This is a genomic window from Nocardioides sp. NPDC006303 (assembly GCF_040613175.1).
Lineage (GTDB): Bacteria > Actinomycetota > Actinomycetes > Propionibacteriales > Nocardioidaceae > Nocardioides.
The window spans coordinates 1-54,785 of the sequence record NZ_JBEXRR010000024.1; the positions used below are offsets into that span (position 1 = coordinate 1).

61 protein-coding genes and 1 tRNA gene (1 of these 62 running past the window's edge) are annotated in these 54,785 nt (G+C 68.5%); 20 read left to right on the forward strand and 42 right to left on the reverse strand.

The features are described 5' to 3' along the window. Positions 1-174: 174 nt before the first annotated feature. The 3 genes from ABZY89_RS18205 to ABZY89_RS18215 are packed head-to-tail and all read right to left on the reverse strand — an operon-like array spanning position 175 to position 1,907. The gene (locus ABZY89_RS18205) at positions 175-999 is read right to left on the reverse strand and encodes a 3-keto-5-aminohexanoate cleavage protein (RefSeq protein ID WP_355229437.1); all 825 of its coding nucleotides are present in this window, start codon (positions 997-999) and stop codon (positions 175-177) included. Positions 1,000-1,057: 58 nt separating this feature from the next. Next, the gene (locus ABZY89_RS18210) at positions 1,058-1,612 is read right to left on the reverse strand and encodes a hypothetical protein (protein WP_355229438.1); all 555 of its coding nucleotides are present in this window, start codon (positions 1,610-1,612) and stop codon (positions 1,058-1,060) included. Continuing rightward, entirely contained in the window at positions 1,596-1,907 is a 312-nt protein-coding gene (locus ABZY89_RS18215) for a hypothetical protein (protein ID WP_355229440.1), read from the reverse strand. Before ABZY89_RS18215 ends, ABZY89_RS18210 begins: the two co-directional genes overlap by 17 nt. Before the next feature lie 159 nt (positions 1,908-2,066). Between ABZY89_RS18215 and ABZY89_RS18220 the strand changes: the two genes are divergently transcribed. Continuing rightward, positions 2,067-2,585, forward strand: a complete 519-nt coding sequence (locus ABZY89_RS18220; RefSeq protein ID WP_355229442.1) for a sigma-70 family RNA polymerase sigma factor — start codon at positions 2,067-2,069, stop codon at positions 2,583-2,585. Further along, positions 2,582-3,205: a hypothetical protein gene (locus ABZY89_RS18225; protein WP_355229444.1), complete on the forward strand. Its 624-nt coding sequence runs from the start codon at positions 2,582-2,584 to the stop codon at positions 3,203-3,205. Before ABZY89_RS18220 ends, ABZY89_RS18225 begins: the two co-directional genes overlap by 4 nt. A gap of 81 nt (positions 3,206-3,286) precedes the next feature. Here the strand turns inward: ABZY89_RS18225 and ABZY89_RS18230 are convergent, their stop codons facing one another. The 5 genes from ABZY89_RS18230 to ABZY89_RS18250 form a co-directional block, all read right to left on the reverse strand. Beyond that, complete coding sequence (locus ABZY89_RS18230; protein ID WP_045549621.1) at positions 3,287-3,586, reverse strand: DUF1416 domain-containing protein; 300 nt, start codon at positions 3,584-3,586, stop codon at positions 3,287-3,289. 2 nt (positions 3,587-3,588) lie between these two features. Next, positions 3,589-4,437, reverse strand: a complete 849-nt coding sequence (locus ABZY89_RS18235; RefSeq protein ID WP_355229446.1) for a sulfurtransferase — start codon at positions 4,435-4,437, stop codon at positions 3,589-3,591. A gap of 37 nt (positions 4,438-4,474) precedes the next feature. Further along, positions 4,475-4,921 (reverse strand): DUF4395 domain-containing protein, encoded by a 447-nt coding sequence (locus ABZY89_RS18240; RefSeq protein ID WP_355229448.1) that lies wholly within the window; start codon positions 4,919-4,921, stop codon positions 4,475-4,477. Between the two features lie 242 nt (positions 4,922-5,163). Beyond that, the gene (locus ABZY89_RS18245) at positions 5,164-5,625 is read right to left on the reverse strand and encodes a thioredoxin family protein (protein WP_355229450.1); all 462 of its coding nucleotides are present in this window, start codon (positions 5,623-5,625) and stop codon (positions 5,164-5,166) included. Between the two features lie 29 nt (positions 5,626-5,654). Further along, positions 5,655-5,945, reverse strand: a complete 291-nt coding sequence (locus tag ABZY89_RS18250) for a MerR family transcriptional regulator (RefSeq protein ID WP_355229451.1) — start codon at positions 5,943-5,945, stop codon at positions 5,655-5,657. A gap of 94 nt (positions 5,946-6,039) precedes the next feature. Here ABZY89_RS18250 and ABZY89_RS18255 point away from each other — a divergent pair, with 94 nt between their 5' ends. Next, a complete protein-coding gene (locus ABZY89_RS18255; RefSeq protein WP_355229452.1) occupies positions 6,040-6,474 on the forward strand; it encodes an HSP20 family small heat-shock protein in 435 nt (144 codons plus the stop codon). Between the two features lie 108 nt (positions 6,475-6,582). Here ABZY89_RS18255 and ABZY89_RS18260 read toward each other — a convergent pair whose 3' ends face one another. Continuing rightward, the gene (locus ABZY89_RS18260; RefSeq protein ID WP_355229454.1) at positions 6,583-6,852 is read right to left on the reverse strand and encodes a MoaD/ThiS family protein; all 270 of its coding nucleotides are present in this window, start codon (positions 6,850-6,852) and stop codon (positions 6,583-6,585) included. 122 nt (positions 6,853-6,974) lie between these two features. Here ABZY89_RS18260 and ABZY89_RS18265 point away from each other — a divergent pair, with 122 nt between their 5' ends. Genes ABZY89_RS18265 through ABZY89_RS18275 form a run of 3 tightly spaced genes read left to right on the forward strand, consistent with a single transcriptional unit; the run spans position 6,975 to position 9,530 of the window. Next, positions 6,975-7,721 (forward strand): response regulator transcription factor, encoded by a 747-nt coding sequence (locus ABZY89_RS18265; RefSeq protein WP_091045869.1) that lies wholly within the window; start codon positions 6,975-6,977, stop codon positions 7,719-7,721. A 9-nt stretch (positions 7,722-7,730) separates the two neighbouring features. Then, on the forward strand, positions 7,731-8,549 hold the full coding sequence (mshD, locus tag ABZY89_RS18270) for a mycothiol synthase (RefSeq protein ID WP_355229456.1): 819 nt from the start codon (positions 7,731-7,733) through the stop codon (positions 8,547-8,549). Between the two features lie 9 nt (positions 8,550-8,558). Beyond that, positions 8,559-9,530, forward strand: coding sequence for an ADP-ribosylglycohydrolase family protein (locus ABZY89_RS18275; protein ID WP_355229458.1), 972 nt, complete (start codon positions 8,559-8,561; stop codon positions 9,528-9,530). Between the two features lie 126 nt (positions 9,531-9,656). Here ABZY89_RS18275 and ABZY89_RS18280 read toward each other — a convergent pair whose 3' ends face one another. The 3 genes from ABZY89_RS18280 to ABZY89_RS18290 are packed head-to-tail and all read right to left on the reverse strand — an operon-like array spanning position 9,657 to position 11,565. Beyond that, complete coding sequence (locus ABZY89_RS18280; RefSeq protein WP_355229460.1) at positions 9,657-10,628, reverse strand: folate-binding protein; 972 nt, start codon at positions 10,626-10,628, stop codon at positions 9,657-9,659. Next, on the reverse strand, positions 10,625-11,056 hold the full coding sequence (locus ABZY89_RS18285; protein ID WP_355229462.1) for a Fur family transcriptional regulator: 432 nt from the start codon (positions 11,054-11,056) through the stop codon (positions 10,625-10,627). The genes ABZY89_RS18280 and ABZY89_RS18285 overlap by 4 nt, the downstream gene beginning before the upstream one ends. 5 nt (positions 11,057-11,061) lie before the next feature. Continuing rightward, on the reverse strand, positions 11,062-11,565 hold the full coding sequence (locus ABZY89_RS18290; RefSeq protein WP_091045857.1) for an FABP family protein: 504 nt from the start codon (positions 11,563-11,565) through the stop codon (positions 11,062-11,064). A gap of 60 nt (positions 11,566-11,625) precedes the next feature. Between ABZY89_RS18290 and ABZY89_RS18295 the strand changes: the two genes are divergently transcribed. After that, the gene (locus ABZY89_RS18295; protein ID WP_355229464.1) at positions 11,626-11,985 is read left to right on the forward strand and encodes a DsrE family protein; all 360 of its coding nucleotides are present in this window, start codon (positions 11,626-11,628) and stop codon (positions 11,983-11,985) included. A gap of 103 nt (positions 11,986-12,088) precedes the next feature. Next, on the forward strand, positions 12,089-14,716 hold the full coding sequence (locus tag ABZY89_RS18300) for a hypothetical protein (RefSeq protein WP_355229465.1): 2,628 nt from the start codon (positions 12,089-12,091) through the stop codon (positions 14,714-14,716). Positions 14,717-14,805: 89 nt separating this feature from the next. Here ABZY89_RS18300 and ABZY89_RS18305 read toward each other — a convergent pair whose 3' ends face one another. The 3 genes from ABZY89_RS18305 to ABZY89_RS18315 all read right to left on the reverse strand — a co-directional run bounded on the left by ABZY89_RS18305 (position 14,806) and on the right by ABZY89_RS18315 (position 17,226). After that, positions 14,806-15,852, reverse strand: a complete 1,047-nt coding sequence (locus tag ABZY89_RS18305) for an alpha/beta hydrolase (protein WP_355229467.1) — start codon at positions 15,850-15,852, stop codon at positions 14,806-14,808. Between the two features lie 646 nt (positions 15,853-16,498). After that, positions 16,499-16,774, reverse strand: coding sequence for a hypothetical protein (locus ABZY89_RS18310; protein WP_355229468.1), 276 nt, complete (start codon positions 16,772-16,774; stop codon positions 16,499-16,501). Between the two features lie 20 nt (positions 16,775-16,794). Continuing rightward, positions 16,795-17,226 carry a hypothetical protein gene (locus ABZY89_RS18315; RefSeq protein WP_355229470.1) on the reverse strand — a complete coding sequence of 144 codons (432 nt, stop codon included), beginning with the start codon at positions 17,224-17,226 and terminating at the stop codon, positions 16,795-16,797. Between the two features lie 127 nt (positions 17,227-17,353). Between ABZY89_RS18315 and ABZY89_RS18320 the strand changes: the two genes are divergently transcribed. From ABZY89_RS18320 to ABZY89_RS18330, 3 genes are all read left to right on the forward strand, one after another. Then, positions 17,354-19,549, forward strand: a complete 2,196-nt coding sequence (locus ABZY89_RS18320) for an RNA degradosome polyphosphate kinase (protein ID WP_355229471.1) — start codon at positions 17,354-17,356, stop codon at positions 19,547-19,549. Between the two features lie 82 nt (positions 19,550-19,631). Continuing rightward, positions 19,632-20,249: a DUF47 family protein gene (locus tag ABZY89_RS18325; RefSeq protein ID WP_091045846.1), complete on the forward strand. Its 618-nt coding sequence runs from the start codon at positions 19,632-19,634 to the stop codon at positions 20,247-20,249. A gap of 4 nt (positions 20,250-20,253) precedes the next feature. Beyond that, complete coding sequence (locus tag ABZY89_RS18330) at positions 20,254-21,255, forward strand: inorganic phosphate transporter (RefSeq protein WP_355229473.1); 1,002 nt, start codon at positions 20,254-20,256, stop codon at positions 21,253-21,255. 71 nt (positions 21,256-21,326) lie between these two features. Here ABZY89_RS18330 and pstB read toward each other — a convergent pair whose 3' ends face one another. The 5 genes from pstB to ABZY89_RS18355 form a co-directional block, all read right to left on the reverse strand. Continuing rightward, complete coding sequence (pstB, locus tag ABZY89_RS18335; RefSeq protein WP_355229474.1) at positions 21,327-22,100, reverse strand: phosphate ABC transporter ATP-binding protein PstB; 774 nt, start codon at positions 22,098-22,100, stop codon at positions 21,327-21,329. A gap of 9 nt (positions 22,101-22,109) precedes the next feature. Then, positions 22,110-23,165 (reverse strand): phosphate ABC transporter permease PstA, encoded by a 1,056-nt coding sequence (pstA, locus tag ABZY89_RS18340; RefSeq protein ID WP_355229476.1) that lies wholly within the window; start codon positions 23,163-23,165, stop codon positions 22,110-22,112. Next, a complete protein-coding gene (gene pstC, locus ABZY89_RS18345) occupies positions 23,162-24,118 on the reverse strand; it encodes a phosphate ABC transporter permease subunit PstC (RefSeq protein WP_355229478.1) in 957 nt (318 codons plus the stop codon). Before pstC ends, pstA begins: the two co-directional genes overlap by 4 nt. Positions 24,119-24,218: 100 nt before the next feature. After that, the gene (locus ABZY89_RS18350) at positions 24,219-25,316 is read right to left on the reverse strand and encodes a phosphate ABC transporter substrate-binding protein PstS (protein ID WP_355229480.1); all 1,098 of its coding nucleotides are present in this window, start codon (positions 25,314-25,316) and stop codon (positions 24,219-24,221) included. A 177-nt stretch (positions 25,317-25,493) separates the two neighbouring features. Beyond that, positions 25,494-26,360 (reverse strand): NUDIX hydrolase, encoded by an 867-nt coding sequence (locus ABZY89_RS18355; RefSeq protein WP_355229482.1) that lies wholly within the window; start codon positions 26,358-26,360, stop codon positions 25,494-25,496. Positions 26,361-26,410: 50 nt separating this feature from the next. On the opposite strand from ABZY89_RS18355, the gene ABZY89_RS18360 reads away from it, so the two are divergent. Then, entirely contained in the window at positions 26,411-27,544 is a 1,134-nt protein-coding gene (locus ABZY89_RS18360; protein WP_355229484.1) for a hypothetical protein, read from the forward strand. 5 nt (positions 27,545-27,549) lie between these two features. Here the strand turns inward: ABZY89_RS18360 and ABZY89_RS18365 are convergent, their stop codons facing one another. Continuing rightward, positions 27,550-27,696, reverse strand: a complete 147-nt coding sequence (locus ABZY89_RS18365; RefSeq protein ID WP_008360628.1) for a hypothetical protein — start codon at positions 27,694-27,696, stop codon at positions 27,550-27,552. Positions 27,697-27,926: 230 nt separating this feature from the next. Continuing rightward, positions 27,927-28,130, reverse strand: a complete 204-nt coding sequence (locus tag ABZY89_RS18370) for a cold-shock protein (protein WP_045548871.1) — start codon at positions 28,128-28,130, stop codon at positions 27,927-27,929. Positions 28,131-28,581: 451 nt separating this feature from the next. Between ABZY89_RS18370 and ABZY89_RS18375 the strand changes: the two genes are divergently transcribed. From ABZY89_RS18375 to ABZY89_RS18385, 3 genes are all read left to right on the forward strand, one after another. Continuing rightward, positions 28,582-29,487 carry an NADP-dependent oxidoreductase gene (locus ABZY89_RS18375; RefSeq protein WP_355229486.1) on the forward strand — a complete coding sequence of 302 codons (906 nt, stop codon included), beginning with the start codon at positions 28,582-28,584 and terminating at the stop codon, positions 29,485-29,487. Positions 29,488-29,554: 67 nt separating this feature from the next. Next, a complete protein-coding gene (locus tag ABZY89_RS18380; RefSeq protein WP_355229488.1) occupies positions 29,555-30,616 on the forward strand; it encodes an alkene reductase in 1,062 nt (353 codons plus the stop codon). Between the two features lie 13 nt (positions 30,617-30,629). After that, complete coding sequence (locus ABZY89_RS18385) at positions 30,630-31,097, forward strand: MarR family winged helix-turn-helix transcriptional regulator (protein ID WP_355229490.1); 468 nt, start codon at positions 30,630-30,632, stop codon at positions 31,095-31,097. A gap of 58 nt (positions 31,098-31,155) precedes the next feature. Here the strand turns inward: ABZY89_RS18385 and ABZY89_RS18390 are convergent. Next, positions 31,156-31,228: transfer RNA gene (locus ABZY89_RS18390), tRNA-Lys, on the reverse strand. Between the two features lie 31 nt (positions 31,229-31,259). Next, positions 31,260-32,135: a helix-turn-helix transcriptional regulator gene (locus ABZY89_RS18395; protein WP_355229491.1), complete on the reverse strand. Its 876-nt coding sequence runs from the start codon at positions 32,133-32,135 to the stop codon at positions 31,260-31,262. Positions 32,136-32,291: 156 nt separating this feature from the next. On the opposite strand from ABZY89_RS18395, the gene ABZY89_RS18400 reads away from it, so the two are divergent. Then, positions 32,292-32,993 (forward strand): TetR/AcrR family transcriptional regulator, encoded by a 702-nt coding sequence (locus ABZY89_RS18400; protein WP_355229493.1) that lies wholly within the window; start codon positions 32,292-32,294, stop codon positions 32,991-32,993. A gap of 18 nt (positions 32,994-33,011) precedes the next feature. On the opposite strand, the gene ABZY89_RS18405 is transcribed toward ABZY89_RS18400, so the two are convergent. Then, positions 33,012-33,404 (reverse strand): MarR family winged helix-turn-helix transcriptional regulator, encoded by a 393-nt coding sequence (locus ABZY89_RS18405; RefSeq protein ID WP_355229494.1) that lies wholly within the window; start codon positions 33,402-33,404, stop codon positions 33,012-33,014. A 167-nt stretch (positions 33,405-33,571) separates the two neighbouring features. On the opposite strand from ABZY89_RS18405, the gene ABZY89_RS18410 reads away from it, so the two are divergent. Continuing rightward, positions 33,572-35,044 carry an MFS transporter gene (locus tag ABZY89_RS18410; RefSeq protein ID WP_355229496.1) on the forward strand — a complete coding sequence of 491 codons (1,473 nt, stop codon included), beginning with the start codon at positions 33,572-33,574 and terminating at the stop codon, positions 35,042-35,044. A gap of 78 nt (positions 35,045-35,122) precedes the next feature. Here the strand turns inward: ABZY89_RS18410 and ABZY89_RS18415 are convergent, their stop codons facing one another. The 4 genes from ABZY89_RS18415 to ABZY89_RS18430 form a co-directional block, all read right to left on the reverse strand. Then, positions 35,123-36,925: a bifunctional metallophosphatase/5'-nucleotidase gene (locus tag ABZY89_RS18415; RefSeq protein ID WP_355229498.1), complete on the reverse strand. Its 1,803-nt coding sequence runs from the start codon at positions 36,923-36,925 to the stop codon at positions 35,123-35,125. Between the two features lie 140 nt (positions 36,926-37,065). Then, positions 37,066-38,385: a M20 family metallopeptidase gene (locus tag ABZY89_RS18420; protein WP_355229500.1), complete on the reverse strand. Its 1,320-nt coding sequence runs from the start codon at positions 38,383-38,385 to the stop codon at positions 37,066-37,068. 25 nt (positions 38,386-38,410) lie between these two features. Then, on the reverse strand, positions 38,411-40,234 hold the full coding sequence (locus ABZY89_RS18425; protein ID WP_355229502.1) for a serine hydrolase: 1,824 nt from the start codon (positions 40,232-40,234) through the stop codon (positions 38,411-38,413). A gap of 67 nt (positions 40,235-40,301) precedes the next feature. Next, on the reverse strand, positions 40,302-41,777 hold the full coding sequence (locus ABZY89_RS18430; RefSeq protein WP_355229503.1) for an amidase: 1,476 nt from the start codon (positions 41,775-41,777) through the stop codon (positions 40,302-40,304). 98 nt (positions 41,778-41,875) lie between these two features. Between ABZY89_RS18430 and ABZY89_RS18435 the strand changes: the two genes are divergently transcribed. Continuing rightward, the gene (locus ABZY89_RS18435) at positions 41,876-42,316 is read left to right on the forward strand and encodes a DUF4440 domain-containing protein (protein ID WP_355229505.1); all 441 of its coding nucleotides are present in this window, start codon (positions 41,876-41,878) and stop codon (positions 42,314-42,316) included. A gap of 7 nt (positions 42,317-42,323) precedes the next feature. Here ABZY89_RS18435 and mgrA read toward each other — a convergent pair whose 3' ends face one another. The 4 genes from mgrA to ABZY89_RS18455 are packed head-to-tail and all read right to left on the reverse strand — an operon-like array spanning position 42,324 to position 45,305. Further along, positions 42,324-43,385 (reverse strand): L-glyceraldehyde 3-phosphate reductase, encoded by a 1,062-nt coding sequence (gene mgrA / locus ABZY89_RS18440; protein WP_355229507.1) that lies wholly within the window; start codon positions 43,383-43,385, stop codon positions 42,324-42,326. Continuing rightward, on the reverse strand, positions 43,382-43,792 hold the full coding sequence (locus ABZY89_RS18445) for a DoxX family protein (RefSeq protein WP_355229509.1): 411 nt from the start codon (positions 43,790-43,792) through the stop codon (positions 43,382-43,384). The genes mgrA and ABZY89_RS18445 overlap by 4 nt, the downstream gene beginning before the upstream one ends. Before the next feature lie 42 nt (positions 43,793-43,834). After that, positions 43,835-45,079 carry a HipA domain-containing protein gene (locus ABZY89_RS18450; RefSeq protein WP_355229510.1) on the reverse strand — a complete coding sequence of 415 codons (1,245 nt, stop codon included), beginning with the start codon at positions 45,077-45,079 and terminating at the stop codon, positions 43,835-43,837. Continuing rightward, positions 45,063-45,305, reverse strand: a complete 243-nt coding sequence (locus ABZY89_RS18455; RefSeq protein WP_355229512.1) for a helix-turn-helix domain-containing protein — start codon at positions 45,303-45,305, stop codon at positions 45,063-45,065. The genes ABZY89_RS18450 and ABZY89_RS18455 overlap by 17 nt, the downstream gene beginning before the upstream one ends. 205 nt (positions 45,306-45,510) lie before the next feature. Between ABZY89_RS18455 and ABZY89_RS18460 the strand changes: the two genes are divergently transcribed. Beyond that, on the forward strand, positions 45,511-46,461 hold the full coding sequence (locus tag ABZY89_RS18460; protein ID WP_355229514.1) for a ribonuclease Z: 951 nt from the start codon (positions 45,511-45,513) through the stop codon (positions 46,459-46,461). 74 nt (positions 46,462-46,535) lie between these two features. Here ABZY89_RS18460 and dmpG read toward each other — a convergent pair whose 3' ends face one another. Genes dmpG through ABZY89_RS18475 form a run of 3 tightly spaced genes read right to left on the reverse strand, consistent with a single transcriptional unit; the run spans position 46,536 to position 49,341 of the window. After that, positions 46,536-47,564, reverse strand: a complete 1,029-nt coding sequence (gene dmpG / locus ABZY89_RS18465; protein ID WP_355229516.1) for a 4-hydroxy-2-oxovalerate aldolase — start codon at positions 47,562-47,564, stop codon at positions 46,536-46,538. Positions 47,565-47,566: 2 nt separating this feature from the next. After that, the gene (locus ABZY89_RS18470; RefSeq protein WP_355229584.1) at positions 47,567-48,535 is read right to left on the reverse strand and encodes an acetaldehyde dehydrogenase (acetylating); all 969 of its coding nucleotides are present in this window, start codon (positions 48,533-48,535) and stop codon (positions 47,567-47,569) included. Positions 48,536-48,537: 2 nt separating this feature from the next. After that, positions 48,538-49,341, reverse strand: a complete 804-nt coding sequence (locus ABZY89_RS18475; RefSeq protein ID WP_355229517.1) for a fumarylacetoacetate hydrolase family protein — start codon at positions 49,339-49,341, stop codon at positions 48,538-48,540. Between the two features lie 69 nt (positions 49,342-49,410). Between ABZY89_RS18475 and ABZY89_RS18480 the strand changes: the two genes are divergently transcribed. After that, positions 49,411-50,181 (forward strand): IclR family transcriptional regulator, encoded by a 771-nt coding sequence (locus ABZY89_RS18480; RefSeq protein ID WP_355229519.1) that lies wholly within the window; start codon positions 49,411-49,413, stop codon positions 50,179-50,181. Between the two features lie 6 nt (positions 50,182-50,187). Here the strand turns inward: ABZY89_RS18480 and ABZY89_RS18485 are convergent, their stop codons facing one another. From ABZY89_RS18485 to ABZY89_RS18510, 6 genes are all read right to left on the reverse strand, one after another. Beyond that, positions 50,188-50,466 carry a hypothetical protein gene (locus tag ABZY89_RS18485; protein WP_355229521.1) on the reverse strand — a complete coding sequence of 93 codons (279 nt, stop codon included), beginning with the start codon at positions 50,464-50,466 and terminating at the stop codon, positions 50,188-50,190. Further along, entirely contained in the window at positions 50,463-50,996 is a 534-nt protein-coding gene (locus ABZY89_RS18490; RefSeq protein ID WP_355229523.1) for a GNAT family N-acetyltransferase, read from the reverse strand. The genes ABZY89_RS18485 and ABZY89_RS18490 overlap by 4 nt, the downstream gene beginning before the upstream one ends. Before the next feature lie 60 nt (positions 50,997-51,056). Continuing rightward, positions 51,057-52,133 carry a PDR/VanB family oxidoreductase gene (locus ABZY89_RS18495; protein ID WP_355229525.1) on the reverse strand — a complete coding sequence of 359 codons (1,077 nt, stop codon included), beginning with the start codon at positions 52,131-52,133 and terminating at the stop codon, positions 51,057-51,059. Continuing rightward, positions 52,130-53,074 carry a metal-dependent hydrolase gene (locus tag ABZY89_RS18500; RefSeq protein WP_355229526.1) on the reverse strand — a complete coding sequence of 315 codons (945 nt, stop codon included), beginning with the start codon at positions 53,072-53,074 and terminating at the stop codon, positions 52,130-52,132. Before ABZY89_RS18500 ends, ABZY89_RS18495 begins: the two co-directional genes overlap by 4 nt. Beyond that, the gene (locus ABZY89_RS18505) at positions 53,071-53,910 is read right to left on the reverse strand and encodes an alpha/beta fold hydrolase (RefSeq protein ID WP_355229528.1); all 840 of its coding nucleotides are present in this window, start codon (positions 53,908-53,910) and stop codon (positions 53,071-53,073) included. Before ABZY89_RS18505 ends, ABZY89_RS18500 begins: the two co-directional genes overlap by 4 nt. Positions 53,911-54,057: 147 nt before the next feature. Further along, positions 54,058-54,785, reverse strand: partial view of an NAD(P)/FAD-dependent oxidoreductase gene (locus tag ABZY89_RS18510; protein ID WP_355229530.1) — the 3' portion only. It continues 715 nt past the right edge of the window; the window shows 728 of its 1,443 coding nt (coding positions 716-1,443); its start codon lies beyond the right edge, outside the window — the gene reads right to left on this strand; its stop codon occupies positions 54,058-54,060.

A 54,785-nucleotide genomic window follows, 5' to 3' on the forward strand; every position in this document is an offset into this window, starting at 1 on the left:
TTCACTACATTTTTACACTACACTACGATTTTCCTATATCTTGTATCTCGCCTGATGGGTCCTACCGGGCTTGTTCTGACCAAGAATCGAGTCGAGTCGGCTCGTCATGACGAGCCGACTCGACGTGGAGTTAGGTCAGGACGAGCCGACTCGGCGCAACCTGGGCAAGAGTGCCTAGCGCTTGAGGCCGAGGAGCGCCCAGGCTTCGTCCGTGCTCATCGGCTCACGCTGAGCGACCGCAGCCGCTTCGACGGCTCGCTCGACGAGCTGGCGGTTGGCGTCGACCGGGACACCCTTGGCGAGGGTGAGTACGTCCTCCATCCCGACCCGCAGGTGACCGCCCATGGCCAGCGAGGTGAGCATGACCGGGAGAGTCGAGCGACCGATGCCGGTCGCCGACCACGAGGTCACCTCGTCCGGCAGCGCGGCGACGCCGGCGACCAGCGCGGCCGAGGTGCCGGGCATGCCACCGGGCACGCCCATGACGAAGTCGACGTGGACCTTGCCGCCCGCGGGCAGCCCGTACTTCCCCAGCAGCCGCTGCAGCGCGGCGACGTGGCCCAGGTCGAAGAGCTCGAACTCCGGCACCACGCCGCGCTCCTGGGTGAGCTGGTAGAGCTCGGCGATGAACGGCCACGGGTTGGAGAAGACGTCGTCGCCGAAGTTGGTCGTGCCCATCGTCAGCGAGCAGGAGTCCGGCCCGGCGTCGAGCACCTTCAGCCGCTTGTCCAGCGGGTCATGGACCGACCCGCCGGTGGAGAGCTGCACGATCAGCTCGGTCTTCTCGTGGAGCGCGTCGACGGTCTCGGTGAGCCTCCCCAGGTCGAGCGTCGGCGCATGGTCGTCGTCACGGATGTGGACGTGGATCATCCGCGCCCCCGCCTCCTCGCACTCGACGGCCGTCGCCACCAGCTCTTCCAGCGTCGTCGGCAGCTGCGGGCAGTCTTCCTTCGCAGTCTCTGCTCCGGTGGGTGCCACGGTCACAAGAAGTCCAGACATGAGGACAACCTATCGTGATCCGCCACATAGACCGCAAGATTTCCTTCGCTCGGGAAACCTAGAGGCCGACTGCGTACGCCGGTCGTTTCAGCGACTTGCCGATTCGAACCGGTCGGCGCCACGGACGCGACCACTCGCTCGAGGCCACGACAAGCCCCAGGCAGCACCCGACGTACAGAACCATTCCAGCGAAGAACCCAAGCGCCAACGGAACGCCGGTGTCGCCCAGCATCAGGACCACAGGGACGGCGATGGAACCCGCCACTCCCAGCAGGGTGACCAACCCGATGACCGGCGCTCGACGGCACCGCCCGACAACGAGTCCAGCGATGACGCAGGGCACGAACACCATCCCCAGGCCGAAGAAGAGCAACAGCCCCGGTAGGGGCGCGAGCCTCCACCATCGCGTACGGCCTGAGAGCCGAGCGCCTCGAACGACCCCGAGCCCGATGAACTCGAGCAGTACGAGGCCCACGATCATGCCGGTCCCCTGCAGCGTGAACGACGGGTCGTCGCTGAAGAACCGCATGAAGAGCCGAGCCGCTGCGGCCCAGGCGAGCCCTGTCCCGACGAAAAGGAGGACGGAGCGGCCGAGCTCACCTCGCCTGGACACCCGGAGTCCGACCACTGTGTCCGGCAAGGTTTCGCACGAAGGCGCTGACACGCCTCACCAGGACGAAGACACTGTCGGTGTGCTGACGAGGGGGTTTCGGGAGCCACTCCACGACCAGCCCCGGGTTCTGCTCGTAGAGAGCCGCTTGGCGTGCGATCTGCTCGGCGAACCTCGCCTGTCGGCGAGCCTGCCTGGCGATCTGGACGCGGTGCCGAGCCTGACGGACGGCGATCTCGCGGTCACGGTGGTCCGCCGCGAGGTACAGGGCCATGCGTGGGTCATGCACAGAGGACATTGGTCCCCTCCTTCGAACGTGATGAGTTCGTACAATCACTTCGAAGACGTCTGTACCGGCCACGGTGGGTGACCGGCCGAAGGAGCTTCTTTTCTCACTCGGGGGCTGTCACCCCTCATCCCGTCTCACTCGTCAACAAGAGTGATGGGGACGAGTGCCATGAACGTAGAGACCGTCGCCGGCGAGAGCGCCGACAGCGGACTTCTCGGGGCGCTGTTCGCGAGCGAGGGAGCGGCTCTGGTGCACATGGCACGGTGGTACGTCGATGACAAGACAGCGGCTGAGGACCTCGTCCAGGAGGCCTTCATCCGGCTGGCCAGGCACCTTCACCGACTACGCGACCCGAGCAAGGCGACGGCGTACCTTCGGCGCACCGTCATCAACCTGGCACGGGACCACAACCGCCGGGGGTTCGTGTCGTTTCGCCACCGACCGCCCGCCCAACCCGATGAGCCGTCCACCGAGGCGCTCGCGGGCGACCGGGCCGCTCGGGCAGAGGTGATCGTGGCACTGCGCGCGCTGCCCATGCGGCAGCGCGAGTGCCTCACCTTGCACTACTACTACGACCTCGGCATCGTCGCGATCGCCTCGACCCTCGGGCTGTCGGAGAACTCCGTGAAGACCCACCTGCGACGCGGCCGCAAAACCTTGGCCACAACCCTGGAGGACATCCGATGACTCGGCTCGACGACCTCTTGTACGACGCGATGGGTGACCCGGAGCACCCACCGCAACCCTCGAGCGATCTCTTCGCTCGGGTCGTCGGCAGCATCGCCGAGGACCGGGAGCGCCGGCGCCGCCGGCGGCGCATCGCGGCGATCGTCGCCATCGTGGCCCTGGCGGTCGCAGCCTCGACCGTCATCAACAAGATCCGTCAACTGAACGGGGAGGCAACCATGCCCTGGTGGAGTCTCGAAATCGTGACCACCGCTGTGCTCGTCGGTCTCGCACTCTGGCTCGGGCCACTGATCAAACGGTTCGGCCGCGCATATGCCGCCGACGTGTTCCACGACAACCCGCGGACCGGTAAGAGCTACATCGTGCTGACCGACATCGTCTACTACCTGATCTTCGCCGCCTACATCCTCGTCACGATCCGGTTCCAGCCGGCTGACGGCTGGGGAGCCACTGACGGCGGGATCACCGCCGACCAGCTCAGCGACTCGCTCGCCAGAGTCGCGGGGATCCTGTTCGTCATCGGCTTCCTGCACGCCGTCAACATCGTTCTCATGCCGGTGCTCGGGCGACTGTTCTCGATGAATCGGCGCTTTCCGCCGGAGAACTCCGATCCGACCTGAGCACCAAGGATGTGTTCAAGGAACGCCTCTGGCCCGCCCTGCGAAGCAGGACGGGCCAGAGACACTGACCTTCGAGCGCGGTCAGCCGATCGGGATCGTCACCTCGGCGACATTGCCGACCGCGGCGTGGACCTTCTTGTCCACGGGCTCCGCCTTCGGCGCGAGCGTACGCAGCGTCCACTCGCCGTCGCCGGCGAAGAACCGGAAGTGGCCGGTGGCCGAGGTGGGCACCTCGGCGGTGAACTCGCCGGTGCGGTCGAGCAGTCGCACGTATGCACCGTGGACCGGCTCGCCGCCGCGGGTCACCTGACCCTGGATGACTGCTTCCTTGGCGACATCGACGCCGGCGAGCGAGAGCCCGCCCTCAGTTGCTCCGCACATGCTCAGGCCTCCCCGGGCTCGTCACCGGTGACGACCGGGACGCCGACGAGCGAGCCGTACTCGGTCCACGAGCCGTCGTAGTTCTTCACGTTCTCCTGGCCGAGGAGCTCCTTGAGCACGAACCAGGTGTGCGAGGAGCGCTCGCCGATGCGGCAGTAGGCGATGGTGTCCTTGCTCCAGTCGACGCCGGCCTCGGAGTAGATCTCCTTGAGCTCCTCGTCGGAGCGGAAGGTGCCGTCGTCGTTGGCCGCCTTGGACCACGGGACGTTGGCCGCGGTCGGGATGTGACCGGCGCGCTGGGCCTGCTCCTGCGGGAGGTGGGCCGGGGCGAGGAGGCGGCCGGCGAACTCGTCGGGCGACCGGACGTCGACCAGGTTCTTGACGCCGATGGCCTCGACGGTCTCGTCGCGGAAGGCGCGGATCGAGAGGTCCTGGTCCTTGGCGGTGTAGCTGGCCGCCTCACGGGCGACGGTCTCGTCGGTGAGCTCGCGGGAGTCGAGCTCCCACTTCTTGCGGCCGCCGTCGAGGAGCTTGACGTCCTGGTGGCCGTAGAGCTTGAAGTACCAGAAGGCGTACGCGGCGAACCAGTTGTTGTTGCCGCCATAGAGCACCACGGTGTCGTCGTTGGAGACGCCGCGCTCGGAGAGCAGTGCGGAGAACTGGTCCTTGCTGACGAAGTCGCGGCGCACCTGGTCCTGCAGGTCGGTGGTCCAGTCGAGCTTGATCGCGCCCTTGATGTGGCCCTTGTCGTAGGCGGTGGTGTCTTCGTCGACCTCGATCAGCACGACCTTCGGGTCGTCGAGGTGCTCCTCCACCCACTGGGCGGAGACGAGGGAGTTCTCGCGGGTCATCTAGGTACCTTTCGTTGTGTTTCTTGCGTTCAGGGGACTAGGCGAAACGCCTGATCAGCAGGTAGAGCTCGCAGCCGAGGCAGAACTTGAAGACGGCATTGAGCACGGCCGCGACGAGAGCGAAGCCGAGGGCGATCTGCGCCACGAGCGTGGCGCCGATGAGGTAGCCCACGAGCGCGACCAGCAGGAAGGCGAGGCCGACCCCCTGGGCGAATCGGGGCGGGGCCGGGTCCTCGAGCTCGTCCGGGGCGCCGAGGCGGGGACGTACAAACTTCTTGAAGAGCCAGGAGTGCGGGGTCCGCTGAACGCCGAGACCAGCCCCGATCGCGAAGAGCACGGTCTGAATGGCCGTCACCACCAGAGCCCATGGCTGCGGGAGAAGCAGAGCCAGGATGATGACGACAACGGTCAGCGCCGCAGCGAACTGCGGGCCACGAGGGTCGATTCCGGTCTGTACTGCCGTCTGGCCTGAGGTCTCGGACATAGGTGTGCTCCTGCGAGAGTGGAGGGGAGGTCGTCAGGACGAGCCTGACAGGCGAAAGCGATCCCCGGGGTCGACCAGGTCGACAAATCTCAGGGAATCAGCGGCAGGAACGACACAGCGCCGAGCGCACGCGGCAGTGATCCACTGCGCGGCGCTTGGTCAGCATGGTCGAGAACATGGCAAGACAGTAGCGCGATGCTCGACGGCCACGAAACGAATGTCTCGCCATACGGACAAGCGTGTCAGGATTCGAGATTCACGGCAGGAATCGCACTCAGGACCTGCTCCTTGCGCGGGGCGCCCGAGGCACGTGCGATCTCGTTGCCGGAGCCGTCGATCACCAGGGTCGTCGGCGTACGCATGATGTCGAGGCGGCGCACCAGGTCGAGGTGGTGCTCGGCGTCGATCTCGACGTGCACCACGCCCGGGACGATCTCGGCGACCTCGCCCAGGATCCGCCGGGTCGCCCGGCACGGCGCGCAGAAGGCACTGGAGAACTGCACGAGGGTCGCGCGCGCACCGAGCTCGGTCTCACCCAGTGCGTCGGTGACCGCATCCCACGCGTGCGGCTCGGGTGCGTGATCCTCGTGAGTCACATGGAGCTCCTTCGTGCCTCGGAAGCGGCCGTCACTGAGCATCCGGAACAGGCCGAAGGCGAGGGCGACGGCAATCGCGACGACGGCGATCCAGGCTCCGGTGCTCATGGAACTATTGAACCGGTAATCCGCTCCACTCATTCCCTCGCCGCGCGTCGAAGCCTCTCGTTGGACGCTTCCAGGCGGCGTACGTCCTCCTCCAGGGCCAGCACGCGGGCGATGCCGGCGAGGTTGAGGCCGTCGGCGAGGAGATCACGGATGCGGACGAGACGCTCGACGTCGGCGCGGGAGTAGAGCCGGGTGCCACCCGAGGTCCGCGCAGGATCCACCAGCCCCCGCCGCTCGTAGACGCGGAGGTTCTGGATCTGCATGTCGGCCATCTCTGCAGCCACCGAGATGGCGTAGACAGCCCTGGTTCGCTCCGTCACGCGATCAATTCTGACACGAGGGCTTGAAATCATCTAGCGCTTGGGATATATGAAAGATGTATCCGCTGATATAGATCCCGTGAGGAGGGAAACCATGCTGATCCGAAGCACCGATCCGTTCCGCGAGTTCGATCGCATCACCCAGCAGCTCCTGGGCGGCGGCACCACCAACCGACCGGCCGTGATGCCCATGGATGCCTGGCGCGAGGGCGACCGGTTCGTCATCGAGTTCGACCTTCCCGGCGTCAGCCCGGACACGATCGACCTGGACGTCGAGCGCAACGTGCTCACCGTCAAGGCCGAGCGAGTCGCCAAGAACGGCGACTGGCAGATGCTCGCCAGCGAGCGCGTCCGCGGCAGCTTCAGCCGTCAGCTCGTGCTCGGCGACAACCTCGACCTCGACCACATCGAGGCTGCGTACGACGCCGGCGTGCTGCGTCTGGTCGTGCCGGTCGCAGAGAGGGCCAAGCCGCGCAAGATCGAGATCGCCACGAGCGCCAAGCCGGAGCCCGCCGCGATCGAGTCCTGAGGAAAGGTCCTGTCCCGCCCCGGCAGGCCCTTACGCAGGTGAGTCGCCGGGTGCGGGGCTCCTCAGCCTCTGTCGAACCAGCCTTTTGTCGAACCAGCCTCTGTAGAACTAGCCGCCGGCGAACGGCGGAAGGAACTCAACCGTCGACCCCGGTGGGACCTCGATCCCGCCGGGGTCGCCCGTACCCGCCGGGCGGTCGCCGATGAGTGCCGAGCAGACCTTCAGTACCTCCGGAAGGCGGGTTCCGGCGTGCAGCTCCGCTGCGCGGCGTACGACTTCTGCCAGCGTCAACGGGCCGTCCACCTCGAACCGGTCGGACGGAGTCCCGGCCGCTGACTTGGCCGCGGCCCAGTAGCGGACCTCTATAACATTCGTCACTTTCTCGTGGACATCCTTCCTATGTCACCGTGAGGTTTCGTTAATATGGTGCAACGATCACCTCACCGAGGCTCAATGTTGCGTTTCGGTGCTCCTCTTTCTCTGACCGAGAGGCACCCCCCATGAGCTCGCTTCTGTTGTTGACCAGTTCGCTCCAGCCTTCAGCAGATGTCCTTCCCGGGCTCTCGCTCCTCGGGCATCAGGTGAAGATCCTTCCTGCTGAAGGTAGCGCGCTTCTCGAGGCGCCCGACTCCGACCTGCTGCTCGTAGACGGCCGGCAGGATCTCGCCCAGGCCCGTGACCTGTGTCGTCTGATCCGCACGACCGGCACCGACATCCCCGTTCTGCTGGTCGCCACCGAGGGTGGCCTCGCCGTCGTCGCCCACGACTGGGGCATGGACGACGTCGTGCTGCACACCTGCGGCCCGGCCGAGCTCGAGGCCCGGATCAAGCTCGCGATCGGCCGCATCTCGGCGGCCCGCGAGGCCTCCGACCCCGAGGCCCACGTCATCCGCTCCGGCGAGGTCGTCGTCGACGACGCCACCTACACCGCCAAGATCGGCGGCCGCCCACTCGACCTGACCTTCAAGGAGTTCGAGCTCCTGAAGTTCCTCGCCCAGCACCCGGGCCGTGTCTTCTCCCGCCAGCAGCTGTTGCAGGAGGTGTGGGGCTACGACTACTTCGGCGGCACCCGCACCGTCGACGTCCACGTACGTCGCCTGCGCGCCAAGCTCGGCCCCGAGAACGAGACCCTCATCGGCACCGTCCGCAACGTCGGCTACCGCTTCGTGCTGCCGTCGAAGAACAACGAAGCCGCCGCCGACGGCGCCCGGCTGACCCCGTCTCCTCGCCTGGGAGCCGACGCCTAGGCTGCTCCCATGGCACTCACCGTCGATCAGGTCCTGGCCATCGCGAAGGCGACCGAGGCGTACGACGGCGTGGCGCCGCTCGATGAGGCGACCCTCCTGACGCTGCGCAACCGTCCGGAGGACGCCACGATCTGGGGTGACGTACGCGGCTTCGGCCTGTTGATCGGCACCGAGCTGTCGCTGGTGGTGCTGACCCAGCATCGCGGTGTCGGCCTGGGTCGTCAGCTGCTGCTCCGGGCGCCGTCGCTGGCGTCCGGGACCACGGCCTGGTCCCACGGGGACAACCCGGCGGCTGCCCGGCTGGCCGCGACACAGGGATGGGAGCGCACCCGGGAGCTCTGGGTGATGCGGCGCCCGGTCGCCGGTCTGCCGCCGGCTCCGGAGACTCCGGACGGCATCGTCGTACGCGGCTTCGAGCCCGGCGACGAGGCGGAGCTGCTCCGGGTCAACGCCGCCGCCTTCGCGCACCACCCGGAGCAGGGATCGCTGGATGAGGCCGGTCTGCGCGAGCGGATGGCGGAGTCGTGGTTCGACCCGTCGGGGCTGGTCACCGCGTGGGAGGGCGAGAAGCTCCTGGCGTTCCACTGGACCAAGCGACACAGCGAGACCGAGGGCGAGGTCTACGTCGTCGGTGTCGATCCCGCCGCGCAGGGCCGCGGCCTCGGCAAGCTGGTCACCCTCCTCGGGCTGAACCACCTGGCTGCTGTCGGCGTCGAGCGGATCCATCTCTATGTCGAGGGCGACAACACTCCGGCCGTACGTCTCTACGAAGGTCTCGGCTTCACCCGCGCCGCGGCGGACACGCACGTCCAGTACACCCGCCGCTAGTGTCTTCGCGTGAAGCTGACCGACTCTCAGAATGACCGGGCCGTTGGGGCCATCGTCGGAACCGCGGTGGCGGATGCGCTCGGGGCTCACTACGAGTTCGACCGGCCTCGGCTCGGCGCGGACGAGAAGGCGCAGATGCTCGGCGGCGGGCTCGGCCCGTTCGCGCCCGGGGAATGGACCGACGACACGACGATGGCGTGGTGCATCCTCGACGTCGCCGCGGGCGGTCTCGACCTGCGTACCGAGGAGGGGCTGACCGCGGTCGCCCGCAACTTCCGGACGTGGGCGGAGTCGGACCCCAAGGACATCGGCAACCAGACCGCCCGGGTGCTCAACACCGCTGGTCCCGCGCCGACCGCCGCGCAGCTGCAACAGGTCTCGGAGAAGCTGCACGAGACGACCGGCCACACCGGAGGCAACGGATCCCTGATGCGTACCGCTCCGGTCCCGCTCCGCTATCTCGGCGACCGCCCGGCCGTCGCCGAGGCAGCTGCCGCGGTGAGCGCCCTGACCCACTGGGACGAGCACGCCCGGTCCGGCTGCGTCCTGTGGTCCCTGGCGATCGAGCACGCGGTGATGTACGGCGAGCTCGACGTACGCTCCGGCCTCTCCCTCCTCTCCTCCGCCGAGGCCACCTTCTGGACCGAGAAGCTCGACGAGGCCGAGACCGCACCGCCGGCGACCTTCAATCCCAACGGCTGGGTCGTCACCGCACTGCAGGCCGCCTGGTCCTCCATCGCCCAGACCCCGGTGCCCGAGGCCGACCCCGCGAGCCACTACGTCGACGCGCTCAACACCGCGATCCGGATCGGCAACGACACCGACACCGTCGCCGCCATCGCCGGCGGCCTCCTCGGTGCCCGCTGGGGCGCCACCGCCATCCCGGCCGAGTGGCGCGAGCTCAGCCACGGCTACCCCGGCATCACCGGCGCCGTCCTCGCCGCGCTCGCCCTCGACACCGTTGCCGCGAGCCATCCCTGACCGTCGAGTCGGCAGAAATAACGCGCCGAGAAGGTAGTTGTGGGCGATGAAAGTAGAGATTCGTCGCCCACAACTACCTTCTCGGCCACCACAACTGCAGGGTCGAGCCCAACGGGCTGGAACCGGTCAGCGCAAGGGGCGGATGTGGAGGCCGATCTCGGGGTCGACGAGGACCTCCTGAGCGACCGGCATCCCGTCCACGACGAGCTGCGCTTCCACAGGTACGTTGCGCTTGACCAGCCCCAACGCGATCGGGCCGAGCTCGTGATGACGAGCCGACGAGCCGACGAAGCCCACACTCTTGGCGACCGTCTCCTCACCGAAGACCAGCTCCGAACCGGCGGCGGGCAGCCGGTTCTCCGAGCCGTCGAGGTGGAGCAGCACCAGGCGCCGCGGCGGGCGGCCGAGCGTGTGGACGCGGGCGACCGTCTCCTGGCCGCGGTAGCAGCCCTTGTCGAGATGGACCGCGTACTCCGGGCCGACGGTCTCTTCCGAACCCGGCACCCAGCCGACCTCGTTGGGAATCGTGCGCGCATCGGTGTCCACGCCGAACCGCGGCTCACCGCGCTCGATCCGGAGAGCCTCGAACGCCCAGAACCCGCAGGCGGGGCCCGCGGCAGCGGCGTACGTCTCCAACGACTCGCGCGGGACGAACGAGTAGCCCTGCGAGGGACGCCAGACGGAGGCCTGCGACGGCTCAGCCGTCACGGTCACGTCGGACCAGAACTTCATCCGCTCCAGGTAGGCGACCAGGGCCTCACCGGCCCCCGGCTCGGTCCACGCCAGGAAGGAGGAGCCGTCGTCGACGCCGGAGAAGAAGTGCTCGACATGTCCCTGCGGCGACAGGATCAGGGCCGAGGTCCAGACCCCGGGAGCCAGTCCCTCGAAGGCCTGCGAGGTCAGCGAGTGCAGCCAGGTCAGCCGGTCGGGACCGGCGATCCGTAGGACGTCACGGTGGGAGAGGTCGACGAATCCCTCACCGGAGGCCAACGTCCGCTGCTCCAGGTTGAACGATCCGTAGTGCGCGGCGACGGGTGCGTCGGCACCATCGCCGGCGACGGCACCGGGCAGGGACAGAAGCGGGCTGGCGGTCATCATGGCTCCTTGGAAGAACAGTCGACGCACGCCCCGAAGACGGTCAGATGAGCGACATCTACCTCGAAGGCGTACTCCTCACGCAGCCGCTCGCTGATTCCGTCGGCCACTGAGGGGTCAACACTGGTGACCTTCTGACACTTCCTGCACACCGCATGAAAATGCGGACGGCCGGAGACGGAGTGGTAGGTCGAGGCCCGCTCGCCCAGGTGGGCGTGGCGCACCAGTCCCAGCTCCTCGAGCACCTCGAGGTTGCGGTAGACGGTGGAGAGGTTGATCGCCGAGGACGACTCGCGTACGACCGCGAGCACTTCCTCGGGGGTGGCGTGCCGCAGCCGCTCAATGGCGCCGAGGACCAGCTCGCGCTGGGGCGTGAGTCGATAGCCCTTCGCCCGAAGGGCCTCGCGCCAGTCCTCAGCGGCCTCGGTCATCGCGACTACTTGTTGACTCGCTTGAGCCGCGCCCACAGGTGGGGCTGCAGCGCCTGGCCCATCGCGGCCATGTCGAAGGCGTAGAGAAGGTCACCCTCGACGTTGCCGTAGAGGCGCTTGCCGGCGGTGTACTCCTTCGCGGTCTCCGTGCGGGCGACCGCGTCGGTGGTGAGGTCGAGCTTGCCGCCCTCGGCCTTGCCGTACCAAACCTCGACGATGCCGGTGTTGTGCGTCATCACCCACTCAACCTCGCCCTCGGGGCGGAAGCGCACGAAGCCGGTCTCCAGCGCCGCGTCGCGCACCTTCTCGCCGGTCTCGGGGTCGATGATCCACGAGCGCGCGAAGTAGTGGAAGAACGGTCGCCCGTCGTGGGTGAAGATCAGCTCCTGCCCGAACTCGAACTTGTCGATCGTCGGGTAGTCACCGTGTCCGTTGCCCTGCCAGGTGCCGAGCATCCACGCACAGGGACCGGCATCGGGGTGAAGGTTCTCCGGAAGTTCGAAAGCCACACGCCGAGTTTAGGCCGTACGTCGGCTACGACCCGAAACGCAAGCGCTAGTGTGCTCGGCATGCAAGAACTCGTGGTGAAGGTGACCGTGGGTGCCGAGGCGCCCGAGCGTACGAACCAGGCCTTCACGGTCGCCTCCGCGGCCGCGACAGCCGGCGCGAAGGTGTCCCTCTGGCTCACCGGTGAGGCGACCTGGTTCGCGGTCCCCGGGCGCGCGGAGGAGTTCACGCTCGAGAACGCGGCGCCGCTGCAGGAGCTGATCGGTCTGGTCATCGAGGCCGGCCAGGTGACCGTGTGCAGCCAGTGCGCCTCCCGCCGCGACCTGTCCGAGGAGGACCTCATCGACGGTGTCACCATCAAGGGCGCGGTCGTGTTCGCGGAGGAGATCCTGCGCGACGGCGTGCAGGCACTCGTCTACTGAGACCCCCTTACCAGAACTACACCAATGTAGTTCCAGGTAGCAGGCGTGTTAATCCTCTCGGAGACTCCACACACCGCCTACTTCGCCGTTAGCATTCACCCTCGTGAGCACGCAGACCCCCAGTGGCAAGTGGTGGAGCCGTGATTCGGCCGCCCAGCCGGGTGACGACGAGGACCTGACGGCGCGCGCTGCGGAGTTGGCCCGCGCCGCTGCCGCAGCCGAGTCACTTCGCATCTCAGCCGAACAGGCGGCCGCCGAGCAGGCGGCCGAGCGGCTGGTGGCCGAGGAGTCCGCCGCCCAGCACGCGACCGCCCGCGCGAAGGCCGACGAGACCGCCAAGCTCCACGCTGAGCTGGCCGCCGACGCCCACCAGGCGCGCGAGGTCGCGGAGAAGGCAGCCGAGGAGTACGCCCGCGCCCGAGTCGAGGCCGAGAAGCTCGCCGACACCCGTGCCAAGGAGCGCGCCGAGGCCGAGGAGGCCGCCCTCGCGAGGGGCAAGGAGCTGGAGGCGGCCGAGCGCCGCCTGCTCGAGGCCGCTCGTGTCGCCGAGGAGCAAGCCACCGCCCGCACCGAGGCCGAGGAGGCCGCCCGCGCCAAGGCCGAGGAGGCCGCCGCCGCGGCCGCCTCCGCCGCTGAGGCTCACACCAAGGCAGCAGAGCACGCCGAGCTGGCCCAGGCCGCCTACGCCGCGCGCAGCGTCGCGGAGGCAGCCGCCGAGGACCGCCTCGAGGAGATGGACGAGCTTCGCGACGCGCTGGCGGCAGCCGAGAAGGCCGCCCGCAAGGCCGCTGACGAGGCCCGCGCCGCCTATGAGGCACGCAGCGAGGCGGAGGCCGCCGCCGAGGCCGCCTACACCGCTCGCGCCGCGGCCGACACCCGTTCCGAGGAGCTCGCGCGGATGCGCGAGGAGGCCGACGCGGCCGCAGCCGGCCGGGCCGACGAGGCGCTGGCCGCGTTCACCGCGCGCCAGGCAGCCGAGCAGGCCGCCAACGACCGGGCGACCGAGGCCGAGAAGGCAGCCGCTGCGCGCATCACGGCCGAGGAGTCCGCGGTCGCGATGGCGACCCAGGCCGAGCAGGCCGAGCAGGCCCGCAAGGAGGCCGAGGCTGCGGCCGAGGCCGCCTATGCCGCCGCGGAGGCGGCCGCGACCGGCCGCGCCGAGGCCGAGGAAGCGGCGAAGGAGGCCTTCGAGGAGCGCAAGTCCGCCGACGCCAACGCCGAGGACCACGCGATGACCCGTGCCGCGGCCGAGGCCACCGCGGCCGACCAGTACGCCGTGGCAGCCGAGGCGCTTGCCGCGCGCACCGAGGCGGAGGAGGCCGCGCTGCGTGCCTTCAAGGCCGCCGACGCCGCCAACGACGCCCGTCTCGAGGCCGAGAAGAGCGCGAAGCAGTACGCCGAGTTCGCCGCTGCCGCCGCGCACGAGGCCAACGAGAACGAGGAGCGCTACCGGCAGCTCACCGAGCTCGCCTCCCAGGCCGAGCAGGCGGCCGAGTCCGCCAACCTCGCCCGGATGGCGGCCGACCAGCGCGCCTCCGAGCACGCCGATCTCGCGGTGCAGGCCCTGGAGGGCCGCCGCGCTGCCGAGCGTGCCGCGACCGAGGCCAACGAAGGTCGCCGCGCGGCGGAGTCCGCGCTGCGTACCGCCCACGAGTCGATGACCGAGGTCATCACCGCGCAGGCGCGCGAGCGTGAAGAGGCCGAGCGCCGGATGACGGAGATGATGAACCGTCTCGCCGACGTCCAGCAGCAGGCCGCCGACGCCGTACGCCTTCGGGCCGAGGCCGAGGAGGTCGCCGGCCAGAAGGCGATCGACCGCCAGGCCGTCGAGGCCTCGATCCTGCACAACACCCAGCTGGTCGAGCAGGCCATCGTCGACCGGCAGATCGCCGAGCGCCGCAGCGCCCAGCTCGCCAAGCAGCTCGCCGACCTGCGCGAGGCCGTCATGCTCGCGGTCAAGGGCGGCAGCACCAACAAGCGTGCGATGCAGGCCCTGGAGCTCACCCTCGCCGCGACCCCGTCGCCGCCCGAGGCGCAGTTCCCGATCCCGGACGCTCCTGACGAGCCGCTCGTGGTCGAGCCCATCGAGCGGATCGAGCCCGGGAAGGCCACCGCGCCCGCGCCGGTCGACTCACCGGCAGCGCCGCCGGCCGGTCCTCCGACCGCGCCTGTGTCGCTGCCCGAGCGGCAGGCCGGCAAGAAGCAGGCCAACAAGTCGCAGTCCGAGGGCTCCCCTGCGCAGCCGGCGGACCTGCCCGACACCCCGAGTGACTCCCTCCCCCAGCGCTCGAGCGGCTGGCTGGCGGCGGTCAAGCTCGCCGAGTCCGGCAAGTTCCCCGGTGCCAAGATCCCCGGCGCCGGCAGCTCCGTGCCCGAGGCCGCCACGGCTGCCGACGACGCGTTCGCCGACGAGTCGGAGGGCGAGCCGGTCGGCACCAAGAGGATCACCGTCCGCACCTTCAGGCCCGACGACGGCTCGCTCATGACCGAGAGCACCGTCACGGTCACCGAGGAGGGTGTGCTCGACGTACGCAAGGACGAGCAGACCCACACCTACGACCTCTACGACACCCACACCGACATCACCATCAAGGGTGAGCCGGCCGCCGACGAGTGGGTCGTCGAGTTCAACACCGACGAGGCGGGTGCGGTCCAGGTCGACAAGTCGATGGTCGACCCCGAGGCGTTCCAGCGGGAAGTTCTCCGCTGGCGTCCCGACATGGCTGGTTGAGCGGGCTCGTTGGGATACCCGGTTAACCGGGTATCCCTGCACTTCTCAGGCGTTGCAACACCTGAGAAGTGCAGGAAATGCCAGAGAAGTCAGAGGTTGTCGCGCAGGACCTGCGCGATCTCGAGCACAGCGGCGCGTGAGGTACGTCCGGCGCCGACCACGTTCAGGAACCCGTGGATCTGGTCGGCGAAGCGCCGGTGCACGACCTTGACCCCGGCCTCGTCGAGCTTGGCGGCGTACGCCTCGCCCTCATCGCGCAGCGGGTCGAAACCCGCGGTCGCGACGTACGCCGGGGCGATCCCGGTCGCCGGGATCTCCGCGTACAGCGGAGCGTGGCGCGGGTCGCGGCGGTCGATGTCCTCGGGCAGGTAGTTGTCGGTCGCCGCGGCGATGAAGTCGGCGGTCAGGTAGAAGCCCTCGCTGAGATCCTCGCGGCTGCGGGTGTTCGCCTCCGACTGCGTCACCGGGTAGATGAGCAGCTGGAACGCGCAGTCCTCCCCGACGGCGAGCGCGACCCCGGCGGCCAGGTTGCCGCCGGCGGAGTCACCGCCGACCCCGATCCGGGCCGGGTCCGCGCCGAGCTCGGTCGCATGCTCGACCGCCCAACGGAACGCCGCGACGGAGTCGTCGTACGCCGCCGGGAACGGTGACTCCGGCGCCAGCCGGTAGTCGACCGAGAGCACCTTGACGCCCGACTCGCTGGCCAGCAGCCGGCAGGGAGCGTCGTGGGAGTCGAGGTCACCGAAGATGAAGCCGCCGCCGTGCAGGAAGACCAGCAGCGGCGCGTTGCCCGAGGCGCCCTCCGGGACGTAGAGCCGCGCCTTCAGCCCCGCGGCCCAGAGCTCGCGTACCGACCCGATCTCCTGGCGACCGCCCCCGAGCTGCGACTGCCGCAGCAGCGCCACCCGCCCCTTCGGGATCGGCAGCGTCGACGGGTCCGGCTCCCCCGACACCTTCATCAGCGCGAGCATGATCTGCGTGTCCACCGCGAGCGTCTGCCCGTCGTACGTCACCGGCTTGCCGACCAGCCGCCGCTGTACCGGAGCCGGGAGGTTCAATGCCGCCGTGAACGCGGGCCGCTTCACCGGCACCAGCAGCGGATCGATCAGGGACGACGCACGCGCGAGAATCGACATGCGCCCAAACTACCCGCTAGTAGGGACATCGTGTAACAGGTAGTTCGCCAGACGACCCCGAGTCCGCCAAGCGGCGCCCTTGCATGCGGTCGCTGGGTTTCTACCACCTGCTCGCCGTGATGGCCTCGATCGCGGAAGGTGTTCGCCCAACTGCGAGCAGGCGTCATGACGCCCCCAAGCCGTACACGTGCCTACCCGCTCAGATACGTCGACTGAAGCGGCCAAGTCCCGGGCGAACGAAAATTCGTTCGCCCGCTCGCGCTCGACTGCGCCCTCGGTCCCCTGTCGCATCGACCATCGCCTCGATCACGCTGCGGCTGAACTCGCTCTCCTTGTCCGGGGCAACGACCGTAATCAGGTACAGGCCGTCCGCGACCAGAGTGACATCGTACGGCTCGAATCGACCCCGACGGCGACCGTACGGGTCCTCGAGCGCAGTAACCGCAATCGAGCCAGCGTCGAAGCGGCGATACATCAAGCACAGTGGCGCCTGCGATCCGCACTCCATCCGCGCGGCCCGCCGAGCCGAGCCCTTCGATCTCGACCGTCATGTTCGGCCATCGCTCTCCCCACTCCGAGATGAAGCGCGCGATCTTCAGATCGATCGGCCCCGAGCTGATCAGGACGTGATCACATCCCGTGACCATCAGCCGACGCCGACCGCGGCAAGTAGGCCCTCCAGCAGATCGTCTGCGAGGTCTTCGATAGCTCGTCGCTCCTTCTCGCCATACGGCCCGGTCGCCCCGAGCATTGCTGGATACAGGGACGGCAAAGCCCCCACCGTCGCGCCGCGCAGGACTCCGCCATTCGCCCTCCAACGATGGGATGCGAGTTCGATCTCACCCCGGAGAGCAGCGAGCGCCGCTGAGTCGATCCTGCTCCCAATTCTGATCTCGGCCGCGAACTCGATGAGTTGCTCCACCAGAGAATCGTCACTCGACGTCATTCGACCCCACCGAACCCGGCGAACGCCGTGAACCGGTAGCGGTTCTCCTCGGCATCGAAGACGACATCGATCTCGCGGGCACGCAGCCCGAACTGATTCTCCGCCCATCGACACATCGCGACAGCCAACCCTTCTACCTGGAAGTCCGTCTCGACAAAGCTGACGTCGTCAACCGTCACGTGCACCGCGCGGCGGTGGCGACGGACGACATCAGCAGCAACCGTCGTCCAACCAGCACGCAACGCATCGACATGATCGAGCGCCAGCCCGGCCGCGGCCCCAGAGAACTCAAGGGTCGTCGCGCCGCCACCATCGGCAGAGCGATCGACCGGGTCGCCGTATCGAACCTTCGCGGTGATGGAGATCCAGATCCCCCAAGAGGACCGCAGGACCTTGAAGACGTACGTACTCCACGTCTCGTCCACCATCTGTCCACCTCCCTGGTCGAACCTGGGCGGCTCCGGCGTCGCCCGACGCCGCAACCTACTGCGCGAGAGCGAGACGTACCGTGGAATCGACGGTTTCAAACACCCGCTCGGATGAAAGACTGGCCTCATGAGTCTCGACCCGCAGGCCCCCACCCGCTCGGCCGAGGACACCGTGAGCCTGACCGCGGTTCCCGACCAGCCGTTCGACGTCGAGCCCGAATACATCCCGGACCACGAGGCGCTGGCCGAGGTCGAGAAGTACGAGGACAGGTTCCTCGACCGGGAGCTGTCCTGGCTGCGGTTCAACGAGCGGGTGCTGGAGCTGGCGGAGGACGAGACGCTGCCGCTGCTGGAGCGCGTACGTTTCCTGGCGATCTTCACCTCCAACCTGGATGAGTTCTTCATGGTCCGGGTGGCGGGTCTGAAGCGGCGGATCGCGGCGGGGGTGGCGGTCAAGGCCGCTTCCGGACTGATGCCGCGTGAGGTCCTCGAGGTGATCTGGCGTACGACCCGGGAGCTCTCCGAGCGGCATGCCGAGGTGTTCCGCGGCAAGATCAAGCCGGCGCTGCTCGAGGAGGGCATCCAGCTGCTGCACTGGGAGGACCTCACCCCCGAGGAGGTCAAGGCCTGCAAGAAGCTGTTCAAGGAGCGGGTCTACCCGGTGCTGACGCCGCTCGCGGTGGACCCGGCCCACCCGTTCCCCTACATCTCCGGCCTCTCGCTCAACCTCGCCGTACGGCTGAGGGACCCGAAGACCAAGAAGAAGCACTTCGCCCGGGTGAAGGTCCCGCCGATCTTCAGCCGCTTCGTGCCGCTGGGCAACGACCGGTTCGTGCCGCTGGAGGAGGTCATGCGGGAGCGGCTGCACAAGCTCTTCCCGGGCATGGAGATCCTCGAGGTGCACACCTTCCGGGTGACCCGCAACGAGGATCTCGAGGTCGAGGAGGACGACACCGAGAACCTCCTCACCGCACTGGAGAAGGAGCTGCTCAGGCGGCGCTTCGGCCCTCCCGTACGCCTCGAGGTGCAGGAGTCGATGACCGACTCGACGCTCGACCTGCTGGTGTCCGAGCTCGGCATCTCCGACAAGGAGGTCTTCCGGCTGCCCGGTCCGCTCGACCTGCGCGGGCTGCACGGCATCGCCGACATCGACCGCGAGCAGCTGAAGTACCCGGCCTTCGTGCCGAGCACCCACCCGGCGCTCGCGCCGGTCGAGAGCGCCGCGCCGGTCGACGTCTTCAAGGCGGCCCGTCGTGGTGACGTACTCCTCCAGCATCCCTACGACTCGTTCGCGACCAGCGTGCAGCGCTTCATCGAGCAGGCCGCGGCCGACCCGCGGGTGCTGGCGATCAAGCAGACCCTCTACCGCACCTCCGGCGACTCCCCCATCATCGACGCCCTGATCGACGCCGCCGAGGCGGGCAAGCAGGTGCTGGTGCTGGTCGAGATCAAGGCGCGCTTCGACGAGGTGGCCAACATCCGCTGGGCGCGCAAGCTCGAGCAGGCCGGCTGCCACGTGGTCTACGGCCTGGTCGGCCTGAAGACCCACTGCAAGCTGGCGATGGTGGTGCGCGAGGAGCCCGACGGCACGATCCGTCGCTACACCCACATCGGCACGGGCAACTACAACCCGAAGACCTCCAGGCTCTACGAGGACATGGGGCTGATCACCACCAACGAGGGGATCGGCGAAGACGTCGCCCACCTGTTCAACAATCTGTCCGGGTGGAGCCGGGAGGCGACGTACGAGCAGCTTCTGGTCGCCCCCGGAAACGTACGCAACGGCCTGATCGAGCAGATCCACGCCGAGATCGCCCACCACCTGGCGGGGCGGCCGGCGAGGATCCGGCTCAAGGCCAACTCGGTGGTCGACGAGGCCATCATCGACGCGCTCTACCTGGCCTCCCAGGCGGGCGTGCCCGTGCAGCTGCTGGTGCGTGGCATCTGCGCGCTCCGTCCGGGCGTGGAGGGGCTGAGCGAGACCATCGAGGTGCGCTCGATCCTGGGCCGGTTCCTGGAGCACTCGCGGATCTTCTGGTTCGAGAACGGCACCGCCGACGACGGGGACGGACCGAGCGCCTGGATCGGCTCGGCCGACATGATGCACCGCAACCTCGACCGGCGGGTCGAGGCCCTCGTACGTCTCCCCACCCCAGAGCTCGTGGCCGAGGTGGGCGCACTGTTCGATCTGGCATTCGAACCGACCACGGATGCCTGGCTCCTCGGGCCCGACGGAACCTGGAGCCGCAACCACGCTCCCAACCACCTCCAGGCGATGTTGATCACACGCCAGCGCCAGCGCAGGCGCGCCGCGGCGGGCTGAACACGCCCCTGGCTTTCGTCGTGTCAAGCGGACTCGCCTAACATGAGCCCGCAGGTCTGCCTCATCCAGCCAGGAGCCCCCCGTGCGTTTCCGAATCCGCCCGGTCGACACGTCGTTCTACGACCTGTTCACCGAGTCCGCCAACCACCTCGTCGGTGGTGTCTCGCTGCTCGCCGAGATGCTCAGCGACACAGCCGATCGCGAGGACGTCGCGCGACGGATGCGCGACGCGGAGCACGCCGCTGACGAGTCCACCCACGAGATCGTCAAGAAGGTCAACTCGACCTTCGTCACGCCCTTCGACCGCGAGGACATCTACGCCCTCGGCTCCGGTCTCGACGACGTGATGGACTCGATGGACGAGGTTGTCGACCAGATCTTCGTCTACGGCGTCAACATCCTGCCCCCGGAGCTCTCCGACCAGGTCACCGTGCTCCAGCGCTGCGCCGAGCTGACCGCGGCGGCGATGCCCAAGCTGCGCTCGATGAAGGAGCTCTCCGAGTACTGGATCGAGATCAACCGTCTCGAGAACCAGGGCGACAAGAACCACCGTCGCATCCTCGCCAAGCTCTTCTCCGGTGAGTACGACGCGATGGAGGTCCTCAAGCTGAAGGACATCGTCGAGTCCCTCGAGGACGCGATCGACGGCTTCGAGAAGGTCGCGAACACCGTCGAGCAGATCGCCGTCAAGGAATCCTGACACCGTGGAACTTGCCATCGTCATCGCGGTGGTCGTCGTCGCCCTGGTCTTCGACTACACCAACGGCTTCCACGACGCCGCCAACGCCATCGCGACCTCCGTCTCCACGCGTGCGCTCACGCCGCGCATCGCCCTCCTGCTCGCGGCGGTGATGAACTTCGTCGGCGCGTTCCTGGGCCAGAAGGTCGCCCACACCGTCTCCGACACGATCACGCCACCATCAGGGGCACATGGTCTGACCGTGGTGATGGCCGGCCTGCTCGGCGCGATCGCCTGGAACATGATCACCTGGTACTTCGGTCTTCCCTCGTCCTCGTCGCACGCGCTCATCGGTGGTCTGGCCGGTTCGGCGATCGCCGCCGGCGCGTTCGTCAACTGGATGACGGTGCTGGAGAAGGTCGTCATCCCGATGTTCATCTCGCCCGTGGTCGCCTTCGGCCTCGGGTTCGGCGTGATGCTCGCGATCATGTGGATCTTCCGCCGCGCCAACCAGCACAAGGCCCAGAAGGGCTTCCGGATCGCCCAGACGATCTCGGCCGCCGCGATGGCTCTCGGTCACGGCCTGCAGGACGCCCAGAAGACGATGGGCGTCATCTTCCTCGCCCTGGTCACCGGTGGCTTCCTCACGGCCGACGACGACCTCCCGTTCTGGGTGATCGCCGCAGCCGCGACCGCCATCTCCCTCGGCACCATGTCCGGCGGCTGGCGCATCATGCGCACCCTCGGCCGCCGGATCATCCACCTGGACCCGTCCCGCGGCTTCGCCGCCGAGTCGGTCGCCGCCTCGGTGCTCTACTCCACGGCCTACATCTGGGAGGCCCCGATCTCGACCACCCACACGATCACCTCGGCGATCATGGGTGTCGGCGCGACCAAGCGGTTCTCCGCGGTCCGCTGGGGTATCGCGAAGTCCATCGTCGCCGCGTGGATCTTCACCTTTCCGGCAGCCGGCACCGCCGCAGGCCTGATCTACCTGCTCTGCCACTTCGTCTTCCAGCTTCCCTGATCCTGGTCGACGAGAAACCGCCCTGCACCGTGTCGGTGCAGGGCGGTTTCGCATGTGGCGCGTGCGCCGGCTCAGCCGAAGCGGCCGGAGATGTACGCCTCGGTGTCCGGGTTGTCCGGCTTGGTGAACATCTGCTTGGTGGGGTTGAACTCCACCAGGTGCCCCGGCTGGCCGGCGGCCTTCAGGTTGAAGAAGCCGGTGTCGTCGGAGACACGGGCGGCCTGCTGCATGTTGTGGGTGACGATCACGATCGTGTACTCGGACTTCAGCTCGTGGATGAGGTCCTCGATCGCGGCGGTGGAGATCGGGTCGAGAGCCGAGCACGGCTCGTCCATGAGCAGCACCTCCGGCTGGACCGCGATCGCACGGGCGATGCAGAGCCGCTGCTGCTGACCACCGGACAGACCCATGCCGGGCTTGCCGAGACGGTCCTTGACCTCGTTCCACAGGTTGGCGCCGCGCAGCGCGCCCTCCACGATCGAGTCCGCCTCGGACTTCTTGATCCGCTTGGAGTTGAGCTTGTTGCCGGCGAGCACGTTGTCGTAGATCGACATCGTCGGGAACGGGTTGGGCCGCTGGAAGACCATGCCGACCTTGCGGCGTACGGCCACCGGGTCGACGTTGGGCCCGTAGATGTCCTGGCCGGCGATCTGGATCTTCCCCTCGACGTACGCGCCGGGGATGACCTCGTGCATCCGGTTGAGGGTGCGCAGGAAGGTCGACTTGCCACAGCCGGAGGGCCCGATGAAGGCGGTCACCGACTTCGGCTTGATGGACATGGAGACGTCCTCGACGGCCTTGAAGTCGCCGTAGAAGATGCTGGCGTCCTTGACTTGAATGGACATGTGTTTCTCCTAGCGCCCGGTCTTGGGGGCGAAGATCGTGCCGACGATACGGGCGATGAGGTTGAGGACCATGACGAGGATGAAGAGCACCAGTGCTCCACCCCAGGCGTACTCGACGCCCTTCGCAGTGGCCTCGGACAGCTGGGTGTAGATGAAGACCGGCACGGTCATCATCGGGCTGTCATCGAAGGCGTTGGTGTTCAGGTTCGGGTTGAACCCGGAGGCGACCAGCAGCGGCGCGGTCTCGCCGATCACGCGCGAGATCGAGAGCACGACACCGGTGACGATGCCGCCGATCGCGGTCGGGAGCACCATCTTGGTGATGGTGCGCCACTTCGGCACCCCGAGGGCGTACGCAGCCTCGCGCAGGTCGTCGGGGACCAGCTTGAGCATCTCCTCGGTCGAGCGGACGACGGTCGGGATCATCAGCAGCGAGAGCGCGACACCGCCGCCGAAGCCGAAGCGCGTGCCCGGTCCGACGAGGAGGGTGAACAGCGCGAACGCGAACAGGCCGGCGACGATCGAAGGGATGCCGGTCATGACGTCGACCAGGAAGGTGATCGTCTTGGCGAGGCGGTTGCCCTTGCCGTACTCGATCAGGTAGATCGCGGTCATGATGCCGATCGGGATCGAGATCACGGCGGCGATGCCGGTGACGATCAGGGTGCCCATCAGTGCGTGGTAGAGACCGCCCTGCTCGTCGCCGGTGACCGAACGCATCGAGTACGTGAGGAACTCCGGGCTGAGGGTCGCAGCGCCCTTGGAGACGACCGTGTAGACCAGCCAGATCAGCGGGATGACCGCGACGGCGAAGGCCGTCCACACCAGCCCGGTGACGAGCTTGTCGGTCGCCGAGCGCCGGTTCTCCACCAGCAGCGCCCACAGCGGGTAGCCGATCAGGAACCCGAGCACGCCGATGACGGCTGCCCCGACGATGCTCACGCCGAGGACCAGCGCCAGGCCGCCGAGAGCGACGGCTGCGACGCCGACCAGCCACTGAGCGCCTCGCGGAAGCGTGGCGTGGGAGAGCTTCGTCTCCTCGTTGGAGAGGTCGGTATTGCTCACTTGGCCCTCCCTCGGGCGACGATCCAGCGGGCGAGCGCGTTGACCAGGAAGGTGAACGCGAACAGCACGAGGCCGGTCGCGATCAGCACGGAGAGTCGGTCGGGCGTGCTCTCCTTGTAGCCCTGGGCGATGTGCGCCGCGATGGTCTCGGGGTTGTTGGTGCCGATGATGAACAGCGAGATGAGGACCTTCGGCGAGACGATCATCGCGATCGCCATTGTCTCGCCGAGGGCCCGGCCGAGGCCGAGCATGACCGCGGAGACCATGCCGGAGCGGGCGTAGGGGAAGACCGCGTAGCGGATCATCTCCCAGCGCGTCGCGCCGAGGGCCAACGCCGCCTCCTCGTGCAGTCGCGGCGTCTGCGCGAAGACCTCGCGGCAGATCGAGGTGATGATCGGCAGGATCATCACGGCCAGCACGATCGCGGCGGTGAACAGCGTACGGCCGTTGCCGGAGGGCTGGCCGTCGAAGAACGGCAGCCAGGCCATGTTCTCGGAGAGCCAGGCGTGCGCCGGCACCAAGTAGGGGCCGAGCACCACCGCACCCCACAGGCCGAAGACGACCGACGGGACCGCGGCGAGCAGGTCGATGACGTACGCCACCGGGGTGGCGATCCGGCGCGGGGCGTAGTGGCTGATGAAGAGCGCGATCGCCACGCTGAAGGGGACCGCGACGATCAGTGCCAGTACGGCGGCGTACATGGTGGCGTACAGCAGCGGCACGACAAGGCCCAGGAACGAGCCCTGGCCGGCGTAGTGCTGCTCGTCCACGTTGAAGCCCGGGATGCCCTCGATGCCCAGGAAGATGAAGACGGCTGCCAGCGCCACCATGATGAGAGTGGCGGCGATGACGGCGAGGCCCCGGAAGACGACATCCCCCATCGAGCCACGGCCGGACAGCTCCGACTTCGTGTCAACGCCAGGGTCGGCGCCGGGGTCAGCGGCGACAGTCACAAGGCATTCCTCGACTTTCTTGTTTCGGTTCTCAAGACAGCCGTACGGGCGGCGGCCGCAGCCACCGCCCGAACGGCGATCAGATCAGACGTACCGGCACTTACTTGATGCCGCCGACGAGCTCGAGAGCCTTGTCAGCGGTCTCACGGTCGAGCGGCGCGGAGCCGGCCTCCTCGGCGGCGACCTCCTGGCCGTCCTCGGAGAGGATGTACTCCAGGTAGCCCTTCACGTTGGCCGCGTCCTCGGCGTTCTCGTAGGTCGGGCAGGCCAGCAGGTAGGAGACCAGCACGACCGGGTAGACACCGGCCTCGGTGGTGGTCCGGGCGACCTCGACGGCCATGTCGTTGTCGCTGGTGCCGACCGGCTTCGAGGCGGCCAGGATCTTCGCAGCGGCCTCGGCGGTCGGCTCGACGAAGTCCTCGCCGACCTTGACCTTGACGGTGGCGAGGTCGTTCTCGCGCGCCGCCGACTCGTCCATGAAGCCGATGTAGCCGGCACCCTGCATGGCGGTCACGACACCGGAGGTGCCGTCGCCGCCCTCGCCACCCTTGATGGAGGCGGGCCACTCACCGGAGGGCTCCTCGGCCCAGCCACCGGCGGCCGCGAGGTACTCGGTGAAGTTCTCCTGAGTGCCGGAGTCGTCCGAGCGGTGGACCGGGGTGATCGCGGTGTCCGGAAGCTTGGCGTCCGGGTTGGTCGCGGCGATCGCCGGGTCGTTCCACTTGGTGATCTTGCCCGCGAAGATGTCGGCGATCGTCTTGGCGTCGAGGTTGAGCTCGTCGACACCCTCGACGTTGAAGACGACGGCGATCGGCGAGACGTAGCCCGGGACCTGGATCGGGTCCGCGCCGCACTGCTCCTTGGCCTTGGTCAGCTCGCCCTCGTCGTCGTTGAGAGCGGAGTCGGTGCCGGCGAAGAGGTAGCCGCCGGTGATGAAGCCCTCACGACCCGAGCCGGAGCCCACGGGCTCGTAGACGACGCTGAGGTCGGGGTTCTCGTCCTGGATGCCGGCGACCCATGCCGCCTGGCCCTTCTCCTGCGAGGAGGCTCCGCCACCCTTGAGGGTGCCCGAGAGGGTGCCTTCCCCGTCGCTGCCGCTGTTCTGCTCGTTGGCAGCGCCGCAGGCGCTGATCGCAAGAGCAAGGGCCGCAGCCGTGATGCCCGGGACGAGTGCCCGGCGCAGCGAGGTGGTGTTCACGCAAGTCTCCTGATTGATGATGCAGTCGATTCGGAGTTGTCGCGATGACCGTAAGGAGCCGAGGTGGACGGGAAACTCGGTGAAGGTGAACACAGGCTGAACGAGGAATTCAAAGTCGGTGGCAAATCAGTGTCAGTTCCGGGCACAGGAGATGAACAGGCTGGCCTCAAGCCTCTGTTAGACCTGAAATGCCTCAACAGCACGCACTTCACCTGCGCGCACGTGCAGCACCATCAGCTCGCCCTTCGCCAGCTTCGGGTCACGCATCCCCAGCCCCTCGAAGACCCACGGCAGCACCGGTCGGTGCGTGCAGATCACCGTCGGAACGGCCAGGTCACGCAGGGTGTCGGCAGCCAGGACCGACACGCTACCTTCGTCCGCACCCTCCTCGCTCAGCAGTCTCATCTGCTCGGACGCGATACCGGCGAGCCCGGCGTATGGCGCGACGGACTGCGTGCAGCGAACGCTCGGCGAGGTGATCACCCGGCGGATGTCGTACGCCATCAGCAGTCCGGCCAGAGTGACCGCCTGGGCCCGGCCGGTGTCGTCGAGCGGCCGCTCCTCATCTGCACCCGACCAGGCAGAGCGGCCGACGGACGAGGCGTGGCGGAGGACCACGAGGGGCGTGGTGGGCTCGCGTACGTCCTCGGCCTGCTGCAGCGTCGCCCGGTCGTGCGGGTAGGTGAGTCGCTGGCGCGCCTCGTCCACCGGCAGCCACTCGACGTCATCGACCTCGTCGTTGATCAGGTAGCTCTCGACGTCGTCGTCGGCGCCGACAGCGGTGCGGCCGACCCAGTAGTGGACCACCTTCTGCCCGGCCTCGACGGGATAGCGCTGCTGCTGGAGCGGGCGACCGAGCGCGACCCGCAGGCCGGTCTCCTCACGCACCTCCCGGATCGCGGCCACCGGCACGGTCTCGCCGGGGTCGACCTTCCCCTTGGGAAAGGACCAGTCGTCGTACTTGGGTCTGTGGACCAGCGCCACCTCCGACAGGTCGTCGTGCTCGCGAAAAACCACTACGCCGGCGGCCGGGATCTCGGGCATGCGCACAGGGTATGTCGTGAAGGCGGCTGATTCGTCTAAGGTTCCTCGCAATGCTCCGCACCCCCCAGCTTCTCGGCCGCCCCAGGACGTGGGCAGACCGATCATCCCGAGTCGTACGCGCCCACCCCTTGTTGACCATCGCGGTGGGCGTCGTCGTCGTTGCGCTCGTCATCTTCCTCGCCCGCGCGTGGGCGACCCGCGGCGGCGACCTCGACGAGGCGCTGCGGCTGGCCCCCGCCGAGGCGACCCGGGTCTCCTTCACCGACTGGACGGGAATCCGCGAGAGCGTCGGTGCCGACCTCGATGCCGACTCCACACCGGAGGAGGTCCACGAGATGATCGACGAGGCCTATACGAAGGACCTCACCTCGACCTCGGTGCTCCCCGACGCCTCCGGCCTGCTGCAGCAGCACTTCGGCTGGTCGCCCGCGACCCTCGACTGGGAGCTCTACACCCAGTCGACCGAGGGAGCGCTCATGGTCGGGCACCTCGAGGACATGGATGCCGACCACCTCGTCGAGCAGCTCACCTCGATGGGGTTCACCGCCCCCGAGGACGACCCCGCGGACGGCGGCGTCTGGGACGGCACCCTGGTCCCGTTCTCCAGCTTCACCGACTCGGGCATCGACTCGACGATCAGCCCGCAGCTCACCTACATCGCCTTCCTGCCCGAGGACGACCTCATCCTGGCCTCGGACGGCCGGCGCTATCTGAGCGACCAGGTCGAGAGCCTCGGCGACGGCGACCTCCACGAGCCGATGACCGACGCCGCGGACCGGCTCGGCGACCCTCTCTCGGCGTTCGTGTACGACGGCGACTTCACCTGCACCGAGATCGGGCTGGGCGGTGCCTCGGCCGCCGACCAGGACCAGGCAGACGGCCTCGTCGACGCCGCGGGCGACATCAACCCGGTCGCGGGCTTCGCCATGGCAGCCGAGTCGAACGGCGACGTACGTGTCGCGATGTCGTTCGAGAACGACGACCAGGCGCGTACGAACGCCGACACCCGGGCCAAGCTCGCCGTCGGTCCGGCGCCCGGCCAGGGCGGCACGTTCGACGAGCGGTTCGAGCTCGAGAAGGTCGCGGCCGAGGACGAGGTCGTCACCATGCAGCTGCAGCCGAAGGACGGCACGGCCGTGCTCTCCGACTTGGCGAACGGGCCGCTGCTCTTCGCGACCTGCTGACGTCTTTAGGGGATGATCCCGAGGATGCGGTCGATCTCGTCCTGGGAGAGGTGATCCTCAGACTCGCTGGCGGCGACGATGAGATTGGTCGTGAGCTCGACCTCGAGGAGCAGCTCGGGATCTTCAAGCGTCACATCGAACTGATCAGCCACGCCCGCCGCCTCCTCACGTCACGCTCAAAAAACTCGTCTTCACATCATCGCCCAGTCTCGGGGGATCTGCGCGCTGATCCACCAAGAACCATCAAAAGTTGTCACATCAAGCGTGACACAGAAGCCTGAGAGGGCTCCAATCAGACCACGAGGCCCCAGCCGAACGGCTGGGGCCTCGTTGCAGATGATCAGTGTCGGCAGAAGCCGAACCCGAGATCGTCTTACTTTATTCAGAGGGGGCGAACGTTCTCCGCCTGCGGGCCCTTCGGGCCCTGGGTGACGTCGAACTCGACCTTCTGGTTCTCGTCCAGCGACTTGTAGCCGTTGGTCTGGATCGCAGAGTAGTGAACGAAGACGTCGTCGCCGCCGTCCTCCTGCGCAATGAAGCCGAAACCCTTCTCGGCGTTGAACCACTTAACGGTGCCCTGAGCCATCTGCTCGTTACTCCTTAGTCGGGGCGAGAGGCCACCAGGTTCGGTAGCCCCGCATCAGGGGCGGGTGACACGTCGCTCCGACCTGTGTTCCCGAACCGGGGTCCGGGCGGGCACAGAGCAGAAACGCCGTTGGATCACAAACTCCGCAGGCGTCAGACCTTCTGGAACTTGCACCTGTTGCGGGAGTGACACTAGCAACTCACGCGCCTGTGCGAACCCCCCTTGACCGATCGTTTTACGCGCGAAGCGGTGAAGGTTGCGCAACAGAGCCGTGAAACGACCGCTCAGCGGGACGTACGACCACGGGTTCCGAGGCAGCTTCCGGCCCACCAGAGCCCAGCCGACTCCGCCCGTCGCCGCAATACTTGGCTAGCCACATGATTGCTGTTATGGTGAATATGTGGCTGGCCACATTATTCGCCAGAGCAACGCGACCCGAAGTGGAGTGTTCATGAAAGCGATCATTTTCGATGAGTTCGGCGGTCCGGATGTGCTGCACGAGGCGGACGTCGAAGTCCCGCAGCCCGGCCCCGGCCAGGTCCGAGTACGCGTCAAGGCCGCCGGGCTGAACGCGCTGGACGGCAAGAAGCGCGCCGGCATGCTCGAGGCGGTCTTCCCGACGACGTTCCCCGCCATCCCCGGCGCCGAGGTCGCAGGCGTGGTCGACGCGCTCGGCGAGGGCGTGAGCGACGTACAGGTCGGCGACGAGGTGCTCGGCTGGGCGGACACCGGCTCGTACGCCGAGTACGCCCTGGCCACCGCCGTGGCCCCCAAGCCCGCAGACCTCTCCTGGCAGATCGCGGCCGCGCTGCCGGTCGCCAGCGAGACGGCCGAACGGGTCCTGGGCGAGCTGGGGGTGGTCGCCGGGGAGACCCTGCTGATGCACGGTGCCTCCGGAGCTGTCGGCACCGTGGCCGTCCAGCTCGCCACCGCCCGCGGTGCCCGCGTGATCGCCACGGCCGGCGCCGCGAACCAGGACTACCTCACCTCGCTCGGCGCGACCCCGACCACCTATGGCGATGGCCTGGTCGAGCGGGTACGGGCCCTGGCTCCCGACGGCGTGGACGCGGTCTTCGATCTGGCCGGCAAGGGCGCCCTGCCCGACTCCATCACCTTGCGTGGCGGCACCGAGCGCATCGTCACCATCGCCGACTTCAGTGCGGCCGAGCTCGGCGTCGCCTTCTCCCCCGGCGGCGGGGATTACCCCATCGAGCGCCTGGCCGCCGTGGCTCAGGACGCCGCGGCCGGGACGCTGACCACCACCGTCACGGCGTACCCGCTGGCCAAGGCGGCCGATGCCCAGCAGGCCAGCGACACCGGACACGTACGCGGCAAGCTCGTCCTCACCGTCGACTGAGCGCGCCGTCCCCAATCCACCCGTGCGGTGGCCATTCGGGCCACCGCGTTCACCGAAAGAGATGTTCATGTTGGAATCCCTGTGGGCCCCGATCACCCTCGGCGGCACCTCTCTGCCACACCGTCTGGTCATGGCCCCCATGACCCGTGACCGCTCCACCCCGGAGGGCGTGCCGACGGAGATGAATGCCGAGTACTACGCACAGCGCGCCTCCAAGGCGCTGATCATCACCGAGGGCACCCAGCCCTCCGCCGACGGCCAGGGCTACCTGCTCACCCCTGGTATCTACAACGAGGACCAGATCGCCGGGTGGCGCAAGGTCACCGGTGCGGTGCACGCGGCAGGCAGCCGGGTGTACATCCAGCTGATGCACGTCGGCAGGATCTCCCACCCCGACAACACTCCGCACCACCGCCAGCCCGTCGCCCCCTCGGCGATCCGCCCAGCCGGCGTGATGTTCACCGCCTCCGGCCCTCAGGAGATGCCGGAGCCCCGTTCGCTCTCGACGCAGGAGGTCGCCGAGACCGTCGAGGACTTCCGGCGCGCGGCTGCTGCGGCGGTTGCGGCGGGCGCGGACGGCGTGGAGATCCACGGCGCCAACGGCTACCTGATCCACCAGTTCCTCTCCGGCAACGCCAACCAGCGCACCGACCGCTACGGCGGCTCGATCGAGGCCCGTATCCGCTTCGCCGTGGAGGTTGTCGCCGCGGTGGCCGACGAGATCGGCCCCGAGCGCACCGGCATCCGCATCTCGCCGGGAAACCCGTACAACGACATCGTCGAGTCCGACACCCACGAGCTGTACCCGGCGCTGGTGGAGGCGCTGCGCCCGCTGAATCTGGCCTACCTGCACCTGATGCATGTGGGCGATGAGCAGCTGCTCGACACGCTCCGCGCGGAGTGGCCCGGCACCCTGATCCTCAACCGGCCCGGCGCCGACATCCCCACTCGCGCCAAGGACGTCGACAACGGCACGGCCGACCTGGTCTCCGTCGGTGCACTCGCGCTTGCCAACCCCGACCTGGTCGAGCGGCTGCGCGTCGGGGCAGAGTTGAACACACCCGACCCGGCGACCTTCTACGGTGGCGGAGCGGTCGGATACACCGACTACCCCACCTACACCGGCTGAAGAAGCGGAGACCATGCCCGAGATTCCCACCACTGCCGCAGGCGGGCCGATGAGCTACGCGATCTTCCAGCTCGCCCGCGCCCACCGCGCCTACGCCGGCGCCCTGCTGCGCAAGATGGACCTGCACCCCGGCCAGGAGCTGCTCCTGATGCAGCTGCTGGACCGCGAGGGCCAGACCCAGTCCGAGCTTCTCGAGAGCGTCGGCCTCGACCACTCCACCGTCTCCAAGTCCCTGCGCCGCATGCAGGAAGCGGGCCTGCTGGTCCGCGAGCCGGCCGAGCACGACCGGCGGGTGATGGTCGTCCATCTCACGGACAAGGGCCGCGCCATGCGGGAGCCCATCACTGCCCTGTGGCAGAGCCTGGAGGGAGCTTCGGCGGGCACTCTGACCGAGGAGCAGGCAGCGGCGTTCGTCGAGACTGCCGGCGCGATCACCGACTCGATCAGCAGCCGTCCGCTGCCGCAAGAAGAGTCCGGCTGACCCTCATCACACGGCCGAGCCCCGAGTCGCATATGCGGCTCGGGGCTCGAGCCCGCTGTAGGCCGTGTCGGTCTCGAACCGACGACCCATGGATTAAAAGTCCACTGCTCTACCAACTGAGCTAACGGCCCGCCGGGAGTCTACCGGAGCGGCCGCCGTGTCCTATTCGCGGTCGCCCAGCTGCGTTGATGACCGTCCGCGCTCGCTGATGATCCGGGCGCATCGCTCGGCGGCCGCCTGGCCCGTCAGCGCGTGCTCGAGCAGGAGCTGCGTCCAGCGCTCGTAGCGGGTGACCTCGACCGGATCGGCGATCTCGAGGTCGCCGGCGCTGGTCTCGAGGGTGACGATCCGGTCGCGCTGGTCCCAGCCGTGCTGGACCAGAACGGGGAAGCTCTCGAAGGGGACGATCCCGATGGTCGCCTGGGTGGTGGTCGCCAGGTTGGCGATGTGCTCGATCTGGGCACGCATGATGTCGGGCGAGCCCACCAGGTGATGGAGGGCAGCCTCGCCGACCAGGATGGTGATCGTCCGGCCGGGCTCGTAGAGGATCGCCGAGCGCCGGAGCCTCGCCGCGATCACGTGGGAGACCTCCCCGGCAGCGGCATCCCGGTCGCGCGAACCACCCGCTAGGGCCAGCAGGGCACGCGCGTAGTCGGGGGTCTGCAGCAGCTCGGGGACACTGTGCGGCTGGTAGCTGGTCAAGACCTTCGTGGCCACCTCGGTCGCTGCGTACGCGTCCTGGTGCTGCTCCGCACCGCCGCCGGTCGGATGAGCGTCGCGGAACGCGGCGTGCTCCTGGTCGGCGCGGGCGCGCAGCGCGAGCAGCATCTCTCGGTCGGCACCCACCGCGGCCGCCCAGGCAAGGACCTCGGCCTCCGAGACCGACTGCCGACCGGACTCGATCTTGGACACCTTGGGCTGGGACCAGCCCGATCCCAGGGCATCCGCCAGGCCGGATCCGGTCAGGCCGGCGGCGCGACGGGCATCCCGGAGCGCCTCGGTCAGCGCTTCACGGGCTCGACGGTTGGGGCGGGGCACGGCGACAGCCTCCTTCGACGGCTTCGACAGGTTCGGCAAACCACCATCGTGCCCGATGGGCATACCGTACGTCCAGATGCACATCATGATTGGCAAGATCGACATATTATGCTCTACTGAATCCGGGGTCGACGTCGACAGGAAGGCAGGGCCTCGATGAGCATCCGACGAACCCATCCCGGACGACCACGCCTCGTCCCCTCGAGCACAGCAGCGCCACCGCGCGAGCAGGTGCTTCACGCCGCGGCGCAGCTGTTCGTGACCAAGGGCTTCGCAGCAACCTCCACACGGGAGATCGCCGACAAGGTCGGTATCAGACAGGCGTCGCTCTACTACCACTTCACCGGCAAGGACGAGATCCTCGCCGAGCTCCTGGAGCGATCCGTCCGACCGACCGTCGACCGGGTCGACCAGATCGAGCAGCTGACCGCGTCCGCGAGCCCCGAGGCCGCGCTCTACCTGCTGGCCCTCATCGACATCCAGACGCTCGCCGAGGCGCCGGACAACATCGGCATGCTGGCCACTCATCCCGATGTGACCAGCAGCGACGCATTCGATGCCTTTCGCAGCATTCGCGCCGAGCTCGCCGACGCCTACGGACGGATCGCCACCCGGGCCGCGGCGCCCGGCGCCGCAACAGCGGCCGAGCCGGGCCACCTCGGCGAGATGCTCATGCATCTGGTCGAGGTCACCACCACTCTCCGCAGCAGCGGCGTGCCGATCGACGATGGGACCGCCGCCGTCATCGCCTCGACCTGCCTGCGGGCATGCGGGATCCCCGACAGTCGCATCACCCCGGCAGCCTCGTCCGCGACGACACTCATGGGCGGGCTGACGACGAGCGGCTCCGGCGACTAGAGATCCCGATGCTGCGCGTCATCGCTCCCGCACGGCCTCGCCGTAGGCACCCACGAAACGCTCGAGCAACTCGAGGAACTTCTCGGACTCGCCTCCGAGAGCGGCCAGCCCGTCCGCATAGGCGCCCAGCGCCCGGGCCGAGGCTGCCTCATAGACGGCGAGCCCCTCCTCCGTCGGCTCGATCAGTCGCGCCGAGCGCCCCGGCTCGGCGAACCTCCGCAGATGGCCGGCCGAGAGCGCGGCGTTCACCTGCCGGTTCACGGTCGACTGCTCGAGGTTGAGGCCGTCGGCGATCTCCCGGAGCGTACGCGGCCGGCCGTCGGAGAGGAACCAGAGCAGACGGCCGTCGGCATGGCTGAGCGCGCTGCGGTCCTCGGCGAGACGGCGGTGCACCTCGAGTCGCCCGACCAAGGAGGCCAGGCGGCGGTCGGTGGACAGATCCGGGCTGATCGGCCTGAAAAGAGGGTCCCCGGAGGACGGCCTTGTGGACGGCATCACATCTCCGGGCATTGTCGCGTGAACCTCATGATGTGTAGCATACATACGTCGATATGTAGATTACACATCAGAGGTGTGCCTTGAGTTCCTCCCCGTCCCCCACCCGCGAGCCGGCCACGCGCTCGACGGGTGGCGCCATGGCCGTCGTCATGGTGCTCTGCTTCGGCAGCCTCTGCGCCGCGCTGATGCAGTCACTGGTCATCCCGATCCAGAGCGAGCTCCCCGAACTGCTCTCCACCACGGCCAGCACCGCGTCCTGGGTGGTGACCGCCACGCTGCTCGGCGCCGGCGTGACGATGCCCGTCACCGGCCGCCTCGCCGATCTCTACGGCAAGAAGCCGGTCCTGGTGATCTCGGGGATCGTGCTGGTGATCGGCTCCGTCATCGTGGCACTCTCCGACGCCGTCGGTCCGGTCCTGGTCGGCCGCGTGCTCCAGGGCATGGCGATGGGCTACATCCCGGTCGCGATCAGCCTCGTACGCGAGGTCGCGCCCGAGCACCTGCGCAACACCGCGGTCGCCGGCGTCAGCGCCACCCTCGGGGTCGGCGGCGCGCTCGGCCTGCCGCTGGCCGCCTGGATCGCCCAGGACTTCGACTGGCACACCCTCTTCTGGGTCTCCGCCGGCCTGGCCCTCGCGGTCACCGTGCTGACCGCGGCCGTCGTCCCGCACGTACGCGACGCCCACCCCGGTCGCCTCGACATCATCGGCGCGCTCGGGCTCGCGGCCGGGCTCGTCGGCGTACTTGTCGGCGTCTCGAAGGGCAACGACTGGGGCTGGGGCGAGCCGAGGACCCTCGGCATGATCGTCGGCGGCGTCGTGATCCTGCTGCTCTGGGGTTGGTACGAGCTGCGCCACGACGACCCGCTCGTCGACCTGCGCACCACCGCGCGCAAGCCGGTGCTGTTCACCAACATCGCGGCCGTCCTCATCGGCTTCGGCATGATGGCCCAGTCGATCGTGGTCCCGCAGCTCCTCCAGATGCCCGTGGCCACCGGCTACGGCCTCGGCCAGACCATCTTCCAGGCCGGCATGTGGATGGCGCCGGCCGGTCTGATGATGATGCTCTTCACCCCGGTGTCCTCCCGCCTGCTGACCCGCCTCGGCGGACGCGGCACCATGGCGATCGGCGCGGTCGTCCTGGCCGCGGGCTACGTCGTCGCGGTCTTCCTGATGAATGCCCCGTGGCAGCTCATGCTCGCCTCCTGCATCGCCTCGGCAGGCGTCGGGATCGGGTACGCCGCGATGCCCACGCTCATCCTCAGCAACGTCCCGGCCGCCGAGGCCGCCGCAAGCGTCGGACTGAACAGCCTGATGCGTTCGATGGGCACCACGGTCGCGGGCGCGGTCATGGCCATCGTGCTGACCAGCCGGACGACTGTCCTCGCCCCCGGCATGCCCGAGATTCCGACCGCGGGCGCGTTCCAGGTCTGCTTCGTGATCGGGGCGCTGGCGGCCGGTGTCGGTGCGCTGATCGTGCTCCTCATCCCCAGGCCGCGATCGGAGCCGGCCGACGACACCGCAGACGACGCGGTGCTCGCCGGATCGCGCTGATCGGCAACGCGCCGATACGACAGCGGGCCCGACCAGCTCAGAGCTGGTCGGGCCCGCTGCGTACGAACGAGTCTTCGTTCAGTGGGTCCCGGTGATGCGGTCGAGCGGGCCCGGGGTGTAGGGCGAGTTGGCCTCCAGGTAGTTGGCGAAGGCGTCGATGTCGAGGCCGCCGTAGTAGGGGTCGGTGCCCTTGGTGAAGGCCGCGAAGGCGTCGCCCCCGCCCTGCAGGAAGTTGTTGGTCACGACCCGGTAGGACGTGGCCTTGTCGATCGGCTGGCCGTTGAGCGTGACCGATCCGTCGACGGGACCCGAGGGGCTGATCTGGTAGGAGAAGCCCTCCGAGACCTGCAGGATCTTGTGGGACGCGGCGTTGGCGCCGGTGACCTGCTGGGTCAGCAGGTCGTAGATGTCCTGGCCGGTCATGGTCAGCGAGACGAGGTAGTTGTTGAACGGCTGGACCGTGAACGCCTCGTCGTAGGTGACCTCACCGACGGCCTCCCCGTAGGGCGAGTTGGTCGCGGTCAGGTCGGCACGGATGCCACCCGGATTCATGAACGCGATCACCGGCGTCTGCCCGTTGACGACCGTCGACTGGTCGGCGAGCTGGGCGTCGGCGATGAGGTCACCGAGGGCGCTCTCGCCGGAGGCGTTGGTGGTGCGGGTGACGTCACCGGAGATCGAACCGAGCACCCGGGAGGCGATCGGGGTGACCAGTTCCTTGTAGGTGTTGATCAGCGTGGTCTGCTCGGGGGCCTTGGCCACGTCCCGGGTGACGAGCAGGTTCGAGCCCTCGACCGACGAGCGGACGATGTCGCGCGACTTGAGGTTGTACTTCAGGTTGGTCTCGGTGTAGAGCCGGCCGAAGGACGAGGCCGAGGTGACCAGACGGGACTTGCCCTCGGGGTCCGGTACGTCGCAGACGTAGGGGTTGTGGGTGTGGCCGGTGACCAGCATGTCGATCTCGGGGTCGAGGCCCTGGGCGATCGGCACGATGGGCGAGCCGGCGACCAGCTCGCCGCCGCCCTCGCAGGTGTAGTCGTACCTGGCGTTGACGTCGTAGACCGTGCCGGTGGCGGGGTCGGTCCACTTCTCCCTCGGCAGGTTGGCACCCTCGTGGATCAGGGTGACGATCGCCTTGACGCCCTTCTTCTTCAGCTTGGGCACGAGCGCGTTGGCGGTCTCGACCTCGTCCTTGAAGGTGAGGCCCTTGACCCCCTCGGCGGTGACGATGTCGGGAGTGCCCTCCAGGGTCATGCCGATGAAGCCGATCTTGACGCCGTCGATCTCCTTGATGGCGTAGGACGGCAGGATCGTCTTGCCGCTCGCGTCCTCGATCACGTTGGAGGCGAGGATGTCGAAGTCGGCGCCCGCGTACTCGTGGGCGGCGCAGGAGTTCTGGTTGTCCTCGCCGTCGCCGTCGTCGATGCAGCCACCGTCGGCGATGCGCTGCAGCTCCTTGTAGCCCTCGTCGAACTCGTGGTTGCCGACCGCGGTCACGTCCAGGCCGAGCTTGTTGAGCGCCTCGATGGACGGCTCGTCGTGGAAGGCGGCCGAGAGCAGTGGCGAGGCGCCGATCAGGTCACCCGCGGCGACGGTCAGGGAACGGTCGTGGCCCTTGCGCGCCTCGGCCAGGTGGGAGGCGAGGTATTCCACGCCACCCACGTTGACGGTGTCATCGACCGGCTTGCCGGTGGCTGGATCGATGTGGTGGCCGGTGACCAGGCGCCCGCTCGAACCCGACGGCGCCTCGAGATTGCCGTGGAAGTCGTTGAACGAGAGCAGCTGGACATCGACCAGGTGCTTCCCTGGCTTGGCTGAGGCAGAGTTCGCGAGCGGAGTGGCAACTGCGGCGGCCGCGAGAGCGACGGCGGCAACGGCCACAACGGGGCGAAGCTTTCGGATGTTACGAGGCATTGCGGGGCTCCCCATCTCAGTGATCGACGAAAGGAACAATGCCCCTTCGGGTTCTCATTGTGAAGAGGTAACAGGATTACCGCTGCCTAATCGTCATCAACCGTTAATCACCCGAAAAATTCGGTAGCGTCCACCGCGCCACCGGCCTCCTCGAACTCGTCGCGGACCGTCTCCCGCAGGTTCGCGTCGGAGAGATAGTCGGCAGCCACCCCGGCAAGACCGTAGGCGGCGTCGACGAGCACCTCGTCGGCGTACGGCGTGACCGCGGCAGCGGCGAACTCACGGCTGTGCAGCGACACGTCGGGCTCGGCGATCTTGACCATCGCGTGCAGGCCGGGGACCCGGAAGGAGACGTTGCCGAAGTCGGTGGACCCGGCGAGCAGGTCCGGGACGACGCCGGGCGCGAAGACGGTGTGGTTGCGCTCCTGGTAGCGGCGGTTCCACGCCTGCGCCAGCCCGCTGTTGTTGCGGATCGGCAGGTAGACCGGCGACGTGTCCCAGCTGAACTCGACACCGCAGCCCGTCATCAGCGCCGCACCCATCGCCATCTCCTCGAGCCGTTGGGAGAGGATCTTGAGCGTCTCGGGGTAGGCGGAGCGTACGTAGAACTCGATCGAGGCGTGCTCCGGGATCACGTTGGGACGCAGGCCGCCGTCGGTGATGATCGCGTGCACCCGGTCGGTCGGCGGCATCTGCTGCCGGTTGAGCGCGACGCCGGTGTAGAGCAGGTTGGCCGCGTCCAGGGCATTGCGCCCCATGAACGGCTGGATCGAGGCGTGCGCCGGCACCCCGACGTACGTCACCTTCAGCTGCCTCCGGCCCAGGAAGACCGGCTCGGAGCTGTCGTAGGTGAACGGGTGGACCATGATCGCCGCGTCGACGCCGTCGAAAGCGCCCTTCTGCGCCATCAGCTCCTTGCCGCCACCGCCCTCCTCGGCCGGGGTGCCGAGCCAGATCACGCGGCCGCCGAGGCGGTCGATCACGCTCGCGATGGCCAGGAACGCCCCCACGCCGACCGTGGCGATCAGGTTGTGGCCGCAGCCGTGGCCGATGCCGGGGAGCGCGTCGTACTCGGAGAGCACGGCGATCGTCGGGCCGTCTTTGGCACCGCCTGCCGAGGCGTAGAGGGCGGTCGGGAGGCCGTAGGCGCCACGGGCCACCTCGATGCCGTGAGCCTCGACGAACTCCGCCAGCCCGGCCGAGCTCCGGTGCTCCTCGAAGCCGGTCTCCGGGTGCTCGGCGAGGTCGTGGGAGACCGCGACCAGCTCGGGGCCCAGGTCCACGAGCTTGTCGCGGATCGCGTCCAGGATCCCCCTCGGCGCACCCGCCGAGGTCGACTCGGCGGCCTTCGTGATGAGCGCCTTGGCGTCTGTTTCGTCGCGGAGCTGGTTGACCAGGAACGGGTTCGGCTGCTGCGGCTGGCTCATGTGGCCAGAGGCTATCGGTGATGTGTCACCGATCGCTGAGGGCCCAGCCGTCGGCGACGATGCGTGCCTCGTCGGCAGGTCGGGAGGAGTCGAACGACGTACGCCGCCCCTGGCTGACCACGATGCCATCGACGTAGATCCCGCGACCCTGGGAGGACGAGTCGGTCTCGTAGGTCCACCGCACCGTGGTCGTGCTGTCCGGAAGCTCGGCGCGGCCGCACAGCCATCGCCGGCCGCCGTAGCCGTCGACCGCCTCGCTGGTCTCCCAGCTCCAGTCACCACCCTCGAGCGTCCAGGGCAGCGGGCTGAAGGTGGTGCCGTCGGTGGAGTACTGCAGCCGGCCGAAGTCGAAGCGTGACTCGGTGTCGAAGAAGTAGTCGAAGCGGAGCCTCGCGCCGTCGGTGGCCGCGAGCGGCACGTCGAGCGTCGCCTTCTTCGCGTTCGTGCGACCCGAGAACCACGACGTACGTCCCGTCGCCGGGCGGACCGCCGAGGCCATCCCGAGCGCGTCGGAGACGGCACGTCGGGACGGGTTGTTGCTGCCCCAGTCGCGGCTGGGGTGGACGCGGTTGGTCATCAGCACGACGAGCTGGTGGCCGATCGGGTCCATCACGAAGCTGGTGCCGGTGTAGCCGGTGTGGCCGAAGGAGACCGGGGACCAGATCGGGCCGTGGTACCAGGTCGTGGCGAGCTCCCAGCCGAGGCCGCGGGAGCTGGTGAACCGGGCTCCGGTGTAGTCGCGCAACGACAGCCTGACCGTGTCCTCCTTCAGGATCCTGGTGCCGTTGTAGACGCCGCCGTTGAGGTACATCTGGCCGAACCTGGCCATGTCGGCCGCGGTCGAGAAGACGCCCGCGTGACCGGCGACGCCACCGAGGGCCCAGGCGTTCTCGTCGTGCACCTCGCCACGGATCATCGGGCGGCCGGCCCAGGGCTGGTACTCGGTCGCGGCGACACGGTCGAGGCGGTCGGCGGGCGGGTTGTACATGGTGTCGCGCATCCCGAGCGGCTCGGTGATGTGGTCGCGGACGTAGACATCGAGCTTCTTCCCCGAGAGCCGCTCGACCAGGATCCCGAGGGTGATCAGGTTGATGTCGGAGTAGCGGTAGATCTGCTCGGGCGCGTGCGTCGGCGTCGTGTTCATGATCGCCGCGACCCGCTCCTCGTAGGTGTCATAGCCCGCCCACAGTGACGGCGACGGGCCGGCGAGCAGGCCAGAGACGTGGGTGAGGAGGTGGCGTACGAGGATCGCGTCCTTGCCGTGCGGCGCGAACTCGGGCAGGTAGGTGACCACCGGCGCCTCGAGGTCGAGGCTGCCCTGCTCCATCAGCTGGAGGATCGCGGTCGTGGTGAAGAGCTTCGACATCGAGGCGATGTCCCACATCGTGTCCAGCCCGGCCGCGACCTGCTGCTCGGCAGGGAGCTCGACGACGGTGGTGCCGTCGAGGCCGTAGCGGAGCGCCTTGCCCACGCTCTCGTGGGCGACGATGACGCCGTCCTTGACCGCGATCGCGGTGGCCCCTGCGTACAGGGGGTGGGCGGGGTTCTCCGTCGTCGGCTCGAGGAACCGGGTCAGCTCGGTGCGGATCCTCGCGATCTGAGCCGGGTCGAGGCCGACCTGGCGGGCATGGCCGGGACGCAGGACGGTGCGCGGGGTGAAGGTCAGCTCGTCCGGCGTGATCGTCGGCGGCTGACCGGCCAGCGAGGCGAGCGACCTGGTTGCCTTGGTCGGGTCCTCCGGGGTCGAGGCCACCGCGGCACCGCCGAGGAGAGTCATCGCGACTCCGCTCAGGGTGCCGCCGAGAAGCGTGCGCCGAGAGGTCATGAGCATGTCCGGAGACGGTGTCATACCCCGATACTGCCGCTCCGGCGCGAGCTTCGTGCGTGAAAGGAAATTTTCTTTCACGACGCCGGTGTCAGAGCGTCGGCCAGTGCTCCACCCACGGCTTCGCCTGCTCCAGCTGAGCAGCGACCTGCAGCAGCAGACCGTCGTCGCCGAGCTGACCGGAGAGCTGGATGCCCAGCGGCAGTCCGGCGGCGGTCCGGTAGGTCGGCACCGAGATCGCCGGGCGCCCGGTGATGTTGGCGAGCTGGGTGTAGGGCACCCAGCCGAGGTTCTCGGCGACCAGCTGGTCGATCATCCCGGTCGCGCGCATGACCCGCCCGCCGTGCACCTTGTGCAGCACCCGCGCGGCGGTCTGGAGCGCCTTGGGCGTGGTCAGCTGCCCGACCTTCAGCGGCGGCTTCGCCAACGTCGGGGTGAGCAGCAGGTCGTACGTCTCGTGGAACGCGCTGAGGCGGCGTACGTGGTTGCGGCGGTTGATGTGCGCGAGCTCGACGGCGACCACTCCCCCGGCCCGGCCGAGCTCGGCCACGGCGAGGGTGTCGGCCTCGAAGTCGGCGTTCTTGGCTCCGACGCGGAGCTTGGCCTCGGCTACCTCGGCAGCGGCGGAGGCGAACCAGATGGTGAGGAAGTCGCGGCCGAGCTCGGCGGCGTCGTAGGGCGCCTCGACCTCCTCGACGTCGTGGCCGAGCGCTTCGAGGGCCTTGGCCGCGTCCTCGACGGCCGCGATCGCCTCCGGGTCGGGCGCGGTGATGGAGGACGTCGAGGTGAACCCGATCCGGAGCTTGCGCGGCGCGGCCGCGATGGCCTCGGAGAAGGACGCGCCGGGGTGCGGCGCGTGGATCATCGCCATCGGCTGGTCACCGATGAGCGCGTCGTAGAGCCCGGCCGCGTCGCGGACCGTGCGGGTCACCACGCCCTGGACGACGAACCCGTTGGAGGCATCCAGGCTCTGCGGGCCCAGCGGCAGCAGCCCGCGGGTGGTCTTCAGACCGACCAGGCCGTTGCAGGCCGCCGGGATCCGGATGGACCCGCCGCCGTCGTTGGCGCCGGCGGCCGGGACGATCCCGGCGCCCACCGCGGCACCGGAGCCACCCGAGGAGCCGCCGGGCGTGTGGTCGGTGTTCCACGGGTTGCGCGCGGCGCCGAACAGCTCCGGCTCGGTGATCCCCTTCGATCCGAACTCCGGGGTGTTCGTCTTGCCGAAGATCACCAGTCCGGCGTCCAAGGCGCTCTGGGTGAAGTAGGAGTGCTCCTCGGCGACGTCGTCGACGAGCGACCGCGAGCCGTAGGTCGTCGGGTGCCCCTGATACTCCTGAGCCAGGTCCTTCACCAGGAACGGGACCCCCGCGAACGGCCCGCTCGGGCCGTCGCCGGCGACCTGGGCGTCGGCCTCGGGGATGTCCGCGACGATCGCGTTGATCCGCGGATTCACCGCCGCCGACCGCTCCCGCGCCACGGCCAGGACCTCGGCCGCGGTCACCTCCTTGGCAGCGACCAGCTGCGCCAGCCCGGTGGCGTCGTACGTCAGATACTCATCGACCCGCATGAGCGCAGGTTAGCGGCCACACGGGCAACGCGGGTCGATGTGAGTCAGCCGATCCAAATGAGGTGCCACTTCCGGGGTGCGTGGCTATGTTTCCGGCCATGGCGATCATCGGCGGCGAAGCCGCCTCGAAGTCGGACGAGACCGCGATCGAGGCCCTGGTGGGCGCGTTCTTCTCGGCCTTCACCTCAGGACCGGACGCGGCCGCACGCCTGGACGATCTGCGCCGGATCATGCTTCCGGGCGCGACCGTGGTGCGCACGTGCGGCCTGCCGGTCGAGGTCTACGACGTCGAGTCCTTCATCGCCCCGCGCCTCGCGCTCCTGACCAGCGGCGAGATCAGCGAGTTCGAGGAGTGGCCGGAGCCCGGTCGCACCGACGTCTTCGGCGACATCGCCCACTGGTGGGGCGCCTACGGCAAGCGCTGGCGCGCGGACGGCGAGGTCCACACCGGCAGGGGCATGAAGACGATGTCGTTCGTACGCACCGACGACGGCTGGCGGATCAGCTCTGCTGCCTGGGACGACGAGCGTCAGGGTTGATGCCCGGTCAGTTGAAGATCTCCCGGTAGTCGCCCTCGACCCGGTCGCGCTTCCACAGATCGATGCCGGTGGAAGCGGCGTACTCGTCGATCCTGGCCAGCTCCTCGGTGGTGAGCTCCGGACCGGAGAGCGCGCCGACGCAGTCGGTGACCTGCTCGGGGCGGGAGGCGCCGATGACGACCGAGGTCATCCACGGATCGCGCAGCGCCCAGGCGAGCGCCATCTGAGCGAGCGTCTGGCCACGGTCGACGGCGAGGGCGTTGAGCCCCTCGATGCCGGCGAGCGTCTCGGGCGTGAGCGCCTCCGGGGTCAGGAAGCGGGCCTTGGCAGCGCGCGAGTCCTCCGGGATGCCGCCACCACCGAGGTACTTGTTCGTCAGCAGCCCCTGCGCCAGCGGCGAGAAGGAGATCGCACCAGCCCCGACCTCGTCGAGCGTGTCCAGCAGGCCGTCGGTCTCGAGCCAGCGGTTGAGGATCGAGTAGGACGGCTGGTGGATCAGCAGCGGCGTACCGAGGTCGCGGAGGATCGCCGCCGCCTCACGGGTCAGCGCCGAGGAGTAGGAGCTCAGCCCGACGTAGAGCGCCTTCCCGGACCGGACGATCTGGTCGAGGGCGCCCATCGTCTCCTCCAGCGGCGTGCTGGGGTCGGGACGGTGGTGGTAGTAGATGTCGACGTAGTCGAGCCCCATCCGCTTCAGCGACTGGTCGAGGCTGGAGATCAGATACTTCCGCGAGCCGCCGATCTTTCCGTACGGCCCCGGCCACATGTCCCAGCCGGCCTTGGTCGAGATCACCAGCTCGTCGCGCAGGTTGGCGAAGTCGCCGCGCAGGTGGCGCCCGAAGTTCTCCTCGGCGGAGCCGTAGGGCGGGCCGTAGTTGTTGGCCAGGTCGAAGTGGGTGATGCCCGCGTCGAAGGCCGTACGCAGGATCGCCCGCTGCCGTTCGAACGCCAGGTCGTCGCCGAAGTTGTGCCACAGGCCGAGGCTGACCGCCGGCAGATCCAGGCCACTGTTGCCGGTCCGCCGATACTGCATCGCGTCGTAGCGGGACTCCGAAGGAACGTACGTCATGCGCCGGTCCCCTTTCCGGCGCGCAGCGCCACCTTGATCATCGGCCACTGCAGCGGCAGCCGCGCGACCGTACCGGCGAAGAAACCGGCCGACTTCGGGGTCCGCTTCCGGTTCGCCCGCTTCCCCGCGTCGACACTCATCTGCACGTTGGCGGGGAACACACCGACCAGCAGCGCGGCACTCGCGAGCCCCGCGATCCGGCGGGTCTTCGGGTGCAGCAGCCCCAGCCCGCAGACGATCTCCGCGACCCCGGAGACCTCGACCACCTTGCGCGCATCCGGCAGCGCCGACGGCACGATCGGCTCGAACACCTGCGGCCTCACCAGATGCAGGGTCCCCGACCCGAGGAACAATGCGGCCAACCCGGCCAGCGGCAGATCGAGCCGCGAAGAAGATTCAGTGCTCACGGGACGACTCTGTCACGCCCGCCCAACGTGGGAGCCGGGGAGTCACCCAGTGACCCCAGGACTCCCGGGTCGCCCGACCGCCCTTCCCGCCCGCAGGTTCTCGGTGAAGGTTGCGATGTCCTCCTGAAGGGCGGGGTGGGCACCGGGCAACGGACTCTCCTTCACGACCACCTCAGCGATCTCGGCCAGGCAGTCGTCCACGATTCGATCGGCACGACGTACGCCCCACCTCGTGATCTCGGCCTTGATGTCCGAGGCAGCGAGGCCGGCGTGGCGGTAGTTTCCGTTCACGGCCAGCGCCATCTTCCCGTCGATCCCCGAAAGGTGAGACTGCGGAACTACGTCGTACGCCGGCGCGAGCCGAGGTTCGTCACCAAGCGGGTGAAGGATGCCGAGGTTCTTGGCGTGCATGTCGAGGTTGCCGAGAGCGACCGCGAGAACGACCATCCGCGCCAGGGTGACCAGGTCGGAGGATCGAGTGGTCCGCTGCAGGGTGTCGGCGACCCGTCGCAGGCTCACGAGGCCGCCGTACTCCTGATACTTCTGGTCGCCCGAGGCACCGAGTGCCTGGCTGAAGTCCTCCTGATGGACCCGTGCTCCCGCGGCCCGGTCGAAGCGTTCGATGACGAGTGCCGGCAGACCGTCGAAGTCGTCGATCCATGCACTGTGCTCAGCGAGACTCAAGGCCCGCGAGATTCGGGCACCGTACTCCTCATCGAAGACCACGCTCGGACGTCGCTCCAGCATCGGCTTGATGATGTGTGTGGTCGGGTATCCACCCAGCGATTGCGCCCATCCGGCACCATCGCGCACGAGAACCACCTTCGGCTGCACACCTGCCAACGAGGACTTGCCGAGCAACGACTCGTTGGCGAGCGGTGACCCCACCGGGTCCTCGAGCAGACGCCTGATCTGCACGCCATCGACCGGCCGACGCGATGGCGTCCTCGGCTCGGTCGGGTCGTCGAGATCCCAGATCTGCAGCGCACCGGCGACGTCACGTCCGTAGCGGGCGAGGAATCCGAGCGTGTCCCCGCGTCGCAACGCGGCCTGCCGCAGCATGTAGTCGTACTGGTCGCCCTCCGGGAGCAGCTCGCCGAACCAGTTGCGGCGGCGAGCGGCCTGATGCTTGCGCGAGATGCCGACCAGCGGTGCGACGACCGACAAGATCAGGCTGTTGGCGCCGAAGCGATCGATCCCTTCGGCGCTCGGGACGAAGTCGTACGTGGCAGGCTGACCGGTCAGCCCACCCACGATGGTCCCGTAGAGCTCAACGGCGAGGCGCATCTGACTCGTCCTCCCAGGTCGCGGTGAGCTCGACCCCGGTCGCCTGCATCAGGTCCAGAAGGCGCCGCATGAAGATCGTCGACTTCCCGGCCTCGATCTCACTGATGGTGCTCTGCGGGACATCGACCTCACCGGCAAGATCGGCTTGGGTCATCCCATGCGCCAACCGAGCCTGCTGAAGCGCGAGCCCGAAGTCGGCTGGCACCCGCAGCTGCGTACTCGTCACTGCAGTCTCCTATCGTGATTTCGCGATACCAGCACTGTATCGCGATTTCACGATACGGGTGCCTTATCGTGATTTCGCGATACAGTGCCGCCGGAAACCCATCGCACCGTGAGCGGCGAGCGGCCTAGTGTTGTCCGCAACGGCTCCGCGGCGCCGGGCCACCTCGTACGCCGGGCTGCCTCCACCACGTCAAAGGAATCCCACCTTGCCCCGCACGTCTGCCCGCGAACTGGTCGTTCTCGGCACGGCAAGCCAGGTGCCGACCAAGCGCCGGAACCACAACGGCTACGTACTCCACTGGGACGACGAGACGATCCTGTTCGACCCCGGTGAGGGCACTCAGCGGCAGATGACGCATGCCGGCGTCGCCGCCTCAGATCTCACCCGGATCGCGATCACCCATCTACATGGTGACCACAGCCTCGGTCTGGCCGGCGTGGTGCAACGGATCAGCCTCGACGGTTCACCTCGCGTGGTGCCGATCTCGTTCCCGGCTTCCGGCGAGCAGTGGGTGCGGAACCTGTGCGACTCGACCGCTTTCCACCACCGTGAGCAGCTGGCGCTTCAAGGTCTCACAAGTGATGGAACCCTGGACCGGCTCCCCGGCGAGTCCGGTACGACGCTCACCGCACGACGTCTCGACCACACCATCGAGGCGTATGGCTATCGACTCGACGAGCCCGACGCCCGGTCCTTCGACACCACGAAGCTCACCGAGGCGGGCCTGAGCGGACCCGCCGTCGGCCGACTGCAACGGGACGGCGTGATCGAGCTGGACGGCCGCGTGGTACGACTGGCAGATGTGACAGTTCCGCGCCCGGGGCAGTCGATGGCCTTTGTGATGGACACCCGGTCGTGCGACGCCGCCGGTGAGCTCGCGGACGGCGTCGATCTGCTGGTCATCGAGTCCACCTTCCTCGATACCGATCGGCACCTTGCCGCCGAGTACGGTCACCTCACCGCGCTACGGGCTGCCGAGATCGCGGCCGCTGCGGACGTACGCCACCTCGTTCTCACCCACTTCTCGCAGCGCTACCCCGATTCCGGCGACGGCGAGTTCGAGCGGGTCTTCGAGGCCGAGGCACGCAAGGCGTACGACGGTCAGCTCACCATCGCGCGCGACCTCGATCGAGTGCCTGTTCCTCCCCGGGGATAGCTCGACGCGACGACGCGGGAGTCCCGACGTCACCCAGTGACACCAGGACTCCCACGTTCGTCGAGATGAATCGGTCAGGCGCCGGCGGACGCCTCTTGCTCCTCGAGCTTCGTGAGGCAGATGTCGACGATCATGTCCTCCTGGCCACCCACCAGACCCCGGCGGCCGCACTCCATGAGGATGTCGCGGGTGTCGACGCCGTAGCGGGCGCTCGCGTTCTCGGCGTGGCGGAGGAAGGAGGAGTAGACGCCGGCGTAGCCCATGGTGAGGGTCTCGCGGTCGACGCGGACGGGGCGATCCTGGAGCGGGCGGACGATGTCGTCGGCGGCGTCCTGGAGCTTGAACAGGTCGCAGTTGTGCTTGAAGTCCGACAGGTTGGCGACCGCGATGAGCGCCTCGATCGGGCAGTTGCCGGCACCGGCGCCGTGACCGGCGAGCGAGGCGTCGACACGATAGACGCCGTTCTCGACCGCGACGACCGAGTTGGCCACCGACAGCGACAGGTTCTCATGGGCGTGGATGCCGATCTCGGTCTCGTCGTTGAGCACATCGCGATAGGCACGGGCGCGGTCACGTACATCGTTCATGGTGAGCCGGCCGCCGGAGTCGGTGATGTAGACGCAGTGGGCGCCGTAGGACTCCATCAGCTTCGCCTGCTGGGCGACCACCTCGGTCGGCGCCATGTGGTTGAGCATCAGAAATCCGGAGACGTCCATGCCCATCTCGCGCGCGGCGGCGATGTGCTGGGCCGAAACGTCGGCCTCGGTGCAGTGGGTCGCGACCCGGACCGAGCGGACACCCAGGTCGTAGGCGCGCTTCAAGTCGTGGATGGTGCCGACACCGGGAAGCAGCAGGGTCGTCAGGCGGGCGTTCTTGATGACCGAGGCCGCCGCCTCGATCCACTCCCAGTCGCTGTTGGAGCCGGGGCCGTAGTTGACCGAGCCGCCGGTCAGGCCGTCGCCGTGGGCGACCTCGATGGCGTCGACGCCGGCCTCGTCGGCGGCGATGACGATCCGCTTGACGTCCTCGGGGGTGATCCGGTGGCGTACGGCGTGCATGCCGTCGCGCAGCGAGACCTCTTGGACATAGATGGGCGTGCTCATCGTCAGTTCTCCTTCGCCGCGGCGATGCGCTCGGCCATCTGCAATGCGGCCGAGGTCATGATGTCGAGGTTCCCCGCGTACGCAGGGAGGTAGTGCGCGGCGCCCTCGACCTCGAGGAACACCGACACCTGATGGGTGGGCCGGGTCGTCTCGCCCTCGGCCAGCAGCGTCTCCACCGGCTGATCCGAGGGGATCTCCTGCACCTGCACCTTCTGCTTGAGCCGGTAGCCGGGGACGTACGCGGCGACGTCACCGACCATCTTCTCGACCGACTCGGTGATCTCCGCGGTCAGCTCCTCCAGGGAACGCGACCCGCCCTCGACCAGCGCATACACGGTGTCGCGCATGATCAGCGGCGGCTCGGCCGGGTTCAGGATGATGATCGCCTTGCCGCGCTTGGCACCGCCGACCTGCACGATCGCGCCCGAGGTGGTCTCGGTGAACTCGTCGATGTTGGCCCGGGTGCCGGGACCGGCCGAGCGCGACGAGATCGAGGCGACGATCTCGCCGTAGGCGACCGGCACCACCCGCGCGACCGCGGCCACGATCGGGATCGTCGCCTGCCCGCCGCAGGTCACCATGTTCACGTTCGGGGCGTCGATGTGCTCGTCGATGTTGACGGCCGGGATGACGTACGGCCCGATCGCCGCGGGCGTGAGGTCGATCAGACGCTTTCCGTAGGGCTCCAGCGCGGCCGCGTTGGCGACGTGCGCCTTGGCCGAGGTCGCGTCGAAGACGATCTCGATGTCGTCGAACCCGGGCAGCCCGATCAGGCCCTCGACCCCATCGGCGGTCGTCGCGAAACCGAACCGCTCCGCCCGGGCGAGCCCGTCGGAGGACGGGTCGATCCCGACCATCGCGCCCATCTCCAGGTGCTGCGACGTACGCATCACCTTGATCATCAGGTCGGTGCCGATGTTGCCCGACCCGATGATCGCCACCTTGGTCTTGGCTGTGCTTTCCACTGGCATGGTCACTTCCCTACGCTGAAGGCCACCGAGCCGAGGCCCGACACGGTGGAACGGACGGTGTCGCCCGGGGCGATCGGCCGCATCGGCCCGAGAGCGCCCGAGAGGATGAGCTGGCCGGCGCGCAGCGGCTCACCGAAGTCGCGGGCGTAGCGAGCCAGCCACTGGACGGCGTTGACCGGGTCACCCAGGCAAGCCGCCCCGGTTCCGGTCGAGACCTCCTCGTCGTCGATCGACATCGACATCGAGACGTCCTTGGGCTCGAACTCGTCCAGCCGTCGGCGCTCGGTCCCGAGGACGTAGGCGCCCGCGGAGGCGTTGTCCGCGACGGTGTCGCCGAAGGAGATCTTCCAGTCCGCGATCCGGCTGCCGCAGATCTCGATCGCGGCGACGGCGTAGTCGATGGCCTCCCTGACCTGGTCGTAGGAGAGGTCACCGTCGGCCAGGTCGGCGGCCAGCACGAAGGCGATCTCGGCCTCGGCCCGCGGCTGCAGAATCGCGCCGTCAGGGATCACGCCCCCGTCGGGGTGAGCCATGTCGTCGAAGAGCACGCCGAAGTCGGGGGTGTCCACGCCGATCTGCTCCTGCACCGCCTTGGAGGTGAGCCCGATCTTGCGGCCCACGATCTTCGCCCCGCCGGCGAGCCGGGTGGCGGTGAGGCGCTCCTGGATCGCGTACGCCGTCTTCAGGTCGGTCGCGTCCAGCAGATCCCGCATCGGCGGTACGGGCGTGCCGGTCACCGAGGCGGTCAGCAGCCGATCTGCCGCGGCATCGACGGCAGCATCGGACGGGGAGGTCACTTCGTTCATGTCCCCACGGTCTCAGCAGTTGGCCGAAAGAAGCGGGGTAGGCGTCCCGCTGACCGGTACGGTGATCTCATGCCACACGAGCCTGCCGATCTCGACACCGTGCTCGGCAAGGCGGTGACCATCCTGCGGGCCTTCACGGTCGACGACCAGGTGCTCTCGCTGGCCGAGCTCGTACGCCGCACCGGACTCCCCAAGGCGACCGCCCATCGTGTCGCCGGTGACCTGGTGACCAACCGCCTCCTGGACCGCACCAACCTCGGCTACCGCCTTTCCGGCGGCCTCTTCGAGCTCGGCATGCGGGCCTCGGTCGAGCGCTCGCTCCTGGAGCTGGCGATGCCGTTCCTCCAGGACCTCTACGAGCGCACCCACGAGACCGTCCACCTCGGCGTACGGGAGGGCCACGACGTCGTCTACGTCGCCAAGATCGGCGGCCACCGCCAGGCGAAGTCACCCTCCCGGCCGGGCGGCCGGATGCCGGTCCACTGCACCGCGATCGGCAAGGTCCTGCTCGCCTACGCCGACCCCGAGGTGCAGCAGGAGGTCCTCAGCAGCCCCCTCGAACGGCGTACGCCTCACACGATCGTGGCGCCCGGCCTGCTGGAGCGGCAGCTCGCCGCCGTGCTCGAGAACGGCGTCGCCTTCGAGCGCGAGGAGTCGGCCGCCGGGCTGCAGTGCATCGCGGCCCCGGTCCTCGCCGAGGGCGGCGACAAGGCGCTCGCCGCGATCAGCGTCACCGGTCCGGTGGGCCGCTTCCGCCCCGAGTCCCACGTGACCATCGTCCGGGCCGCGGCCCAGGGCCTCTCCAGCCTGGCGAGTCGCCGCCGCTCCCTGTCCAGCTGACCCGGGTCAGTCCGTGCGTGCCGGCGGCAGGTCGACCAACCTGGCGTCCGGATGCGCCCGGACGGCGTCGAGGAGCTCCAGCCAGCCGCGGCCGACCTCGTCGAGCCTGTCCTCGGAGACGAGCCGGAAGGCAGCGGCGCGCAGCACATCGACGCCCACCTCGGGCGTACGTCCGGTGGTGCGCAGCGCCGTCAGCACCTCTTCGACCAGCTCGGCGGGCGCGGCGGGGTCACCGGCCAGCGCCCACTCCACCTCCCCCTCGGTGGCGACACCGTCTTCCGTCACAGCTTGACCCAGTAGCGCCGGGTGGGGCCGTAGCCGTACGCAGCCGCGTCGATGACGTCCTGGAGCTCGCCGCCCTGGGACTCGATGGTGCGCGCCGAGGCACCGTTGTCCTCGTCGCAGGTGATCAGGACGCGCTCGAGGCCCAGCGCCCGGGCCTCATCGAGCACCAGGCCCAGCGCTCGCCGGGCGTGCCCCTGGCGACGGGACGAAGGCCGCACCGAGTAGCCGATGTGGCCACCCACGTTCTCCAGGAACTCGTTGAGCTCGTGCCGAAGCTGGATGAACCCGACGACCTGGCCGTCGTCGGTGATCCAGTAGGACGAGGCGTGCACCCGCCCGGCGGGCGGCGGGATCGTGAGGTTCCGGTCCCGCGCGGTCTTCGCGACCAGCCGCTCGCACGCCTCCCGGCTCACGTCGGCGGCCTCCTCGTCGGGGATGGCGGCGCCGTCGACATGAGCCCCGCCGAACTCGGCGACGGACGCCGTCCAGGAGTCGTAGAGATCGAGCGAGGGAAGGGCAAGTGCTGTCATGTCGCAAGCAGACCAGCCCACAGCCCGCCGGAACAAACCGTTATCGCACAACGACGGGTATCAGCCGTCGATCACCACGGTTCCCTTCGCACGCGAGACGCACAGGATCATGTGGCCCTCGCGCTCGTAGTCGGCCAGCGCGTGGTCGCGGTGCTCGACCTCACCCTCCAGCACCCGCACCCGGCAGGTGCCGCAGAACCCCTGCTGACAGGAGTACGCCTGGGCCGGTCGAACCCGGCGGACGGCGGTCAGCGCCGACTCCTCGGCGCCCACCTCCACCTCGACGTCGGAGTCCTCTAGACGTACCCGGAACGGGCGGCCGCCGAGCACCGGCGGCGGCGAGAACCGCTCGTAGTGCAGCGTGTCGATCTGCGGGTCGGGGATCTGCGCGCGGATCGCATCGATCATCGGCATCGGCCCACAGCAGTAGAGCGCAGCACCCTCCGGAGCGAGCGAGATGATCTTGGCCGCATCAGGGAGGCCCATCTCGTCGTCGGGCCACAGCTGGATCTCGTGGTCGCCGACGATCTCCCGGATCTCCGCGAGGAACGGCATCGTCTCGCGCGAGCGGCCGGTGTAGACGAACTCGTACGGCACGCCCCGCCGCACCACGTCGCGCAGCATCGGCAGGATCGGGGTGATCCCGATGCCGCCGGCGACGAAGAGATAGCCGGCGGGCGAGTCGACGAACGGGAAGGCGTTGCGCGGCCCCTTCAGGACGAGCCGGTCACCGACGGAAAGGTGGTGAGCCTCAACTGACCCGAGACCCCCACCGGCCGACGGATCGATCCGGCGCACGCTGATCCGGTAGGCGGAGAGGTCGTCAGGGTCGGAATTGAGCGAGTACTGCCGCAGCCGGCCACTGGGCAGCACCACGTCGACATGTGCCCCCGGATCCCAGGCGGGCAGTTCGACGCCGTCCTCACGCTCGAACCAGATCGCCTTGACGTCGAGGCCCTCCTCGTCGATACGGCTGACGCGTACGTGCAGGTCGCGGTCGATCCTGCCGAGCGGCTTGCGACGCCGCCAGGATCGGTAGGCGGCCTTGGTCCAGTAGCCCCCGACGATCGCCTCGAAGCCCCGGTAGAGCCGCGAGTCGGGGATGTCCGGGGCGGTGTAGTGCGCGGGCTGGGTCACTTGGCCTCCGCGCTGTGCGTCTCCGCGATCGCGTCGGCCCGCAGTGCCGCCGGAGACTTGGCCAGGTAGCTCACCGCCTGGGCGGTCGACCCCTCCTTGGACGGGTCGTAGTCGGGCAGGAAGAACTTCCACGTCGCCCACCCGATGCGTACGACACCCGGCACCAGCCCACGACGTTCGGCGTCGATCAACTGGAACAGCCCTGCCTTGGGCCGCTTGGCCGGATCGGGCTCGGTCGGATCGTTCTTCATCAGGTAGCCCGCGCCGCGCCACCACAGCACGAGCAGCGCGGTGCCGCCGAGCAGGTACGACCGGACCCGACGCAGGTAGCGCCCATCGACATGCTGGAAGACGTCGTAGGCCACGTTGCGGTGCTCGACCTCCTCGGCACCGTGCCAGCGCAGCAGGTCGAGCATCGTCTCGTCGGCACCGGCCTCGTCGAGCGCGGGCGAGTTGAGCACCCAGTTGCCGAGCACAGCGGTGAGGTGCTCGAGACCGGCGATGATCGCGGCGCGCTCGATCAGCCACTCCTCCTTGGCCCGGCCCGTCAGGTCGCGGTCACCCAGGATCTTGCGGAACAGCGCCTCGATCTCGGCCGCGAACGGACGTACGTCGAGACCGTTGTCGGTGAAGTAGTCCTGCACCTCCTGGTGGGCGGCGGCGTGCACGCCCTCCTGGCCGATGAAGCCGATCACGTCCTCGCGCAGCTGGTCGTCCTCGATCAGCGGCAGGATCTCGGAGAACACCTTGACGAACCACCGCTCGCCCTCGGGCAGCAGTAGGTGCAGCACGTTGACGTAGTGGGAGGCGAAGACCTCGCCCGGGATCCACACCAGCGGCAGCTTGCTCCAGTCGAACTTCACGTTCCGCGGGTGGAGGGCCACCTTGGCCGGCTCATGCCCGCGCTTGCTCTCCTTGGTCACCTTGGTCAGCTTGCTCATCGCACACCCTCCTTCTCGATGAAGGCCGCGATCTCGCCCGCGACCAGCTCCGGATCCGCGGCCACCACCCAGTGGCCGCCGTCGATGACCTGGGTGACCAGCGACGTCGCGTACGCCCGGGGCGCCTCGGTCTGCAGCGGCACCGTCACGTAGGCATCGTCACGCGGGGCGATCACCAGCACCGGCACCTCCGTCGACCGCGGCGAGGGACGGAGCAGCTTGCCGAGGAAGTTGGCCCGGTAGAGCTCGACCCCGTTGACCTGGTCCTTCGTCGGCCGCTCCTCGCCACCGACGAACTTGGCGAGCAGCCCCGAGCGCACCATCGCCTCGGGCAGCAGCGGCATCTGGAAGGCGAAGACGTACCAGGAGTGGGCCAGCTGCCGCAGCGAGCTCCCCAGGTGGGTCCGCTCGCGCAGCCAGGTCGTCGCCATCCCGAGGTCGGGCCCCGAGATCGAGACGTACGTCGCGATCCGGCTGCTCAGCGCCGGGTCGGTCACCGACTCCCAGGTCTGGATCGAGCCCCAGTCGTGCGCCGCGACGTGCACCGGCGCGTCGGGCGAGACGGCATCGATGACCGCCTTGAAGTCTGCGGAGAGCTGCGCCAGGCGGTAGCCGGCGGTCGAGTCCGGAACCCCCGACTCCCCCGTGCCGCGTACGTCATAGGCGACGACGTGGAAGCGCTCGGCGAGCACCTTGGCGACGCCGTCCCAGACGGAGTGGTTGTCGGGGTAGCCGTGGACGAGCACCACGGTCTCGGCATCGGTCGGCCCCTGCTCGTAGACCGCGAGCATCAGCCCGTCGGTGGTCTCGACCACCCTCTTGGTCACCTCAGTCACGTGGACCTCCTCCGATCGCGGGTGTTCTCATCAGCAGTTTAATGAGACACCGTGTCCGCGAACAATAGCAAGCACCGGTCCTGGATGGCGGAAATGGACCGACCCGCCGCAGACATGGTCTGCGGCGGGTCGGTCGGGAAGCAGTGGCTACGAGGCGCTGTGGGAGTCGGCCAGGCGCGACTCCTCGGCGGCTTGCTCCTCGAGCTCCTTGCGACGGCGTTCGACCTGCAGAGCGACCTCGGCCGGGTCGTCGATGAGAGCGGCCATGCCGCCTGGGACGCGTTCGAGCGCCTCCCGGGCGAAGATCTGCTGCATGGTGGTGGTGCGCTCGGAGCGGTCCTTGCCGATGAACGACATCATCCAGTGCAGGGTCGCGGTGAGCCGGTTGCGGAACCCGGTCATGTAGGCCAGGTGGACGACCAGCCAGCCGAACCAGGCGAGGACGCCGGAGAGCTTGAAACTGCCCATCATCAGGACCGCGTTGAAGCGGGAGATGGTGGCCATCGAGCCCTTGTCGAAGTACTTGAAGTTGCCGGGCTCCGGCTTGTTCTTCAAACGGGCCTTGATCGTCTTGGCCGAGTGCTTGCCGCCCTGGATCGCAACCTGCGCCACACCGGGAAGGTGGTCGAGGCTGATCATGTCGCCGACCACGAAGATCTCGGGGTGACCCGGCAAGGTCAGGTCGGGGTTGACGGCGATCCGACCTGCCCGGTCCAGCTCGGCACCGGTCTGCTTCGAGAGCGTCTTGCCCAGCTCAGAGGCCTGGACGCCGGCGGCCCAGATCTTCGCGATCGAGCCGATCCGCTCGGTCCGGCCGTCCTTGAACTTCATCTCGATGCCGAACTCGTCGACGTGGGTGACCATCGCACCGAGGA

Coding starts and splice junctions, on each gene's coding strand:
- ABZY89_RS18380 (WP_355229488.1), top strand. CDS start 29,555: ATGTTGGAATCCCTGTGGGCCCCGATCACCCTCGGCGGCACCTCTCTG.
- ABZY89_RS18450 (WP_355229510.1), bottom strand. CDS start 45,079: ATGCGCCTCGCCGTTGAGCTCTACGGGACCATCGTGGGTGGGCTGACC.
- ABZY89_RS18265 (WP_091045869.1), top strand. CDS start 6,975: ATGAGCTCGCTTCTGTTGTTGACCAGTTCGCTCCAGCCTTCAGCAGAT.
- ABZY89_RS18490 (WP_355229523.1), bottom strand. CDS start 50,996: ATGACAGCACTTGCCCTTCCCTCGCTCGATCTCTACGACTCCTGGACG.
- ABZY89_RS18470 (WP_355229584.1), bottom strand. CDS start 48,535: ATGCCAGTGGAAAGCACAGCCAAGACCAAGGTGGCGATCATCGGGTCG.
- ABZY89_RS18420 (WP_355229500.1), bottom strand. CDS start 38,385: ATGAGCCAGCCGCAGCAGCCGAACCCGTTCCTGGTCAACCAGCTCCGC.
- ABZY89_RS18295 (WP_355229464.1), top strand. CDS start 11,626: ATGCAAGAACTCGTGGTGAAGGTGACCGTGGGTGCCGAGGCGCCCGAG.
- ABZY89_RS18435 (WP_355229505.1), top strand. CDS start 41,876: ATGGCGATCATCGGCGGCGAAGCCGCCTCGAAGTCGGACGAGACCGCG.
- ABZY89_RS18385 (WP_355229490.1), top strand. CDS start 30,630: ATGCCCGAGATTCCCACCACTGCCGCAGGCGGGCCGATGAGCTACGCG.
- ABZY89_RS18215 (WP_355229440.1), bottom strand. CDS start 1,907: ATGTCCTCTGTGCATGACCCACGCATGGCCCTGTACCTCGCGGCGGAC.
- ABZY89_RS18370 (WP_045548871.1), bottom strand. CDS start 28,130: ATGGCTCAGGGCACCGTTAAGTGGTTCAACGCCGAGAAGGGTTTCGGC.
- ABZY89_RS18245 (WP_355229450.1), bottom strand. CDS start 5,625: ATGAGCACCGGAGCCTGGATCGCCGTCGTCGCGATTGCCGTCGCCCTC.
- ABZY89_RS18355 (WP_355229482.1), bottom strand. CDS start 26,360: ATGCCCGAGATCCCGGCCGCCGGCGTAGTGGTTTTTCGCGAGCACGAC.
- ABZY89_RS18225 (WP_355229444.1), top strand. CDS start 2,582: ATGACTCGGCTCGACGACCTCTTGTACGACGCGATGGGTGACCCGGAG.
- ABZY89_RS18205 (WP_355229437.1), bottom strand. CDS start 999: ATGTCTGGACTTCTTGTGACCGTGGCACCCACCGGAGCAGAGACTGCG.
- mgrA (WP_355229507.1), bottom strand. CDS start 43,385: ATGACGTACGTTCCTTCGGAGTCCCGCTACGACGCGATGCAGTATCGG.
- ABZY89_RS18220 (WP_355229442.1), top strand. CDS start 2,067: ATGAACGTAGAGACCGTCGCCGGCGAGAGCGCCGACAGCGGACTTCTC.
- pstB (WP_355229474.1), bottom strand. CDS start 22,100: ATGTCCATTCAAGTCAAGGACGCCAGCATCTTCTACGGCGACTTCAAG.
- mshD (WP_355229456.1), top strand. CDS start 7,731: ATGGCACTCACCGTCGATCAGGTCCTGGCCATCGCGAAGGCGACCGAG.
- ABZY89_RS18430 (WP_355229503.1), bottom strand. CDS start 41,777: ATGCGGGTCGATGAGTATCTGACGTACGACGCCACCGGGCTGGCGCAG.
- ABZY89_RS18235 (WP_355229446.1), bottom strand. CDS start 4,437: ATGACCCGCGAGAACTCCCTCGTCTCCGCCCAGTGGGTGGAGGAGCAC.
- ABZY89_RS18375 (WP_355229486.1), top strand. CDS start 28,582: ATGAAAGCGATCATTTTCGATGAGTTCGGCGGTCCGGATGTGCTGCAC.
- ABZY89_RS18315 (WP_355229470.1), bottom strand. CDS start 17,226: ATGGTGGACGAGACGTGGAGTACGTACGTCTTCAAGGTCCTGCGGTCC.
- ABZY89_RS18475 (WP_355229517.1), bottom strand. CDS start 49,341: ATGAACGAAGTGACCTCCCCGTCCGATGCTGCCGTCGATGCCGCGGCA.
- ABZY89_RS18255 (WP_355229452.1), top strand. CDS start 6,040: ATGCTGATCCGAAGCACCGATCCGTTCCGCGAGTTCGATCGCATCACC.
- ABZY89_RS18320 (WP_355229471.1), top strand. CDS start 17,354: ATGAGTCTCGACCCGCAGGCCCCCACCCGCTCGGCCGAGGACACCGTG.
- ABZY89_RS18230 (WP_045549621.1), bottom strand. CDS start 3,586: ATGTGCGGAGCAACTGAGGGCGGGCTCTCGCTCGCCGGCGTCGATGTC.
- ABZY89_RS18425 (WP_355229502.1), bottom strand. CDS start 40,234: ATGACACCGTCTCCGGACATGCTCATGACCTCTCGGCGCACGCTTCTC.
- ABZY89_RS18500 (WP_355229526.1), bottom strand. CDS start 53,074: ATGAGCAAGCTGACCAAGGTGACCAAGGAGAGCAAGCGCGGGCATGAG.
- ABZY89_RS18360 (WP_355229484.1), top strand. CDS start 26,411: ATGCTCCGCACCCCCCAGCTTCTCGGCCGCCCCAGGACGTGGGCAGAC.
- ABZY89_RS18305 (WP_355229467.1), bottom strand. CDS start 15,852: ATGTCGATTCTCGCGCGTGCGTCGTCCCTGATCGATCCGCTGCTGGTG.
- ABZY89_RS18285 (WP_355229462.1), bottom strand. CDS start 11,056: ATGACCGAGGCCGCTGAGGACTGGCGCGAGGCCCTTCGGGCGAAGGGC.
- ABZY89_RS18280 (WP_355229460.1), bottom strand. CDS start 10,628: ATGATGACCGCCAGCCCGCTTCTGTCCCTGCCCGGTGCCGTCGCCGGC.
- ABZY89_RS18400 (WP_355229493.1), top strand. CDS start 32,292: ATGAGCATCCGACGAACCCATCCCGGACGACCACGCCTCGTCCCCTCG.
- ABZY89_RS18240 (WP_355229448.1), bottom strand. CDS start 4,921: ATGTCCGAGACCTCAGGCCAGACGGCAGTACAGACCGGAATCGACCCT.
- dmpG (WP_355229516.1), bottom strand. CDS start 47,564: ATGAGCACGCCCATCTATGTCCAAGAGGTCTCGCTGCGCGACGGCATG.
- ABZY89_RS18480 (WP_355229519.1), top strand. CDS start 49,411: ATGCCACACGAGCCTGCCGATCTCGACACCGTGCTCGGCAAGGCGGTG.